50 protein-coding genes, 3 tRNA genes, 1 riboswitch and 1 other annotated feature (1 of these 55 running past the window's edge) are annotated in these 57,671 nt (G+C 34.0%); of the genes, 10 read left to right on the forward strand and 43 right to left on the reverse strand.

The window, feature by feature from the left end; translation table 11 throughout:
• Window positions 1-33: 33 nt before the first annotated feature.
• From AA81_RS02535 to recJ, 9 genes are all read right to left on the reverse strand, one after another.
• Window positions 34-321, reverse strand: coding sequence for a flagellar basal body L-ring protein FlgH (locus AA81_RS02535; protein WP_103898086.1), 288 nt, complete (start codon window positions 319-321; stop codon window positions 34-36).
• The gene (flgA, locus tag AA81_RS02540; protein WP_169999588.1) at window positions 318-1,256 is read right to left on the reverse strand and encodes a flagellar basal body P-ring formation chaperone FlgA; all 939 of its coding nucleotides are present in this window, start codon (window positions 1,254-1,256) and stop codon (window positions 318-320) included. Before flgA ends, AA81_RS02535 begins: the two co-directional genes overlap by 4 nt.
• A 60-nt stretch (window positions 1,257-1,316) precedes the next feature.
• The gene (gene flgG / locus AA81_RS02545; protein WP_103076258.1) at window positions 1,317-2,102 is read right to left on the reverse strand and encodes a flagellar basal-body rod protein FlgG; all 786 of its coding nucleotides are present in this window, start codon (window positions 2,100-2,102) and stop codon (window positions 1,317-1,319) included.
• A gap of 44 nt (window positions 2,103-2,146) precedes the next feature.
• Complete coding sequence (locus AA81_RS02550) at window positions 2,147-2,869, reverse strand: flagellar hook-basal body protein (RefSeq protein WP_103078538.1); 723 nt, start codon at window positions 2,867-2,869, stop codon at window positions 2,147-2,149.
• Between the two features lie 26 nt (window positions 2,870-2,895).
• Window positions 2,896-3,900, reverse strand: a complete 1,005-nt coding sequence (locus tag AA81_RS02555; RefSeq protein ID WP_103076260.1) for a rod shape-determining protein — start codon at window positions 3,898-3,900, stop codon at window positions 2,896-2,898.
• A gap of 45 nt (window positions 3,901-3,945) precedes the next feature.
• Window positions 3,946-4,017 (reverse strand) — tRNA-Arg (locus AA81_RS02560).
• On the reverse strand, window positions 4,008-4,700 hold the full coding sequence (locus AA81_RS02565) for a RuvX/YqgF family protein (RefSeq protein ID WP_103898088.1): 693 nt from the start codon (window positions 4,698-4,700) through the stop codon (window positions 4,008-4,010). The genes AA81_RS02560 and AA81_RS02565 overlap by 10 nt, the downstream gene beginning before the upstream one ends.
• Window positions 4,679-4,951, reverse strand: coding sequence for a putative Se/S carrier-like protein (locus AA81_RS02570; protein WP_103898089.1), 273 nt, complete (start codon window positions 4,949-4,951; stop codon window positions 4,679-4,681). The genes AA81_RS02565 and AA81_RS02570 overlap by 22 nt, the downstream gene beginning before the upstream one ends.
• A 1-nt stretch (window position 4,952) precedes the next feature.
• Window positions 4,953-8,057, reverse strand: coding sequence for a single-stranded-DNA-specific exonuclease RecJ (recJ, locus tag AA81_RS02575; protein ID WP_169999589.1), 3,105 nt, complete (start codon window positions 8,055-8,057; stop codon window positions 4,953-4,955).
• A 154-nt stretch (window positions 8,058-8,211) separates the two neighbouring features.
• Between recJ and AA81_RS14115 the strand changes: the two genes are divergently transcribed.
• Entirely contained in the window at window positions 8,212-9,585 is a 1,374-nt protein-coding gene (locus AA81_RS14115; protein WP_169999590.1) for a tetratricopeptide repeat protein, read from the forward strand.
• A 1-nt stretch (window position 9,586) separates the two neighbouring features.
• Window positions 9,587-10,249, forward strand: a complete 663-nt coding sequence (tsaB, locus tag AA81_RS02580) for a tRNA (adenosine(37)-N6)-threonylcarbamoyltransferase complex dimerization subunit type 1 TsaB (RefSeq protein ID WP_169999591.1) — start codon at window positions 9,587-9,589, stop codon at window positions 10,247-10,249.
• Between the two features lie 23 nt (window positions 10,250-10,272).
• Here the strand turns inward: tsaB and AA81_RS02585 are convergent, their stop codons facing one another.
• From AA81_RS02585 to trpS, 11 genes are all read right to left on the reverse strand, one after another.
• Window positions 10,273-10,800 (reverse strand): metal-dependent hydrolase, encoded by a 528-nt coding sequence (locus AA81_RS02585; protein WP_103898092.1) that lies wholly within the window; start codon window positions 10,798-10,800, stop codon window positions 10,273-10,275.
• Window positions 10,793-11,293, reverse strand: a complete 501-nt coding sequence (locus AA81_RS02590; RefSeq protein WP_103898093.1) for a hypothetical protein — start codon at window positions 11,291-11,293, stop codon at window positions 10,793-10,795. Before AA81_RS02590 ends, AA81_RS02585 begins: the two co-directional genes overlap by 8 nt.
• A gap of 71 nt (window positions 11,294-11,364) precedes the next feature.
• Window positions 11,365-12,006 carry a redox-sensing transcriptional repressor Rex gene (locus AA81_RS02595; protein ID WP_103898094.1) on the reverse strand — a complete coding sequence of 214 codons (642 nt, stop codon included), beginning with the start codon at window positions 12,004-12,006 and terminating at the stop codon, window positions 11,365-11,367.
• Between the two features lie 88 nt (window positions 12,007-12,094).
• On the reverse strand, window positions 12,095-14,581 hold the full coding sequence (gene leuS, locus AA81_RS02600) for a leucine--tRNA ligase (RefSeq protein ID WP_103898095.1): 2,487 nt from the start codon (window positions 14,579-14,581) through the stop codon (window positions 12,095-12,097).
• A gap of 56 nt (window positions 14,582-14,637) precedes the next feature.
• The gene (locus AA81_RS02605) at window positions 14,638-15,249 is read right to left on the reverse strand and encodes a hypothetical protein (protein WP_103898096.1); all 612 of its coding nucleotides are present in this window, start codon (window positions 15,247-15,249) and stop codon (window positions 14,638-14,640) included.
• Window positions 15,239-15,877 (reverse strand): sigma-70 family RNA polymerase sigma factor, encoded by a 639-nt coding sequence (locus AA81_RS02610; protein WP_103898097.1) that lies wholly within the window; start codon window positions 15,875-15,877, stop codon window positions 15,239-15,241. Before AA81_RS02610 ends, AA81_RS02605 begins: the two co-directional genes overlap by 11 nt.
• Before the next feature lie 189 nt (window positions 15,878-16,066).
• On the reverse strand, window positions 16,067-17,281 hold the full coding sequence (locus tag AA81_RS02615; protein ID WP_103898098.1) for a hypothetical protein: 1,215 nt from the start codon (window positions 17,279-17,281) through the stop codon (window positions 16,067-16,069).
• 388 nt (window positions 17,282-17,669) lie between these two features.
• Complete coding sequence (locus tag AA81_RS02620; protein ID WP_245863378.1) at window positions 17,670-18,410, reverse strand: pseudouridine synthase; 741 nt, start codon at window positions 18,408-18,410, stop codon at window positions 17,670-17,672.
• Window positions 18,370-18,906, reverse strand: coding sequence for an SMC-Scp complex subunit ScpB (locus AA81_RS02625; protein WP_103898099.1), 537 nt, complete (start codon window positions 18,904-18,906; stop codon window positions 18,370-18,372). The genes AA81_RS02620 and AA81_RS02625 overlap by 41 nt, the downstream gene beginning before the upstream one ends.
• A complete protein-coding gene (locus AA81_RS02630; protein WP_146050329.1) occupies window positions 18,899-19,585 on the reverse strand; it encodes a segregation/condensation protein A in 687 nt (228 codons plus the stop codon). Before AA81_RS02630 ends, AA81_RS02625 begins: the two co-directional genes overlap by 8 nt.
• Before the next feature lie 10 nt (window positions 19,586-19,595).
• Complete coding sequence (gene trpS / locus AA81_RS02635) at window positions 19,596-20,573, reverse strand: tryptophan--tRNA ligase (RefSeq protein WP_103898101.1); 978 nt, start codon at window positions 20,571-20,573, stop codon at window positions 19,596-19,598.
• Between the two features lie 270 nt (window positions 20,574-20,843).
• Between trpS and fliD the strand changes: the two genes are divergently transcribed.
• Window positions 20,844-22,349, forward strand: coding sequence for a flagellar filament capping protein FliD (fliD, locus tag AA81_RS02640; protein WP_103898102.1), 1,506 nt, complete (start codon window positions 20,844-20,846; stop codon window positions 22,347-22,349).
• 68 nt (window positions 22,350-22,417) lie between these two features.
• Here fliD and AA81_RS02645 read toward each other — a convergent pair whose 3' ends face one another.
• The 11 genes from AA81_RS02645 to AA81_RS02695 form a co-directional block, all read right to left on the reverse strand.
• The gene (locus tag AA81_RS02645; protein WP_103898103.1) at window positions 22,418-27,349 is read right to left on the reverse strand and encodes a DNA-directed RNA polymerase subunit beta'; all 4,932 of its coding nucleotides are present in this window, start codon (window positions 27,347-27,349) and stop codon (window positions 22,418-22,420) included.
• Between the two features lie 73 nt (window positions 27,350-27,422).
• On the reverse strand, window positions 27,423-30,986 hold the full coding sequence (gene rpoB, locus AA81_RS02650; protein WP_103898104.1) for a DNA-directed RNA polymerase subunit beta: 3,564 nt from the start codon (window positions 30,984-30,986) through the stop codon (window positions 27,423-27,425).
• Window positions 30,987-31,135: 149 nt separating this feature from the next.
• On the reverse strand, window positions 31,136-31,522 hold the full coding sequence (gene rplL / locus AA81_RS02655; protein ID WP_103898105.1) for a 50S ribosomal protein L7/L12: 387 nt from the start codon (window positions 31,520-31,522) through the stop codon (window positions 31,136-31,138).
• 18 nt (window positions 31,523-31,540) lie between these two features.
• Window positions 31,541-32,077 (reverse strand): 50S ribosomal protein L10, encoded by a 537-nt coding sequence (gene rplJ / locus AA81_RS02660; RefSeq protein WP_103076281.1) that lies wholly within the window; start codon window positions 32,075-32,077, stop codon window positions 31,541-31,543.
• A 12-nt stretch (window positions 32,078-32,089) separates the two neighbouring features.
• Window positions 32,090-32,228, reverse strand: a sequence feature (ribosomal protein L10 leader region).
• A gap of 27 nt (window positions 32,229-32,255) precedes the next feature.
• Window positions 32,256-32,966: a 50S ribosomal protein L1 gene (gene rplA, locus AA81_RS02665; protein ID WP_103898106.1), complete on the reverse strand. Its 711-nt coding sequence runs from the start codon at window positions 32,964-32,966 to the stop codon at window positions 32,256-32,258.
• 17 nt (window positions 32,967-32,983) lie between these two features.
• Window positions 32,984-33,409 carry a 50S ribosomal protein L11 gene (rplK, locus tag AA81_RS02670; RefSeq protein WP_103898080.1) on the reverse strand — a complete coding sequence of 142 codons (426 nt, stop codon included), beginning with the start codon at window positions 33,407-33,409 and terminating at the stop codon, window positions 32,984-32,986.
• Window positions 33,410-33,461: 52 nt separating this feature from the next.
• The gene (locus tag AA81_RS02675; protein ID WP_103898107.1) at window positions 33,462-34,526 is read right to left on the reverse strand and encodes a transcription termination/antitermination NusG family protein; all 1,065 of its coding nucleotides are present in this window, start codon (window positions 34,524-34,526) and stop codon (window positions 33,462-33,464) included.
• A gap of 56 nt (window positions 34,527-34,582) precedes the next feature.
• Window positions 34,583-34,801: a preprotein translocase subunit SecE gene (gene secE / locus AA81_RS02680; protein ID WP_012208210.1), complete on the reverse strand. Its 219-nt coding sequence runs from the start codon at window positions 34,799-34,801 to the stop codon at window positions 34,583-34,585.
• 37 nt (window positions 34,802-34,838) lie between these two features.
• Window positions 34,839-35,003, reverse strand: a complete 165-nt coding sequence (gene rpmG, locus AA81_RS02685; RefSeq protein ID WP_103076285.1) for a 50S ribosomal protein L33 — start codon at window positions 35,001-35,003, stop codon at window positions 34,839-34,841.
• Between the two features lie 41 nt (window positions 35,004-35,044).
• Window positions 35,045-35,131 (reverse strand) — tRNA-Tyr (locus tag AA81_RS02690).
• A 24-nt stretch (window positions 35,132-35,155) separates the two neighbouring features.
• A tRNA-Thr gene (locus AA81_RS02695) sits at window positions 35,156-35,231 on the reverse strand.
• A 291-nt stretch (window positions 35,232-35,522) separates the two neighbouring features.
• On the opposite strand from AA81_RS02695, the gene AA81_RS02700 reads away from it, so the two are divergent.
• From AA81_RS02700 to AA81_RS02730, 7 genes are all read left to right on the forward strand, one after another.
• Window positions 35,523-38,015: an ATP-dependent Clp protease ATP-binding subunit gene (locus AA81_RS02700; RefSeq protein ID WP_103898108.1), complete on the forward strand. Its 2,493-nt coding sequence runs from the start codon at window positions 35,523-35,525 to the stop codon at window positions 38,013-38,015.
• Entirely contained in the window at window positions 38,012-39,358 is a 1,347-nt protein-coding gene (radA, locus tag AA81_RS02705; RefSeq protein ID WP_103898109.1) for a DNA repair protein RadA, read from the forward strand. Before AA81_RS02700 ends, radA begins: the two co-directional genes overlap by 4 nt.
• A gap of 4 nt (window positions 39,359-39,362) precedes the next feature.
• The gene (gene disA / locus AA81_RS02710; protein ID WP_103898110.1) at window positions 39,363-40,472 is read left to right on the forward strand and encodes a DNA integrity scanning diadenylate cyclase DisA; all 1,110 of its coding nucleotides are present in this window, start codon (window positions 39,363-39,365) and stop codon (window positions 40,470-40,472) included.
• Window positions 40,473-40,539: 67 nt separating this feature from the next.
• Window positions 40,540-40,992: an SsrA-binding protein SmpB gene (gene smpB, locus AA81_RS02715; RefSeq protein ID WP_103898111.1), complete on the forward strand. Its 453-nt coding sequence runs from the start codon at window positions 40,540-40,542 to the stop codon at window positions 40,990-40,992.
• Window positions 40,949-41,926: an ABC transporter ATP-binding protein gene (locus AA81_RS02720; RefSeq protein ID WP_245863380.1), complete on the forward strand. Its 978-nt coding sequence runs from the start codon at window positions 40,949-40,951 to the stop codon at window positions 41,924-41,926. The genes smpB and AA81_RS02720 overlap by 44 nt, the downstream gene beginning before the upstream one ends.
• Before the next feature lies 1 nt (window position 41,927).
• Complete coding sequence (gene abc-f / locus AA81_RS02725) at window positions 41,928-43,757, forward strand: ribosomal protection-like ABC-F family protein (protein WP_245863382.1); 1,830 nt, start codon at window positions 41,928-41,930, stop codon at window positions 43,755-43,757.
• 2 nt (window positions 43,758-43,759) lie between these two features.
• On the forward strand, window positions 43,760-45,739 hold the full coding sequence (locus AA81_RS02730; protein WP_103898113.1) for a glycoside hydrolase family 13 protein: 1,980 nt from the start codon (window positions 43,760-43,762) through the stop codon (window positions 45,737-45,739).
• A gap of 29 nt (window positions 45,740-45,768) precedes the next feature.
• Here the strand turns inward: AA81_RS02730 and AA81_RS02735 are convergent, their stop codons facing one another.
• The 12 genes from AA81_RS02735 to AA81_RS02790 form a co-directional block, all read right to left on the reverse strand.
• A complete protein-coding gene (locus tag AA81_RS02735) occupies window positions 45,769-46,251 on the reverse strand; it encodes a MogA/MoaB family molybdenum cofactor biosynthesis protein (protein ID WP_103898114.1) in 483 nt (160 codons plus the stop codon).
• 11 nt (window positions 46,252-46,262) lie between these two features.
• Window positions 46,263-46,712 carry an MOSC domain-containing protein gene (locus AA81_RS02740; protein WP_342750112.1) on the reverse strand — a complete coding sequence of 150 codons (450 nt, stop codon included), beginning with the start codon at window positions 46,710-46,712 and terminating at the stop codon, window positions 46,263-46,265.
• Complete coding sequence (moaC, locus tag AA81_RS02745) at window positions 46,690-47,172, reverse strand: cyclic pyranopterin monophosphate synthase MoaC (RefSeq protein ID WP_103898115.1); 483 nt, start codon at window positions 47,170-47,172, stop codon at window positions 46,690-46,692. Before moaC ends, AA81_RS02740 begins: the two co-directional genes overlap by 23 nt.
• A gap of 2 nt (window positions 47,173-47,174) precedes the next feature.
• Window positions 47,175-48,146 carry a GTP 3',8-cyclase MoaA gene (gene moaA / locus AA81_RS02750; protein WP_103898116.1) on the reverse strand — a complete coding sequence of 324 codons (972 nt, stop codon included), beginning with the start codon at window positions 48,144-48,146 and terminating at the stop codon, window positions 47,175-47,177.
• Between the two features lie 19 nt (window positions 48,147-48,165).
• On the reverse strand, window positions 48,166-50,064 hold the full coding sequence (locus AA81_RS02755) for a molybdopterin biosynthesis protein (protein ID WP_103898117.1): 1,899 nt from the start codon (window positions 50,062-50,064) through the stop codon (window positions 48,166-48,168).
• Between the two features lie 211 nt (window positions 50,065-50,275).
• Window positions 50,276-51,511 carry a molybdopterin molybdotransferase MoeA gene (locus AA81_RS02760; RefSeq protein ID WP_103898118.1) on the reverse strand — a complete coding sequence of 412 codons (1,236 nt, stop codon included), beginning with the start codon at window positions 51,509-51,511 and terminating at the stop codon, window positions 50,276-50,278.
• Between the two features lie 15 nt (window positions 51,512-51,526).
• On the reverse strand, window positions 51,527-52,138 hold the full coding sequence (locus AA81_RS02765) for a P-loop NTPase family protein (RefSeq protein ID WP_103898119.1): 612 nt from the start codon (window positions 52,136-52,138) through the stop codon (window positions 51,527-51,529).
• Between the two features lie 17 nt (window positions 52,139-52,155).
• Complete coding sequence (gene wtpC / locus AA81_RS02770) at window positions 52,156-53,199, reverse strand: tungstate ABC transporter ATP-binding protein WtpC (protein WP_103898120.1); 1,044 nt, start codon at window positions 53,197-53,199, stop codon at window positions 52,156-52,158.
• Window positions 53,192-54,001 (reverse strand): ABC transporter permease, encoded by an 810-nt coding sequence (locus AA81_RS02775; RefSeq protein ID WP_103898121.1) that lies wholly within the window; start codon window positions 53,999-54,001, stop codon window positions 53,192-53,194. Before AA81_RS02775 ends, wtpC begins: the two co-directional genes overlap by 8 nt.
• Entirely contained in the window at window positions 53,994-54,959 is a 966-nt protein-coding gene (wtpA, locus tag AA81_RS02780) for a tungstate ABC transporter substrate-binding protein WtpA (protein WP_103898122.1), read from the reverse strand. Before wtpA ends, AA81_RS02775 begins: the two co-directional genes overlap by 8 nt.
• A gap of 100 nt (window positions 54,960-55,059) precedes the next feature.
• Window positions 55,060-55,181, reverse strand: a riboswitch (molybdenum cofactor riboswitch).
• Between the two features lie 45 nt (window positions 55,182-55,226).
• Complete coding sequence (locus tag AA81_RS02785; RefSeq protein ID WP_103898123.1) at window positions 55,227-56,459, reverse strand: NAD(P)/FAD-dependent oxidoreductase; 1,233 nt, start codon at window positions 56,457-56,459, stop codon at window positions 55,227-55,229.
• Window positions 56,456-57,671: the 3' portion of an aldehyde ferredoxin oxidoreductase family protein gene (locus AA81_RS02790; RefSeq protein ID WP_103898124.1), read on the reverse strand. 599 nt of this gene lie beyond the right edge of the window; only the last 1,216 of its 1,815 coding nucleotides appear in the window; its start codon lies beyond the right edge, outside the window; its stop codon occupies window positions 56,456-56,458. The genes AA81_RS02785 and AA81_RS02790 overlap by 4 nt, the downstream gene beginning before the upstream one ends.

Raw genomic sequence — 57,671 nt, forward strand, 5'->3', positions numbered from 1 at the left:
TTTTCTTCTTGCCTTAACTTAATTTACCTTTAGTTAATCGTTGCTTTGACCTATTTCTGAAGTGGGTATTGTAACTACTGAGTTAACCGTATCAACAGACGCTTTTTTATAATCAGGCATACTTTCAGATAAAGAGAGGGAAGGATTTTCAGAAACGACGATGGTTACCACATCTCCTACCCCAAAATCCTGGTTATAGTTGTAAATAGAATTACCTTCTTCATCATTCTTATTCCACAATGATTCAGAGAAACCAAGGCTCGCTAAAACTAGAAAAATCAAGAAAAAAATAAAAACTTTTGATAACTTTATATCAGTCATTTTTGAGAACCTCCTAAACTAACCTGAAGTATTGGACCTTCTTTTAGTTTACCGGTTATTATGTTCCCGTTTTCAACATTCCTAACGCTCAAAGTATCTCCAAAATTTGCATTTGTCATAGCCCTCGCCAAAGTAGAAACCGTGATACCCTCAAATTCTACTAAAACCGTTACAATGTCTCCAGCTTTAACGTCAGGTATACGTCTGAAATAAGTTGCATCAACTATTTCGCCTTTTTTTACATCTTTGGTTAATTCATAACTTCCGGATTTTAACAATTCTAAATCTATAGGTTTATTGTTGATGGTTAAAACGTTTTTAGTAGCTGGTTCTGTTAATTCTTCATTCAACATTGTTCCTCTGGTTAAATCTTTGGAATATACAAGTACTTCTTCATATTTCGATACATTAGCAATAACTGTAAGTGTCTTTTGATCGTTTTTATCATCTTTTACGTTCAAACTTATATACAACTTATCGTAGCTTTGAAAGATCCTTATTACTTCTGCCGATAAAACCTTTTCAGGAAGAACCTTTAGATCTATACTATTCACTGTCAAAGAATTGTCGTACTCTTTTATCTTTTGCTGTAAAAAAATTTCTAAATCAATATACTGAACATCTATATCTTTATTATCGTTTTTGTATACAACCGTAACGGTACTTTCTTCAAAAACAAGGTCAAAATCGCTGTAATAACTACTCATTAAACCGTACAAAATTTTAGAAAGCTCTTTTTCAGAATAAATTATCTTCTCATTAACTATATAAGAGATCGTCCTATCTGACTTCATTTCAGGGAATATATCTTTAAGAGAAAAAATCCAATCTTCACTGAATATAACTGCCGGAATAGTAAAAACCATGTTTGAAAAAGCAATTGTTGATACCAACAAAATCAGAGAAAAAAATAATAATTTGATTAATCGTGTCAAAGTCATCAACTCCCTGTCATTTAACAACTATCATCAAAAAAACTCAAGGGAGATTACGGTTTATCTCTTAACATTTGAAACGGTTCTCAACATTTCATCAGCGGTTGTGATAGTTTTAGAATTAATGTCGTAAGCTCTTTGTGCAACTATCATATCCACCATTTCTTTAACGACATCGACGTTGGATTTTTCTAAATAACCTTGTTGTAAAGCTCCAAATCCATCCTGGCCAGGTATCCCTTCCGTTGGATTACCGGAAGCTGGCGTTTCAGAATATAAGTTATTACCTATGGGTTTTAACCCTCCAGGGTTTAAAAATCTCACAGTAGTGAGATTCCCTACATTTTGAATCGTTCCATCTCCCAAAGAAACGCTTACTATTCCATCCGGAGAAACGTTTATTCCCACAGCATTTTGAGGAATCACTATATTTGGAATAACCATCAATCCATCACTGGTAGTAAGTCTACCGTTGGCATCCAATTTAAAAGAACCATCTCTAGTATAGGCTATACTTCCATCTTGCATCTGAACCTGAAAAAATCCGTCTCCCATGATTGCTATGTCGGTAGAATTGTCTGTTGGCTCTATGTTTCCTAATGTGAAGATCCGTGTTGTTGCAGCCAAGCGTGTGCCATGACCTACATAAAGACCTGTTGGTAAGGTTGAACCTTGGGCGGTTGGAGTACCGGCTTCTTTTACAGACGAATATAGTAAATCTTGAAATTCAGCTCTTTGCTTTTTATATCCTGTTGTATCAACGTTTGCAAGATTGTTTGAAATGATATCTAACTTTCTTTGTTCAGCATTCATACCGGTTGCAGCGTTATACAAAGACACTAACATAATTTACCCCTCCATTTAAAAATCTTTATAATTATCTAAATTAGTTAAAAGTTTGAAGTTATTTCAATAAGCTTTGCGTTGAGTGAATCTCCTGTTGATACTGCTTTTTGTAGAATATCAAACTTTCTATTTGCTTCGATCATCTTAATCATCTCATTTAGAGCATCAACGTTTGAACCCTCTAAAAATCCTTGTCTCACATAGAAGTTATCTGCTTGTCCTATCTCTTCACCCGTGAAATAATTTTCACCATATTTATTCAAATTCTCTACATTTAGGATGTTTAATCTTATGTTTGTTCCCGATATATTACCCTCTTCATCCACAAAAAAATTATCTGGATTTATAAGTATAGGGTTATTTTCTTCATCTAACACGTAATCACCGCTTTTTGTGACAAGATAATTTTCAGGACTTAGAGAAAATTCACCATTTCGTGTGTAAAAGTAGTTACCGTTTCTCTCTATTTTAAAAAAGCCGTCGCCTTCTATTGCAAAATCTAACTTTCCGTTTGTTTCAATTAAAGATCCTTGTTCGAGATTTGGAATTACCTCGTCCAAAACAACCGAACTATAAATGTTCCCTATCGGTTCGCCTTTTCCTTGTGCATTTTGATATGATCTAATCTCTTTTTCGTATACACTTTTAAATAGGTTAAAATCCTTTTTGTAACCTACAGTGTTAAGATTAGCCAAATTGTTGGAAATAGAGTTCAATTCAGCAAAAGAGTTGAGCATACCAGCCGTTGCATTGTATATTCCTCTCATTTTATTTCCTCCTGTGGTGGATGGTTCTAATTTACTTGTACTTTGTTTAATAATTCTATGTCTTCCAACAAAATTCCTGTACCTTTTGCACAAGTAAGATGTGGATCTTCCGGAATGTACGTTCTTACGCCAGTTTGCTCTGATATTAATTTATCCAATCCTCTTAGTCTCGCCACCCCTCCAACAACTATAAGTCCATTTTGCATTATATCCGCTGCTAATTCTGGAGGAGTTTTTTCTAAAATATTTTTTATTTTATTTATTATTTCATTCAATATTGGTTTGATTGCGTAGAAAATATCGTCCGAAGTTAGTTTTAAATTAGAAGGAAGCCCTGTTTTGATATTCTGCCCTTTAACTTCCATTTCAAGATTTTCTTCTTGAGAAAAAGCCTTGCCTATGTCGATTTTTAACCTTTCAGCGGTAGTTTCACCGATCAAGAATTTATATCTTCTTTTAGTATATTTAATTATTTCTTGATCCATGGCTTCACCTGCAACTTTTATCGTTTCACTTATGACACAGCCTCCCAAACTCAAAATCGCTAAGTCTGTGGTGCCTCCTCCTATGTCGATTACCATGTGACCATTAGGTTCTGTGATATCTATTCCACTGCCTATAGCAGCGGCTAAAGGTTCACTTATAAGAAATACTTTAGAAGCGCCAATCCTACTCCCCGCCTCTTTAACCGCCCTTCTTTCAACGTCTGTAGTTAAAGCAGGTATCCCTATGATTAATCGTGGTTTGTACATATTAAAACCTTTGGATTTGGCTTTTTTGACGAAATATCTCAATACTTCCTCTATGATGCTAGGATCCGTAATAACCCCATCCTGCACGGGCCTAATAATTTGTATTTGACTAGGAGTTTTTCCAACCATATCTTTTGCTTCTTTTCCTATTGCCAACATCTTTTTTTTACTCTTATCAACTGCTACCACTGAAGGTTCTTCAAGGATAATCCCTTGACCACGCTGATATACTACAAAGGTTGCAGTTCCTAAATCTATTCCTAAATCAGATTTTGCCATAATTTACCTCCTATTTTTTCTTAAGAGATTTTAAAATTTTAAAAATGTGCCTGGCGGGAGTCGAACCCGCATCTTTGGATCCGGAGTCCAACGCTTTATCCGTTAGGCTACAGGCACATCAATTCGTTGTAATCAATATTCACTTGAATTTTCTCTCTGTTTTCTTTAGTTGTTATAATTAAATCATAATAATCTTTTAGGTCTGATATCAAAGTGGTACTTTCGAATCCTTTTTTGTAGTAGTGCCAAAATATCCAAGGATCTTTTGCAAAGATAGAAACATTTTCAAACTCCTTATTAACCGGAACATCCCAGATCAAAATATCTTTGTAATTTGAAAAATCTTTTTTTAGATTATATACCTCTCTTTCTTCCAAGGCAATGGCGTTTCCTGGGCTTTGAATAAAATTGGATAGAATGAGTACACTACTATTTTGATCTTTGGTCCTTTTTACTTTTTTATAGCTCACTTGTCCTTTAACCTCACTGTACAAAGAGGAAGTGGTCAATCTTTCATCCACAAAGTAAATTTTGCATCCTATTCTTTCTTTTATCTTTATAGCTTCATCTATACTTAAAAAACTCTGTTTTGAATATCTCCCAGACATGGAAATTGGTAATCCAAACACGATTAAATCGTCATGGTTTAAATCCAACGAAACCAAATATTCTAACAGTTTTTCTGACGGTATCGTCTCCTTTGGTAAAGGAATATTTATATCTTGTTTTAAAAAAGCTATACCGCACTTTCTTGTTCCATAATCGATTCCATATATTTTTAAGTTCTTAATAGTTCCCATATAATATCTTTCTCCAATTTAACTAAATCATATTTAACTCCATTTTCATCTAATATATAAATGGCTTTTTCTTTATCTCTAGAGGAAAAGCAAATAACCGGTGCACAAGCTTGTAAAACAGACTTGGGCGAGGGGAAAATCTTACAAAAAACACCGTTCTTCGCTAACATCTCTTTTATTTCTAATATTTGATAATTTTTATTTAGTAAAACTAAATCAAGATCCAACGTTGTTCTCATATCTTTATTCATTTTATAAACTTCTTGCTCCTGCTTTGGAATTGCCTTTCAAGAATTCAATTAATTCTCTTGTATCTAAATTTTCATAGAAATTGATAGAATTTTTTAATATCCAATTATCTAATATATTTTCTTTGAAATTAGAGCTTTCACGTAAACCTTTTAGATTAAAATTATCCAATATCTCCACTTCTTCCTCATTTACCTTTATCAACTTTGCATCTTCCATCACGTTTAAAACAGTTTCTGATAACGATTTATCACCCTTCAAAAGAGAATCTTCTATCTCTTCTACTTTGTAATGACCGTCGGCTATAAAATCGTAGACAAGTTTTAACACCTTGAAAGATGGATACTTTCTTGAATATTCGTAAAGTAATTTAACTTTGAACCGATTATTGTAAGCCAATATGATAGTTGTTCTTTGAGTTTTTTTCATCCATGTAGAAACCAAGTCCAAAAGCTCAATGTCCGTCTTTGGAACATCCACAATTATCAAAATTGGAGAGAACTGCTTAACTTCAAAAGCTATACCGTTGTTAGAAAAAGAGGTTATATAAAAATTAGCTTTCTCATTTTTAAATTTTTCTCTGGAAATAAGTTTTTCTCTAAAACTCATTGAATGATTGAAGAGCTTTATATTGTTCTCGTCAACTTGTAATTTCTCATCTAGCAGTCTTACTAAAGACTTTTGCCTCTCATAATCATTCAAAACCAATACTTTTCCATTTCTTTCATTTGAGTAATCCTTCAAAAGCCCCAAAATATTGTTTTTTTCCCTCACCACTTCAAAATTATTATTAGAGAAAGATATAAGAATTTTAAATCCTGCTCGTTTTAAAATTTCTTTTAATTCTTCACTGTAAATAGAACTAAAAATACTAATTTCAGGCTTTTGAAGAGCGTATTTCCTAAATTGCTGATATTCTGAAACTTTTTTTACTACCGGATGGAATAATGAATAGAAAGGTTCATCGATAATAATTTCAGCTTGCATAGAATCAAGCAATTCACGATTTTTAATAAACTTGGGTACTGTGACAAAGATCACTCTACAATCAGATATATGCTCTGGTGTGAGTGTATATTGTTTACTAAAATATAATAAATTCTCTGGAAAATAAGTATTTATTATTTTATAGATGTGTTCCAATAAACTGTTTGTGGCAGAAACGATTATCAGCTTTTGATCTTTTTTCAAAGATAGTTGAATTTTTTTCAGTAAAGAGTCATTTTTTATCTTACTTGGAAGAAACATTGCTACCTTACTTCTACTTAAATTATCATTTAATATTTCAACATTCATGATCTTGTTCAGCTCATCCTGAAGAATATTAGATGCAAAGTTCCATTTTGCATTTTCCTCTTGTTTTATTCTCTCATTAACCTTCAAATCTTGCAAGTAAAATTTAACGTAACTATTTTTTAAATTATAAGAGTTCTCTATTCTAAAGGTGCCGACAAGATCTGTAAATAGATCTTTTTTGTTGTTCTCTGTTAGTTCGCTTAATTTGTATCCTAAATCGTATCCTAAAACATCTATGATTAAGGAATCTTTGTTGAGTGTTCCTGAAAAACTTTGAGAACCATTGCGAAAGAAACTTATGTTTTCGAGTTTAGCGTTTCTTATTAAAAAAACTGGCTCCTGATTACCATACCCAAAAGGTTCTAACCTGTTTATATCTTCAAACATCGTTTCCCATATTCCTTCTATTTCCATATCCACATCAATTTGAGAGGTTAATCTTTTATCACCGTATAACTCTTTGTAAGCGGCGTTAATCTCCTTTCTTAAAGTTTCTATATTTTTAGAAAGAAGGGAAAAACCTGCGGCAAACTTATGACCACCGAACTCTTCAAAAATACCTCTTTCACTGACTTTGAGAAGAAGCTCCATTAAATCTATGCCCTGAGGACTTCTTCCTGATCCTTTACCCATTTCCTGATTTTTTGATATCATCAAAACGGGTTTATTAAATTGATTTGACAATTTGGAAGCCACTATTCCAAGAACTCCCATATGCCAGTCTTCACCACTTAACACCAACACAGGATCCTTCTTATATTCCGGGTACAAATCTAACAAACTTAAAGAGTATAAATAGATTTCCTTTTCGGTACTTTGCCTTTTTGAATTTAGCCGGAGTAATTCTGAAACCGCTTTTTTTAATTTTTCTTCATCTTTCTCGGTCAACAATTTAAACGCCGCGTGTGCGTCTGACATCCTTCCCGCAGCGTTTATCTTCGGAGCAATCTTAAAAGTGATGGCGCGTGAATTTATCTCAGAATCAACTATCTTCAATTCATCGAGTAAATATTTTAAACCTTTCGTTGGATTGGTTTTTAATTTGTTCAATCCTATCTTAACCAAATATCTGTTTTCTGAGGTTATCGAGACTATATCAGCAATAGTACCCATTGCCACAAGGTCTATATATTCAAAAGGATCTAAAGAATTATCGTAACTTTTGTAGAGAGCTTGTAGCAATTTAAAAGTTACACCAACCCCTGCTAGATCTTTGAAAGGATATTCATCGTCTTCTCTTTTTGGGTTCAATATCGCATCTGCATTTGGAAGATTTTCTTGAGGTAAATGATGATCGGTAACTATAACTTTCATTCCAAGACTTTTTGCATAGTCAATTTCTTGTATGGATGTTGTACCACAATCAACAGTAATAATATTATTATAATTTTTGCCTTTTAACTCTGCTATAGCCTTAACGTTTAGACTATAACCTTCTTCTATTCTAGATGGAATGTAAGAAGTTACATCATAACCCAATTTTTTTAAACCAAGATACAAAACCGAAGTCGCAGTCACCCCATCAACATCGTAATCGCCGAAGATCGCCACTTTTCCCTTTTTTTCTTTGATTTGTTTGAGAATTTCTACGGCTTTTGACATATCTTTCATCAAATAAGGATCAAAACTCTCCAAATCCAAATGATTTAAAAACCTATCTCCTTCTTCTGGTGTTTCAATATTCCGAGACACTAAAAGTTTCGCCAAAAAATCGGAAATTCCCAAAGCTTTAGATAAGGTTTTTGCAACTTTTTCTTTTTCTTGATAACAAGGACGCTTTGGGTCCCAAAAAACCTTCCATTTACTTTCCATATTAAATTTCTCCCTTCTCTTATTTTTTTCTTTATAAATATTATACATTATTAGTACTAAAATATTAAAGAAAGATTTGTAAAGATTCAAAAAAGCTAAATTGTTGTATAATATTGAAGACTGGGTCAATCCAATTAGAAGAGGTGCAATTTGTGTGAAAAATATATTATTGATAATCTTTCTTTCTACTCTATCTATTTTTTCATGGGCTTTAACCCTTGAAGAAATAGAAAATCTTTCAAAAAGCCCTGCAACTCTGGAATTGTCATGGGAATATTTTTTAGAGTACATTATAGAAAATCCCAGTGATGTTAGAATTACTGATACAGGTTCATTAATATCAGCTAAGATCTCTTTGTTTAATAAATATAGAAATTATAATTTTGCTAACTTTATTATTTCTGAAGATCTAAAAAATTTTTGTATTAACTTGGGAGTATTAGGCATCAATTTTTCCATTCCAGAGGAAGATACCAATAAAATTCTGTTCATCTTTCCTGAAATTGTCCCTATTTTGAATAACATATTTAACACAGGGAATTTTGAAGAATCTTATTATAAATATTTGTATAAATTAGAAGGATTGAAAGAACATTTGCAAGTAAATTCCTATGAAACATTTATCAAAACAACTATAATTAATTCTCTTTCTTCCCCAATTTATTTCGATGAAGATGTTGAAAAGTTTATTGAAGTTTTTGTACCAGCTAATAATTATATCTTGTTTGAAAAGTTTATTTCTGAATCCAAATATCTAGTCGATGAAGATAAGTACCTAGGAGCATATAAATTACTGACATTTTTAAACAAACACAATTCAATAAATGAATCTGTAGTAGCATATTCTCAACTTAAAAATTATTTTGATCTAAAACAGAGGTTAACTTTATTGAACGATCAGGTTTTCTTTGTCGAGAAACAGGAACTCTCTTCTTTTATATCTGAAGTATACAAAGTTGGAGAGGATTTAAAGGCACTTACTATAGAAAAAAAATTACTTTACAACATATTTTTACCATTATTAAAAGCTTTAAATTCTAAATTAGAAAATATACAAGAAAAAGTACCGGTCGCTGATGAAAACTTTGAAAACTTATCATTCTCTTTCAATGAACAAATAAATGCCGAGATTTTGAAACTGCAAATGCATATTACGAGAATAGAAAACTTGCCAATTGTGGTAGAAAGTGACAAAGCAACTTTGGTAGAACAACCAACAGACTCACAAGAAGCATCAGCAAGAAGAATCTTTGTCTATTTTCTGCTTTCTATTTTAGGTGCTCTTTTTATAATTTTCTTATATTTTGAATTGTACCCCTCGTATTCAAAAATCAACTTTTTATGTACACTGAAATTAGGTAGGTTTGCTGCTCACTTAGCAGAAAAACTCATTTTAAAAAATCCAGAAGATTATAAGGCTTTTCTAATTTTGGCAAAATCATATGAAGTTGCAGGAAAGTATAACGCATCAATCAACGCTTATAAGACCGCCTTAAAATTAAAAGACAAAACAAAAGAAGGTGAATAACTTGAATTTTTTAATAATTTCAACTACTCTAAAAAATATATTCGTTGTATTAAAAGATGAAAAGAATAATATTTATACAAGGACTTTGACTGAGAATAAATCCGGTAATTACCTCGCTAACGCGATCAAAGAAGTAGTAGAAGAATCAAAAACAAATATAAAAAACATAGATGAATTTGGCATAGATATAGGGCCCGGATCGTTCACCGGGATAAGAGTAGCTATTTCTACTTTACAAGGGCTTTTAATAGATAACCCAGAAAAAGAAGTTTATACCTTTTTCTCTTCTGATGTTTTATACCGTTCCGCCGTGAATAACAACCCCGATCTTAAGAAAAATAAGTTGGCTGTCTTGAAAAGAGCCCGAGAAAATGCCGCATATGCATCTATATACGAAAATGGGAAAAGAATCTTTGGCCCACAAATGGTCTTTGAAGAGTTTTTAAGAGATTCTTTGAACAATTGTATTTTAATAAATGAAGAAGCAGAATATTTTAAAAACAAATACAAACTGGAAAATGAAGTATTTTATTCGAACATTGATGAAAAATCTCTAATTGAAGAAGTTATCAAAGGAAAGAGAGTAAAAGTAAAAAACTTGAAACCTCTTTATCTTCAAAAACCTTTAGCTGTTGAAAATTTAGAAAAGGAAAAAACAAAATAGGGCAAGGATAAATATCTACTTGCCTATTTTGTTTTAAAATTTTTATCTAAAATAATATGCAACGAGAAACCTACAAAGTAACTCAAACTGTAAAGTATGTTTATAGGGGTTCTATATTTTAAATTAAGTAAGTAAATGAGGAGAGAGAGTATAGCACCCGTTAAAAATGAATGCCACAATCCCCTATGTTTGGATAGTTTGTTAAAAATTATTCCTAAAAGTAATCCAACTAAAGTACCTATAACTATCAAAATAAAATTCGAAAGGTTATAAGAAAAAGGTAGATACTCTTTATACAAGAAATCATATTCAAAGAGATAGTATACACTTCCAAAAATTAAAAACAGCCTCATTAATCTGTTTATAAAAGAGTTTTGGTGGTCAATGTCGGGGAAATCACTCCCGACAACAAAGAGAAAATAGGAAATCACAATCTCAGTGGAAACATAATAAACCTCGTAAAACAAATGGCTATAAACAAAATTGAACAATAAAAAAAATACAGGAAACCCAAAAATACCGCTTAATATGTGAGTTTTAAAATTAGGCATTGTTTATATCTCTTATCTGCTCCTTTTCATCAAATGCTAACACTTCTATAGGAAGTCTTTTTGTCCAAACTTCTATAATCCCGCCATTTTTAATATCTTTATAAAAAAGGACTTTTGGATCAAAAAAACTAATCGTTTTAGAAAGTGTTTTAAAAATGGGCCTGTTGTATTTTTTCAGTTGATTTAATGTTTTGGTGGGTAACCTATCTACTATTAAAGAATTGGCTCCTCCTTCAAACAAAAAATCAAAATAATCAGATATTTCTGTGATATTGATGTTTTTTATTTCACCGTGCGCCAAATTAAAAGTTCCGCAAGTGACAAATTCTCCGACAAATTTATATAAAGGCACCTCTTCCAATTGATAGTACTTTTCAAGTATTTTTAAAGCCTCAGGGGTAACAAATATAATTTTTCCTGTATACAGAACATTGTCACCATTTTTTAACTTTTTCAACGTTTCTAAAGAAACAGGATAATTTATGTTAAGCAAAACACATTAGCCTCCTTACTGTTTTCCTACCTTTGATTGTAATCAGTTGAGAACACATAAGTTTTCAAGTATCAGATTTGTGCGTATTTACTAACTATTTCATATGTTAATGTTTTAAGAGAAATAACAAAATCCACATTCTCAATAACAACACGATCATCGGAATTCAAAGTCACTGGAGCAAAATTCAATATCCCTTTTACACCAGCTTCTATCAATATATTCGCAACCTCTTGAGCCACACTTGAAGGAACAGTTAATATAGCTATTTCAAAACCAAGATCATTGTTTTTATTTTTTAACTCTTTAATATGTTTTATTGGAACACCGGGTAACAAAATAGAATTAATTTTTCTTTTATCTACATCGTACGCTGCAACTATTTTAAACTTGTATTTTTCTAATTCAGGATAATGAGAAATAGCTCTGCCAAGATTTCCCACCCCTATAATTGCAACGTTCCAAATTCTTTCTGTTCCTAAAATCTTTTGAATCTTTAAACACAGATTTTCAACATCGTATCCTACGCCTCTTTTCCCAAACTCTCCAAAATAAGATAAATCTTTTCTAACCTGAGAAGCCTTTATATTAAGAGCCTCAGCAATCTCATGAGAAGAGGTTTTTGGCGTCCCTTCCTCTCGTAACTCTTTTAAAAGTCTGTGGTACATTGCTAGCCTTTTTATTGTGGGTTTAGGCACTTTGGGTGATTTCATATTTATGAAAAAGTTCTCACCAACGTGTTAGCAATTGTTTATTTACAATGTGGTGAAAAACTTTTTTTCACCTCCTATTTGTTATTTCTTATTTGACCACTATGTTTATAATTTTTCTTGGAACATAAATAATCTTTTGTATCTTTTTACCAGAGATATATTTTTGAACTTTATCATTTTCTAAGGCATAACTTTTTACTTCATCTTCGTTGAAATTAACATCAACCGTTATCTGAGCTCTCAATTTCCCATTTATTTGTACCGCTAAAGTAATTTCTTCTGCTTTTAAAGCATCTTTATCGATCTTTGGCCAACTTGCTTTAAATATAAAATCATCTTTTCCTAAATTCTTCCATAATTCTTCGCTTATGTGGGGTGCAATAGGAGATAACATCAATACAAAATCTTCAGAAAATTCTTTTAGTAAGTTGAGGTTCCAATCTTTTTCGTCCATGTTATTTAGATATGAGTTTAATTCATTCAAAAGTTCCATAAGAGAACTTACTGCAGTGTTAAATTGAAAATTGCCTTCTATATCGCTCGTTATTTTCTCAATAGTTTGATGCAACTTTCTTCTTAAATCTTTTTCAGATTTATTTTTCAAAAGATAATTTGGCTTATTTTCAAGATGACTTATCTTATCCTGTATTTTCATGTACGTATTCCAAACCCTATTTAAGAATCTGTATGCTCCTTCTATGCCTGAATCATTCCATTCAGCATCCCTTTCGGGAGGAGCCATAAAAAGAATGTAAGTTCTTAGGGCATCGCTACCATATTTTTCGATCATTTCTTCAGGAGACACAACGTTACCTTTTGATTTAGACATCTTAGCCCCGTTCCTGTATATCATACCTTGAGTGAAAAGATTTTTGAAGGGCTCATCAAAGCTAATATAACCAAGATCTTTCAATACTTTGGTTATGAACCTTGAATAAAGTAAGTGTAATATTGCATGTTCGACTCCGCCTATATACTGATCTACAGGTAACCAATTATCTACATCTTCTTTATTGAAAGGTTTGTCTTCCAGCTTTGGATTCACATATCTCAAATAATACCATGAGCTATCCACAAAGGTATCCATTGTATCAACTTCTCTTTTAGCTTTTCCACCACATTTTGGACATGTTGTTTCTTTAAAATCCGGATGATCGATCAAAGGACTTTTGCCAGTTGGTTCAAATTCAACATCCCTAGGAAGTTTTACTGGCAAATCCTTTTCAGGCACAGGAACAACCCCACATTTTTCACAATATACAATGGGAATCGGAGCTCCCCAATACCTTTGCCTTGATATAAGCCAATCTCTCAATTTGTACTGGGTGACAACTTTTCCGATATTATTATCTTCTAACCACTGAGAGATTTTCTTAATTGCTGTTTGGTTGCTTAAACCTGTAAATTCTCCAGAATTTACCAAAATTCCTTCACCAACGTAGGCTTTTTCTAGCTTTTCTTCAGTTAACGTGTTATCTTCAGGTGTAATAACAATTCTTATGGGAAGATCGTATTTTTTCGCAAATTCAAAGTCTCTTTGATCATGTGCAGGAACAGCCATAATTGCACCAGTACCGTATTCATACAAGATATAATTCGCTACGTAAACAGGGATCTTTTCTCCATTCACAGGATTTATCGCGTAACTTCCAGTGAAAACTCCTTCCTTTTCAGCTCCTTCAGCGGTTCTTTTAAACCTATCTTGCAAGCTCATTTTTTGCAAAAATCGATTGACTTTTTCACTATTTTCTGGAGTTGTCAATTCTTCCACAAGTGGTGATTCAGGAGCTAATGCCATAAAGGTAACTCCCCACAAGGTATCCGGTCTGGTAGTAAAAACTCTCAAGCTTCCTTTGCCATTATCAAGCTTAAATTCTACTTCGGCTCCCACACTTTTACCTATCCAATTTTTCTGCATTGTTTTGACATTCTCAGGCCATCCACTCAATTTTTCCAAATCATTTAGCAGCTTTTCAGCGTAGTCAGTTATCTTGAAATACCATTGCTCTAACTGTTTAATTTCCACAACGGTCCCACATCTTTCACATTTTCCGTTAACAACTTGTTCATTCGCAAGAACCGTTTTGCAGTTTGGACACCAATTAACAGGTGCTTTTTTCTTGTAGGCTAACCCATTTTTATACAATTGTAAAAAAATCCATTGTGTCCATTTGTAGTAATCTTCCTTACACGTTATAACTTCTCTGTCCCAATTATAACTAATACCTAACTTTTTAATTTGATTTCTGATGATATCGATGTTTTGCATGGTCCAATCTTCAGGATGAATGTTCCCTTTCTCTATCGCAGCATTTTCTGCAGGAAGCCCAAACGCATCAAAACCAAAGGGATGCAAGACGCTATACCCTCTCATTCTCTTGTATCGAGCTATAACGTCACCAATAACATAGTTTTTTACATGACCAACATGGAGGGTCCCTGACGGATAAGGAAACATTACCAAATCATAATATTTTTTTGGGTATTCATCATTCGACACTTTAAAAGCATCTTTTTCTTGCCAGTTTCTTTGCCATTTTTTCTCTATCTCTTGTGGGTTGTAAGTTTTTTCCATCTATAGTCATTCCTCCATTATTATAAGTATTCTTTTGTTAATTATACCACAATTGACTATTTTCCTGTAACCGTTGGAATATAGAGATTTAAATCTTTCATTATGCTCGAAATTTCTTCATCAGGATGTTTAATAAGTCTGTACTGACCAGGTTCTTTTATTAGAAAAAAGGTATTTTCAGGGACTCCACTCTTAAATGAAGCGTTAAAAGGAAGTGTGTAGGTATATTGAGTTTCTATGGAAGGCTCTTTAAAAAAATAAAATTTGTATGGATTCAAGCCTGGCTTTAAATTTCCTTGGAAGATGTATCTACCTTCTGGATTTCTAAACGCCACCCATACATCGGAGGAACCTATAATATATATCTGAATGTAGCCAGCGTCTGATGGTTCGTCTAAATTAGTGATAATTTTATCCAGGTCGTTTAGGTTTTTTTCTAAAAAATTGTTTGAAACTATGAATTTTTCAACCACACCATCTGGCTCAAAATATTTATTGAGGTTTGAGATCTCTTTTTCTTGAGCCTCCAATTTTTCGTTCACCGTTGAATTTAATCGATTGAATTGACTTTGAAGATCTTTCCTAAGTTCTATTACCCTAATCTCTGTGACAATGGATAAAACTATTGCTATTAAACTTACAACAAAGATAGTTATCTTAAATCTCATACTTCCCTCCAAACATCTCCACTATATTATTGTATTCGTCTATATTTCTTGAGAGAACTTTTTTTATCTTTTGGATGGTATTATCTACTTTTTTTGTATTTACATTCATTTTATCACCTATTTCTTGATATGAGTATCCATCTATCCATAATTCAACAATTTCCCTTTCGTTGCATTCGAGCTGTTCAAGACTTTTTGATAAAAAATATTCCTTGAGAAAATCCTTCTTTTCAGTATCAACGCTTTCTATATAATAATCGGCGTTTTCTGTAAATTCGTCTTCTGTGTTTTCCATACTTACAGCTTCTGTTAAAACTTTATGCTTATTTCTGTTTAAGTAGGTAACAAAAGATTTAATCTCCGAAGAAATATTCATAAAGGCAAAACTTGAAAATTTAGCGTTTGCATCTTTTCTGAAATTATATACCGCTTGAATTAAACCCACCAAACCTATTTGTAAAAAGTCTTCGAATTCCAGCCATGTACCATAATACTTCCCAACGATAGATTTTACCATAGGTTCAAATTTCTCAAGAATTATGCCTAGGGCTTGGTTGTCCCCTATTTGTGCAAGTTCTATAAGTTTATCCAGATTCATTCCCCTTAGCCTATAGATATGCCTACTCATATTGCTCCTCACAGTTACTAGATATTTACTGACTTTAAACGATCTGAAAGATTTATAGTTTGAGTTCCTTTGCTTAGTACACTATAAAATTCAACTCTATTGATTCTTTTCTATTATACTACATTCAGCAAAATACTTTCAAAAAAGGGCGCTAAGCGCCCTTTTTTGTAATTTTTTAAACATTTGTTTTTAAAACCCTATTGCAAAACTTGATTTGAACGTAAACCCGTTCAAATCGAAAATTTTTTCAAGATCCTTTGCCGTAAGGGATAATTCTGTTCTACTTTCAATAATTCTGCTATCTATCCCAAAACCTAAAAATGTGTTCCAATAATCATGATAATTTTCAATACCAACTGTCAAGGGTATAAAATTAAAAAGAGAAGTTCTGGCTTGTACACCCCAGTCGATCTTTTGATTATCTACATAGAACTCCCCGTATGGAATAATATCAAGAAAGACTACAGGTATCCTAAAAAATCCGGTAACACTCATTGGATAAGCATATGTTTCATTTACAGATTCAACTTCCATGGGTGTTGAACTACTGGAATCTTCACCAAAAATACTAATCGTTTCTTGATAAGGAATCTTGTAAGAAACCTTTGCAGGTTTAACCGTTATGTTTTTTACCGCGATTCCCACAACAGGATTTTTAATCTCACCAAAGGTTACACCTGCATCTATGGAATGTCCTGCATCGGTTAAAAATTTATCTGTTACGGAGTTAATGGATATATTTTCAAGCTCATCACTGTCAAAAGGAGAATACAAGTCAACGTTCATGTTCAACTGGGCCGTTGTTGTTCCTTCTTCTATATCCTCAGAAGATTCGTATTCAATATTTGATTCCTCGGTGTAGACTATGGGCAAGAACAAGTTGTAAACCAATCCTACCGACATACCATCGAAATTATATGAAGCGTACGCCCCTGCTTTAAAAGATGAATCTAAGTTAAACACCATCGTCCCTTCTTCTAGGGATGTACTTGTTTCGTCACTGTTGACAATAAACTCTATCAAATTGTTTGGTACGCTTAAATCACTTTTTAAATCACCATTGAGTACAATCCCAAGTCCCAGATTAAAGATGTTTACTACAAAGTGTCCTTCAACGTTATCTTTTGTTATAAAAAATAAATCATCTCCTCCTAAAGAATTATACATTTCGTCGACATCAAGCGTGAAATTCTTAGCAGTCAACATGGGTAAAAGATCTGCTACTTTGTAAACATTTTGATAAATCATAATATCGGGAGAAAGCTCAATTTCAAAATAATTTCTTTTGCCTATTGATTCCAACAAAACAGGATTCAAATTACTATCAAAAGATCTCAATCCTTCTGAAAAAATGATCAAAGAAAACGAAGAAACTAACAGCATTACGATAAATACTTTTTTCATAGTCATCTCCTCCTTATTGTGTGTTTATACTACCTTTAGAAACTATGAAACTTGCTTTAACCCATCTTCGCCCCGATCCCAATCCACAAAGTGTTTATATTTTTTAAAAACCTAAAAATCTCTAATTTATTTAAAACATCAGATTATACCATATTTTCTCAAATTAGATTCTTTTTAAAACTTTTAAAATTGAATTGATAATACATCCCTTTCATTCCAAATAACAAGAAAATGCAAAATAATTTAATTTTTTCGAATACGAGCCTTAATAATAATTAGCTATAATAAAAATACCCATCCCCCCGAAACATCATGATTGATATTTCGGCCCATCCAATGAGGACGCGTTAGCGTCCTCATTGTTCTATTCCCCCCATTTATTTGTTGCCTATGAAAAGTTCGATAAAAGTCTATTTCTTACCTCTTCTCTACCACCCAAGTATTTTATATCCCCAGGCTCAGGGACTTCTTCAATACTCCATGGACCGAATTTGATTCTTTTCAATTCTATAACTTTATAACCTAAAGCCTTTATCATGAGTTTTATCTGTCTCTTTTTACCTTCGTTTAAACTGATTTGTAAAAGTGATAGATCTTTTTCTTTTTTCAAAACTTTCACCTTGGATTTCATCGTTTTATATCCGGTTTCAAGCGTGATACCTTCTTCTAAAGTCTGCAATTCCTTTTTTGAAGGCGTACCTTTTACCAATACTTCATAAACTTTAGTGACCTTATTTTCAGGCCTTAACAAATAATTGGTTAAATCACCATCGTTTGTCAGAAGCAAAAGGCCGCTTGAATCGTAGTCAAGCCTGCCTACATAAAAAACTCTTTCATCAATCTTTCCTTTTAGCAAATCATTTATTGTCTTTCTACCGTACTGGTCTTTGAAAGTACACAAGACTCCTTTGGGTTTGTTTAAAAGGTAATAAACCTTGTTTTCAGCTTTCTTTTGTAGCTCGGAAAGATAATATTTTTTATTGTTAAATTCTATGAAATCATTTTCTTTTAATTCATGCCACGGTTCTTTAACCAATTTACCGTTGACTTTCACGCCTTTAGTTAATATGTGCTCCGAGGAATGTCTTCTACTCAGAGATATTATTTGAAGAGCCTTTTGTAACTTCATTCTTTTTCATTTCCTCCAATTTTTTCAACGTTTTATCTGGTAAGAATTCGTAAAATTTTTCGGTAAGATGGTAGTACGTATGGTTTTTCTTTTTGCTTTTTTTCACCAGATCGTATTCCATTAATTTCTTTAGTTGATAGTAACTATTTTTGCCTCTGATCTTTTCTATCTCGACAACCCTACTATCTCCATTCATAAATAGTATCGCTAATACTTCGAATTGAGTTTGTGTTAATTCAAATTTTCGAGGATTTGGAAAGATCATAGATTTTATTTCTGGCTTTATTTCAAATCTGTATTTGTTCCCGTTTCTTATCAATTCGACCCCGTGTTGGTCACCGATATAATGTAATTCTATTTCTTCTATGTAATGCCTCAATTCTTCTTCTTTTATCTTTAAACGTTTGGAGATTTCTTTGAAAGATATACCGTTGGGCTTTGAGAATATTAATGCCTCTATCATTCGAATTTCTACATCTATTTTGTCTTTAGCCATTCAAATCACTTCCAACATTTTGTGAGCTAAGTTTAATAAAGAGACCTTTTTCATATTTGAAAAAACCACGGTTTACCAAAATTAGGGAAGCTAAAAACATTACTAAAAAATTCATCTTTTTATGTTGGGCATATTCGTAAAGATCTAGAATATTAAATTCATCTTTTTTTTCGAGCATTTCTATTGCATCTTCTATACGATAACTATCTCTGATAATCTCTAGCTTTTTTTGTTTGGTGATGTAATCATCGAAGAACTTTACCAGCTGATTTTCAACAATCTCTTTTTCTATTGATGGCTTATTCTTAATTCCAACAGGCTTTTTCTTATCTTCACCAAAATCCTTTTTTATAACCTCTTGAGCTTTTTTGATAACGTCATAATTTTCAATAGTTTCGTATATGACCTCTCTATGTTTTCTAAATTCTTTATCTTTATTGGAATTAGGAAGTAGCTCTTTTGATTTCAAAAATGTCAAATAAGCCGCCAATTCTAAAAATTCTCCTATGGAGTTTAAGTCGTCAAAATTATCGTTGACGTAATCTACGAATATATCTGAGATGTAACTGACAGATACTTTCCTAACAGGAATCTTTTTCTCTTTTATTAATTCAACAAGTTTAAAAAAAGGACCAGAAAATATGTCTAATTTTATATCAACATAGTTAAAGTTAATTATGAGATCCTCCTTACCACCTTAAATGTAAAGCCTCTCTAACCTCTTGCATAGTTTGGCTGGCAACCTTTCTTGCCTTTTCGTTCCCATCTTCCGCTATTTCTATTGCATCTTCCACAGAAGTAGAAGCTAATTTATCCCAAACTGGTTCAAGTCTTTCTTTCATGTTTTTGATCAACAACTTTTTACAGTCAACACACCCGATCCCAGCTGTGGTGCAACCATTCCATACCCAATCTTTTTCATCTTGGGATTTAGTGAATGCCTTATGGTAATCCCAGACGGGGCATTTTTCAGGATTTCCAGGATCTGTTCTTCTTATCCTTGCTGGATCGGTCATCATGGGTAGAATTTTCTCTTTCAACTCTTTCTCGTTAGTTTCTATGTTTATAACGTTCCCATAGCTCTTAGACATCTTCCTTCCATCTGTGCCGGGTAGTTTCGGCACTTTGGAAATGATCGGTTGTGGTTCAGGAAATATTTCTTTGTACTTCAAATTAAACTTTCTTGCGATTTCTCGCGTAAATTCTAAATGGTAGATTTGATCTTCCCCAACCGGTACTCTATCCCCTTTATATATCAAAATATCTGCAGCTTGTAAAACAGGATACCCTAAAAATCCTAAGTTAGTTAAATCCTTAGTGGATATGTTACTTATTTGTTCTTTATAGGTTGGTATTCTTTCTAGTCGTGAAACAGAGGCTATCATACTAAAAATTAAATAAAGTTCCGCGTGTTCTTTTATGGCTGATTGAACAAATAAAACGCTTTTCTTAGGATCCAACCCTACCGCTACATAATGCCTGATTATATCAAATGTAGAAGGTTGTATTATCTCAGGTGTGTCATAATGAGAGGTCAAAGCATGCCAATCGGCAACGAAGAAAAAATTTTTGTCTGATTTATTTTGAATCTCTACCCAATTTTCTAAAGTTACAAAGTTTCCTATGTGTAATTTACCAGTAGCTCTCATTCCACTTAGAACGGTCATTTCTTACCTCCGTTTATCAAAAAATTTTGCTGTTCTTAATTATTATAGCATAGATTTGCTGTTAAGCGCTTTAAAATTATATAAAGGAGTTATTCTTTTTATAATTTCTAGGGTATGCTGTATGTTTTCTTCTATTTCCTTTAGGATACCTCAACCTTATAGAAGAACAAATTAAATGAATCAATAGTATGACCAAATTAGTCGTTAAAGTTTTCTTAAGATAAGTCGATAATGAATTAGGTAGGAAAGAATACAAAGGAAGTGAAAACGATGGATAGTAATCCTTATGTTGGTGCTTTTCAATTAACTGGCGCCGTTTCGGGAATGGACACACAAGCAATGGTCCAAAAATTAATGGAAGTAGAGCAACAACCTTTAAATAGAGCTCAAGAAAAATTTGATACTCTTACCTACAAACAAAAACTTTGGATGGAAGTAGACAATAAGTTGGAGGATTTTTATGATTATCTGATCACTTTCAAATTGAAGAGTAATTTGATCCCAAAAAGTGCCACCTCTTCTGACGAAAGTGTATTAACTGCTACAGCTCCTGCAGATGCTGATAATTCAACTTTTTACTTGAAAGTTAATTCTTTGGCTTCTCCTACCGTTCTTTTGGGTCAGAACATTGATTCAACGATTACAAAAAGTTCAACGATAGGAGAGGTTACAGGTGCAACAGGTGATTCAACTTTCACAATCACAAAAGGAAGTGATTCAGATACTATAACCGTTTCAGACAGTGAAACAATTCAAAACCTTATAGACAAAATAAACGCTTCAACGTTGGGAGTAGAAGCAAAATTTGATGATGCGAACGGTAAATTTTTCATTGTCAACAAAGAAAATGGGGATGTTGATATCAGTGCCTCCGGTGTGAATCCTAATGGTACAGAACTAATTAAAAATCTTAAGTTAAATGGGACACCCGACTCGGGCGATGATAATACCGTTATGATCTCGGGAAGTTTTGGAGAAGTTGAATTGTCTTTTGATGGAAATACAACTATCACCACTTATGACGGCCTAACAGAAAACACTTTGAACGTTTTCGGTACAACAATCGATTTAAAATCAACCTCTAGTAGCTACGTAAAAGTTTCTATTGAACAAGATATAGATAAGAGTGTTGAAAATATAAAAGAATTTGTCGATAAGTACAACGAAACGATTACTTATGTGTACGATTTATTGCATGAAGATCAAGTTACCGATAAGCCTACAGAAGAGATGACAGAAGAAGACTATATGAAAGGGATGCTAAAAGGAGATAATAACCTAGAGAAAATATTTTATAATTTAAGAAATATGGTTTACTCACCTGTAGATGTAGAACAATCTGGTTCCCAATATAATACTCTTTTTGATATTGGAATAACCTCAGGAGATTTAGGTGCTGGTTATGAAAATACAATGAAAGGCTTATTGAGCGTGGATGAAGATAAACTTAGAGAGGCTTTGAAAACTAATTCCGAAGATGTTTGGAAGTTGTTCGCAACAAACGATACAACTAATAAAGAATATGGATATGCTCAATCCGTGCAGAATTATCTGTATGAAGTAACTAAGTTCAATGGCTATATAGATCAAATTGCCGGAACAAACGGCACCATAGGTAACGAGATGCGACGGCTAGCGGATGAAATGACCAACCTATTAGATAGACTTCAAAGAAAAGAAGCACAATATTATGCACAGTTCTCAGCTATGGAGCAAGCTATCCAACAATTGAACGCACAAGGAATGTACATACAAAATGCTTTTTCTAACAAATAGATAAAACAATAACCGGTACTGTTCTTAAAAACAGTACCGGTTATTTTATTTAATCTATTTTTATCTCTTTACCCAACAGATTTTTCTTGTGTAGCTTCAGCTTCTTTTTCAGGTTGAACAACTTCGTAATTTTGATCGGCGTACAACTTCAAACCCGTTCCTGCTGGGATAGGTTGGCCTACTATGACGTTTTCTTTTAATCCTTTCAACCTATCTACTTTACCTTCTATAGCTGCCTCTGTTAGTATTTGTACAGTTTGCTGGAATGAAGCGGCTGAAAGCCATCCTTCCCTTTCTAAAGAAGCCTTTGTGATTCTTAACAACCTACGTTCGAATTTTATCGTATCTTTAGGATTTATAAGATATTTTTTGGATGTACCTACTAGATGAGTTTTCCCATCTTCAGTTGTGATCTCTTTATATTCTTCGTAGACTTCAATCTCTTTAATGTTTGTTTCGATAATTTGATTTAAAATTTCTTGGGTGATCTCTGTTCCTTGTTCAAAGATCTTATCTTCTTCCTCTTCTTCATCCTCGGCAGGAATTATAACCCTCTTTGCCAACTTTTTACCAACAACTAATTCTCTGTTTTCTGTTATATAGGAGTTTTCTTCCAATATTTCCTCGTTAATTTTCTGCACTTTACCATAACTTACTAAATCTCCCGGCATGAAATCTGTATCGCCACCGTCTATAATCTCTACTTTGTTGATCATCTGTCTAATTATTATTTCAAAGTGTTTATCATGAATGTCCACACCTTGTTCAGCATATATTTTCTTTATTTCACTCAGCAAATAATTTGCCAAAGCGCTTACTCCTAATTCCTTAAGTATTTTTCTAGGTTTTATATTTCCCGTTGTTAACCTTTGACCCGGTAATACTTTATCTCCTTCTTCTACAACCGCTTTTGTCCTATAGTCAGCTTCATAACTTTCCAATTCACCATCTGAATTTTCTATTATTATTTTTAATCTTCTTCCTCTTTTATTTTCAGTATCTCGCTCGATAGCTCTTACTATACCTTTTATCTTCGAGAACTCCCCTTCAGGCCCTTTTGTCTTTTTTCTTGCTTCAAACAATTCTTCGGCTCTGGGTAGACCTTGGGTTATATCCGAAGTGGTAGCTATACCTCCCGTATGGAAGGTCCTCATGGTTAATTGCGTTCCTGGTTCACCTATAGATTGTGCAGCAATTATTCCTACAGCTTCTCCTATGTTGACTAATTTATAGTTCGAAAGGTCCATTCCATAACATTTTGCACAAAGACCATTTTCAGACTCACAAGTAAGAGGTGATCTAATGAAAATAGATGGTCTAACAGTAACAGTTTTTATTCCGTGTTTTTCGAGGACTTTGGAAACCTTTAAGTCTATTCTTTCTTGATATTTAAGCAAAGTCACAGTCTTTCCATCAATTTCAACTTTAAGATCTTCTCCGGAGTAAACATAATCTACTGCATTATATTCTTTAACATTCAAAGTTTGTATCCCGTGTAAGAATGCTTCTTCTATGGCTTCTTCTGCGATTTCTTCACCTTTTTTGATTAATACCTTACCTTCTACTTGTACATCTTCTAATGATTCTAAGTATGAATCTTTTGGCATATCTTCAATTTTTATCGTTTTTTCCTTCGATACAGGAATCTCTTTTACATAATTTGCCAAGAATTGTGCATCTTTTTCTTTTAAGATTATTCCTTTTTCATATTTTTTATCTGCTTCGGGATTATAAATTACTTCCTTTGTTTCCGGATCCAAAACATCTTTAGCTAAAACTCTACCAAATAAGAAGTCTGAAAGATTTTCAATTTTTGAATCGTCAGCCCAAAGTTCTCTTGCCTCAATACCTTTGTCTGTTCCACAATCATCTTCTGTGATCGTTATGCTTTGTGCAACGTCTACGAGTCTTCTAGTTAAATAACCTGCTGTTGATGTTCTTAAAGCTGTATCAGCTGATCCTTTTCTTGATCCGTGTGTTGAAGTAAAAAATTCTAATTCTGATAATCCGTTTTTAAAGTTTGAAGTGATAGGAACTTCAATTATTTTACCCGATGGATCAGCCATCAATCCTCTCATACCAGCCAATTGTTTCAATTGATCTATGTTACCCCTGGCACCAGATTCGATCATCATCCAAATTGGATTGAATGTGTATTTTCTATATGTATTCGCTGTTTCTTCTGTAACCTTGGCAGTAGCGTTTTCCCAAATCTTAATGATTTCTTTGTATCTTTCATTATCCGTCAAATAACCTTCTTCATAGAGTGATTCAATTTTGAGAACTTCTTCCTTAGATTCTTCTATTAATTCTTCTCTTTTTGGAGAAACTAATACATCACGTATAGAAATGGTTAATCCGGATAATGTTGAATAATGAAAACCAAAATCTTTAATACTATCTAAAAGATCCGCAGTCCTATCTATTCCATGTTTTTCAAAAGTGTTAAATATCAGCTCTTTTAGATTCTTTTTGTCCATCTTTTGTGCGTAATTTCTTAGGTCTTCAGGCACTTCTTTGTTAAAAATTATTTTTCCGATAGTCGTTTTAAGGATACTACCATCTTTATATCTAAATGCAACTGGTTCATGAAGGGGTAAATTAGACTTTTTCCATATCAATTCCCCATCTTGAAGATATATATCTGAATCCACTATTTTTAAGTATTCGTAAGCGTATGTAGCTTCTAAATCTTCAGAGAATATGTGTCTTACATATCCATTCTCTCCCAATTCAGAAACTTTGGTAGGTACCTTTAGATTTTCGAACTTCTCATCTTCATGCATGGTTAAATAATATGCACCAGCAATTATATCTTTTCCTGGCATAGACAATGGTTTGCCGTTCGCAGGCGAGATAATATTATATCTTGATAACATTAGAAATTTTGATTCTGCTTGGGCTATATTGGAAAGGGGAATATGTATCGCCATTTGATCACCGTCAAAATCAGCGTTAAACGGCGGACAAACCAACGGATGCAACCTTATTGCGTTTCCTTCTATTAGTTTTGGAATGAAAGCTTGAATAGATACCCTGTGCAGAGTAGGTGCCCTATTTAAGAGAACAGGATGCCCTTTTATAACCTCTTCCAAAACTTCCCAAGCCTCAGGCATTTCCTTTTCTATTATAGTTTTTTTGAATTTTCTGGCACTTTTACTTGCCACGTTTGAATCTCTTAACAACTCTGCAAGAACGAAAGGTTTAAATAGCTCTAAGGCCATTTTTTTTGGTAATCCACATTCATGAATCTTAAGATCAGGTCCAACAGCGATTACAGCTCTACCAGAGTAATCAACCCTTTTACCTAAAAGATTCCTTCTAAATCTTCCTTTTTTACCTTTTAATAAATCTGTGAGTGATCTTAATGGTCTTCTATTTCTATCGGTCATTGGTTTACCAACACGACCATTGTAGAAAAGTGAATCCACAGCTTGTTGGAGTATCCTTTTTTCGTTTCTTACGATAATTTCCGGTGCTTCCATTTCTAATAACTTTCTTAAACGGTTGTTTCTATTTATTACCTTTCTATATAAGTCATTTAAATCTGTTGCGGCAAACCTTCCACCTTCAATTTGTATCAAAGGTCTCAGATCGGGTGGTATAACGGGTATGATATTTGAAATTAGCCATTCAGGTTGATTACCAGATTTGATAAAATCCTTAACTAGTTTCAGTCTTCTTAATATTTTTACACTTTTCTGACTTTTTCTATCCAATTTTTCTAATTCGGATTCCAATCGTGCTTTTAATACTTCAAGATCGATCCTTTTCAACAGTTTTTGAATGGCTTCAGCACCATAACCATTTTCGAATTTTTCATATCTATTTATTTGAAATATCTTTTCTGTCCCGTCTTCTTCCTTTGCAACTAAATCTTTTACCCCAAATTCTTGAAGCTCGTTTAATACATCTTGGGTAATCTTTGTACCTTTTTCAAATTTCTTTTCAGAAAATTCGATTTCCGATATCAATTCTTTGTCAATTACTCTTTCTCTTTCTTCTTTAATCTTTGAGTTTAGTATCTTCATTACTTCTTCATAGGCTCTTGCTTCGTCTTCGAGTAAGATATCTCCGGTTTTTTTGCCTATTCTCTTTGCAAATCTTTTATCTATGTCTGTGATAACCACAATTGGTGTATCCCGCTCAATATCTCTTTCGACTTCTATGGAACCAGGATAATATTCTAAGAATAAAGAATATTCCTGCTGAGTAAGATAATCTTCTTCGAACAAAAATCTATCTGCTAAAGGCGTTCCTTTCTCAACTTCTTGTCCATTCTCCACCATTATTGATGAACCTTCAAAGACAGGATATTTTCTTTCAACTCCTGTATCATCTCTGATTATTATCCAATTCAATTCTCTTTCGGTTTGTGTTAATTCAGATTTTATTTCTACCTTCCCACTTATATCGGCTATGGGCATACCCTTAACTGATACTATTTTTACAGCAGGTTCTACCCTTAAATCTAAATATTCAGCGTATATTTCATACTCTCGTTGATACAATATTTCTCCAGGTAAATATCCCAAATTTTCATTTTCAGGGCCAGGAAGCGTTAAATAAGCTCTTTCAATAACTCTTTTTGACCCATAGTAAATGATATTTTCTAAATCTTTCACACCAATGTTTAGTAAGATAGAAAGAATAGATGGAGAAGACTTTAAATACCAAATGTGAGAAATAGGTGTTGCCAATTCTATATGACCTATCTTTCTTCTCCGAGCTTCTTTGGATTCAACCTTTACACCACATCTTTCACATACTGTTCCTTCATACTTTTTCCCCTTATACTTACCACAGGCACATTCATAATCTTTTACAGGACCAAATATTTTTTCGCAGAATAAACCGTCTTTTTCAGGTTTGCCTGTTCTGTGATTTAAAGTTTCGGGTTTTTTAACTTCACCATTTGATGCTTCCAATATACTTTGGGGAGAAGCTATACCTATTTTTATTTTAGCAATCTTTCTTTGAAAGGAAGAAACATTTGCCAATTGAAATCCCTCCTTGAGGGTAAATTTTTATTTTACTCTCCGTCAACGTTGAAACTTAGATTCAATTTATTAATTAGAGTCTATCGACGTCTAATTCGTTTCCATCTTCATCGTAAAGCTTTATATCTAACATTAGTCCTTGTAATTCTTTTGTTAAAACTTTAAAACTTTCAGGAATCCCTGGTTCGGGAAGATTTTCCCCTTTTAATATCGCTTTGTAAACTTCATTTCTACCTTTAATATCATCGGATTTATAGGTTAACATTTCGTTGAGGGTATGAGCAGCTCCATGAGCCTCAAGAGCCCATACCTCCATTTCTCCAAATCTTTGTCCACCAAAATGAGCTTTGCCACCTAATGGTTGTTGATGAATTAAAGAGTATGGACCGGTTGATCTTGCATGAATTTTATCTTTTGCTATATGGGATAATTTCAACATATACATTGAACCTACCGAGACTGGAAAATCAAAAGGCTCACCTGTTCGACCATCTCTAAGAACAATTTTCCCGTTAGGATGATCAGTATCATCACCTAAATATAAATCGTGTTCTTTTCTTACTTTAGATAACTCATCCATGATTTCAGATTCAGTTGCTCCATCAAAAATTGGTGTAGCATAATAGTCGTTTGTTAACATCGAAAGCCATCCTAAGTGAAGTTCCAAAACTTGTCCAATATTCATCCTTGAAGGAACTCCTAAAGGTGAAAGTAACATTTGTAAAGGTGTTCCATCTGGTAGAAATGGCATGTCTTCTTTATTCAAAATGGTCGAAATTACTCCTTTGTTCCCGTGCCTACCTGCTAATTTATCTCCAACTTGTAGTGTCTTTTTTGTTGCTACGAAAACTTTGACGTATTTATTTACACCAATTTCCAAAGAAGGAATATCTTTACGATCGAAAATTTGAACGTCTATGACCCTTCCTTCTATTCCGTGAGGAACCGTTAAAGATGTATCTTTAATGTCTCTACCCTTATCCCCAAACACTGATTTAATGAGCTTTTCTTCGGGAGTGGTATCTGATTCCCCTCTCGGAGTTACTTTTCCTACTAGGATATCTCCAGAAGATACGTAAGAACCAATTTTAACTATTCCCTCTTCATCCAAATTTCTTAAAAGTTCTTTTTTAACATTTGGAATATCTGAAGTTATTTCTTCTGGACCTAACTGAGTATCCATAGCTTTTGTTTCAAAAACTTCTATATGTATCGATGTAAAAGTATCGTTTTCTAACAATTCTTGACTAACCACCATGGCGTCTTCAAAATTGTATCCTTCCCATGGAAGAAATCCAATGAAAACATTACGTCCAAGAGCCAACTCTCCCATGTCCATGGATGGACCATCCGCTATGGGTTCCCCTTTTTCTACAATATCTCCAACGTTAACAATAGGAACCTGGTTTATACACATGTCTTGATTAGATCTAACATATTTTAATAAAGTGTATTCATCTTTTAAGGGCTCACCATTGGCATCTTTTAGGATATTATTCTCCTCATCCAATCTAATAATTACAATCTTTCTTCCATCTACATAATCAACCATACCTTTATGATTTGCCATAATCAAATAACCCGAGTCTCTTGCCGCTAGCCATTCTACTCCTGTACCTACATAAGGAGCTTGGGGCCTAAGAAGAGGAACAGCCTGCCTTTGCATATTTGACCCCATTAAAGCTCTGTTTGCATCATCATGCTCTAAAAATGGAATAAGGGCAGCTGATACAGAGGCGATCTGTTTTGGGGTGACTGATATATATTCAATCTCATCTTTGTGAAATAAACTCACCTTTCCTAAATATCTAGCTTCGACATACTCTTCCATCAAAGACCCATCTTCTCCAATTTCGGCAGAAGCAGGGGCAATTTTATAAAGTTCTTCTTCATCGGCAGTCAAATATACTATATTGTTTAAATCAACTTTTGCATGTTTTACTTTATAATAAGGAGTTTTCAAAAAGCCAAATTCATCAACTTTAGCTAGAATTGCCATAGAAGTAATTAATCCAATATTCGCGCCTTCAGGAGTCTCTATGGGGCACATCCTTCCATAATGAGAATGGTGAACGTCCCTGACCTCAAATTTCGCATGTTCTCTTTTCAAACCTCCAGGACCTATTGCCGATAACCTTCTCTTATGGGTTAGCTCAGCTAAAGGATTAACTTGATCTAAGAATTGTGATAATTGACTAGATGCAAAAAATTGATGAAAAGCAGTCATTATTGCCCTTGAATTTATCAGGGTTTGAGGACTTATTTTGTTAATCGATTGAACGCCTGCAACTTTTTCTGGAGCATGCTGAATCATTTTAGAAAAAGCTCTTTCAAATTCAATTTGCATAAGTTCTCCAACTGATCTCACTCTCTTGTTGCCCAGATGGTCTCTTGTATCAAGCCCTTCAGTATTTTCTTTAACATTCAGTAAATACCTTGCGGATAAGATGATGTCTAACTTATCAACCGCAAAGGTTTTAACTGGATATTTTATTTTATCTTCCATATCTTCAGAAATGTCCTTTTTTTCAACCTCTCGTAGATAATCAATATAAGCCTTTCTCAATTTCACCTGAATTTTCTGTCTTCCAATCTGAGAAAAATCGAATTTTTCAGGATTGAAGTACATATCTTCTATTTCATCTTTAGCCTTTTGAGCTCTAGGAATTTCTGTAGGTTTTAATTTTGAAAAAATTTCTTTGTAAGCTTCCATAGAAGTTAAACTTTCTTCTTTTTCGTATCTTTTTTTCATCTTTTCTAACGTTATTTCTGCAACTAAATGTGCCACTGTTACAGTTTTAATTTCATATTTTTTCAACAATTCCAATACTTCATGAAGCTTCATGCCGTATACTGTTCTTCTTGGGGGATCCATATTATCTAATTCTTTAAACGATAAATCCGACAATACAGTACAATTACTATAATTTGACAGTTCAACTTCATCTTCTAAATCAATTTCTTTTGGAAATAATCGTAATATATCCAAATCATTTTCGTATCCCAATGCCCTTAAAAAAAGAAAAAAATTGAATTTTCTTTTTCTGTCTATTCTAACTTGAAGAACCTCTTTACCTGGATTAGGATTGTAAAGTATCTCCAACCAAGCACCTTTTATCGGTAAAAAGTGTGCTATAAACATTTCTTTAGAAGTATCTGTCTCTTCTTCTTTTATGAAATACACTCCAGGAGATCTAACGAGTTGGTTAACTATTACCCTTTCTGCCCCATTGACAATAAATATACCTCTATCAGTCATATAAGGTATGTTACACAAAAATATATCATCTTTTTCGATCATTTCACCTGTTGCTGAATCCGTTATTCTAACTTTTAAATAAGCTTTACCTGCGTACGTTAAGCCTTTGTCTCTACATTCACTCTCGCTAAAAGAAGGGTCTTCAAACTTTATATCTACAAAATCAATCAAAAACTCTTTGTTTTTCTTGCCACTTGTTTTAACAGGTATCTTTATGGGCATATATCTTTTTATGCTTTCCATAACCTTGTTATTTAAGAAATCCCTAAAAGAATCTTTTTGAATTTTCACTAAATCCTCATATATTTCAAATTTTTCTGGAACTTTCCCAAAAAACTTTCTTTCTCTTTTCCCCACTTCTCGCGTGACCGTATTCATAGGAACCACCTCGGCATTTAGTCAAAATAATATTGGTTAAAAACAAGCAAAAAATCGCATTAGACAAAATGTCCAATGCGAATTCAATTATAACTTTTTTGCATGAAGAAAAGGTTAAAAAAAGGCTTCAACTTAATTTCAAATTCGACTTATTTTAATTCTACTTCGGCTCCTGCTTCTTCAAGCTTTTTCTTAATTTCTTCGGCTTCTTCCTTTGGAACACCTTCTTTTATAACTGCATCTGGAGTTCCAGCTTTTTCTACGAGATCTTTAGCTTCTTTTAATCCTAAATTTGTGATTTCTCTTACTACTTTTATTACACCAATCTTTTTGTCTCCAAAACTTTTTAAGACAACATCAAAATCTGTTTTTTCCTCTTCTTGTTGTGCTGTTGAAGCACCTGCTGCACCAGGTACTGCCGCCATTACGGGAGCTGCTGCAGAAACTCCAAATTCATCCTCGAGCGCTTTTACTAATTCAGCCAGTTCTCCCACGGTCATATTTTTAATTTCGTTGATAAGTTCCTCTTTTGTCATTTTCCTACACCTCCAAACTTATTTTTTCTCCTTAATAGCGTTAAACACATACACTAGTTTTCTTAAATTATCAGTTAAAGCGTTTACCAAACCAGAAATAGGATTATTAAGAGACCTAACAATAGTAGCGTAAAGTTCCTGTTTTGACGGTAGTTTGGCATACTCTTCTGCTTGGACTGCATCAAAAATCTTTCCTTCCAAAATTCCACCTTTAATAAAAGGTTTATTACTATGAGAATCGGAAAATTTCTTTACTACTTTTAACACTTCAATGGGATCTGCTTCTTCAGCGTGTATAACTCCTGTACTACCTTCAAAAAATTTTTCAAAGTCTTCTAATTCCTTACCAGCTAATTTGACAGCTGTTTTTAACAAAGAAGTTCGATAGACGGTGTAAACTACGTCCTTTCCAAAGTTTTTATACAGTTCTATTCTGAAGTCGCTAGTTTCTGCCACTGACATCCCAGTAAAATCAATAAATAAAATAATAGGGGAAGACTCCAAGGAACCAATAAAGTTGTCTATTAAAGACTTTTTGCGTTCTTTAGTTAACAAAAAATAACACCTCCTTAAATAAAAAAAGCCGCAACAGGCAGCGGCTACAAGGAACAATAATTATTCCTTTATCCGCGTACCTCGGTAGGCGAGTTTTCGCCTCTTTAACCTATTAAAGACCTACTTTCTTTGGCACGCAATCTATTGTTACTTTTTAATTAAATTAAAATCCTTTAAGTTAGGCAACTGTTGCTAAAGATAATGTGCTTAAATCGATATTGATACCTGGTCCCATCGTTGCGGCTATCACAGCTTTTCTAATAAATTTTCCCTTAGAGTTTTCTGGTTTCATCCTCATTAACTGCTCAAAAGCGGAAATTAAGTTTTCTTTTAAATCATCTTTGTCGAAAGAAACCTTACCGATAGGAACGTGTATGTTTCCAGTTCTGTCATTTCTAACTTCCACTTTACCAGCTTTAAATTCTTTAACAGCTTGAGCTACGTCATCGGTTACCGTTCCCGCTTTTGGAGAAGGCATAAGACCTCTTGGACCTAATACTTTACCAAGCCTTCCTATCTTTCTCATTATGTCGGGAGTAGCTATTGCTACATCAAAATCAGTCCAACCTTCGTTGTTTATTCTCTCTATTAAATCATCCGAACCAACAAAATCAGCCCCTGCTTGCTTAGCCTGCTCAGCTTTTTCTCCCTCTGCAAAAACTAAAACTCTCACATTTTTACCCGTTCCTTTTGGTAATGAAATTGTACCTCTAACGTTTTGATCTCCCTTTTTAGGATCTATTCCCAAAAGCACATGTAGTTCTACAGTACCATCGAATTTTGTGTAAGAAGTCTTTTTTACTAAATCCAAGGCTTCATCGATATCGTAATTTTTTTGTTTATCAACAAGTTTTATCACTTCTCTATATTTTTTTCCATGTTTTGGCATAAACCTCTCCTCCCTTCTTAATCTTCAATTTCTATTCCCATGCTTCTTGCAGTTCCGGCAATAATATTCGTAGCCGCATCTAAATCCTTAGCATTCAGATCTTTCATCTTCATTTCAGCAATCTCACGAAGCTGTTTCCTCTTAACTTTAGCAACAACTTCCTTGCCTGGTTCCTTGGCGGCGGATTTAAGACCGGCAGCTTTTTTTATTAAAAAAGAAGCGGGAGGAGTTTTTACTATAAACGTGAAGGACCTATCTTCAAAAACAGATATTTCTACTGGTAACAATGTTCCTGCTTGATCCGCAGTTGCAGCGTTGAACTTCTTACAAAATTCCATCAAATTTACACCATATTGCCCCAGTGCCGGTCCAACAGGTGGAGCAGGTGTCGCTTTACCAGCTTCCAATTGTAATTTCACAACTCTCAAAAGCTTTTTTGCCATAAACTTTTAACCTCCTTGTGGTAAATTGGGAAAAATCCCTCCCACATTCTCTTTATTCAATGATCTTTTCAATTTCTCCTAAAGATAATGTTACTGTAGTTTCACGTCCAAACATGGTGACTACAACTTGTACTTCTTGTTTTTCCAGATCATAATCTTTAATTTTACCTGTAAAATATTCAAAAGGACCATTTATGATCTTTACATGTTCTCCTACTTCGAAATCGGTTCTGATCTCTTTAACTTGCCTTTTTTGATAAGCTTCCTCACCCATTAATCTAAGAACAACTCTAATCTCATTTTTATTCAATTTTACAGGTTTTCCACCTATATTTAAGATAGTAGATACATAAGGCAAATTGCTAACTAATTCTTCAGTTTCTTTAGTATACATCATTTCAACAAAAACATAACCCGGAAATAAATTCTTCTTTTTTGTTTTTATAATTTTTATCTCTTTGTGAAAAGGAGTCTCTCTAATATCTATTCTTCCAGAAAACTTCGCCTTATACTCTTTAGGCTCACATAGTTTATCACCTATTCGAACGTTACTTCCAACCTTAAATCTCTCATGGATAAAGGTTTCACGAGGTAATAAATAGATATCCTTTTCTTTCGATTCATTTTCAATGACTACTCTTTTAACTTTTTCAACAGAGACAATCTCACCATCAACATCACTCTTATATTCAAGATTCTTACTAAATGGTGTATCTGCTCGTACTTTTTTCCCAGCCTTTAATCCAGCTAATAAACCAGCACTCTCTGGTATCAAAAAAGTCTTTGAATATTTTTTCCCTTCTGTCTCAACAAGGATTTTTCGAAAATTTTTTATATCTACTATCTTTCCAGCTGTTTTTGCGAATATTTCTGGTTCTTTTGCTAAAATGTCTCCCTTCTTTACATCATTACCTTTTTTAACGAATATTTGAGCTTCTTTTTCGATATAGATTTTCTGCACTCTTTTATTACTATAATTTAATTCATCAACTTCGGGTATTATTATTTTACCAAAATACTTTTCATACCCTAAATTTTTTATTCTCTCTTCGAGAGTTTCTTTAACTTTATTTTCCATCCCTGAATAAACTTGTAGTACATACCATTCTTTTCGCATCTTATATTATTCTCACCACGTCTCTGTCAACAATTTATGTGTCTCAAATCAAATAATTATTGAGTAGGTACCCCGCTTCCTCTCAAGAAAACCGGATAAACCAACCATGAAAACAGCTGTAAAAGCCCAAAATCAACCGCAAAAAGATAAACAGCAAAGATTGCTATAACAATTAACACAACCAAAGTAGAATTTAGCAACTCTTTTCTTGTAGGCCAATTAATTTTCTTCGCTTCTTGCCAAACGGAAGTCAAAAAAATCCAAAATTTAGACATTTATAAACACTCCCATATAGTTATGAAAAATACACAATTAAATTTTTGATTCCACATGAAGAGTATGTTTTCTACAATGGGGACAGTACTTTTTTAATTCGATTTTTTCTTTGTAATTCCTATTTTTCTTTTTATAGTAGTTTCTATTATTACATTCTGTGCATTTCAAAGAAAACTTTATAATTTGAGATTTAGCAGCCAATGTTATCACCTCTTTCGGGATAAATTAATAAATAATATAAATGGTGGTGAGGGAAGGATTCGAACCTTCGAAGGCAATCTGCCAGCGGATTTACAGTCCGCCCCCTTTGGCCACTCGGGCACCTCACCATAATAAGGTTATCCAAGAAATAGTGGAGCCGATGAAGGGACTTGAACCCCCAACCTGCTGATTACAAGTCAGCCGCTCTGCCAGTTGAGCTACATCGGCAACTCATTATTTACCAACTGAAGTTGATTATATCAAACCACAAAAACGTTGTCAATGGATTTTAAGTTAAAAATATATTAAATTGTACTTTAACTTGATAACCTATCGTTGTCAAAAAATCCAATAACAAAGAATTTATCTTTACATATTTTGTTTTTAACAATATTCATGGTAAAATAATAGTGAAACGAGAATACAAAGGACAGTAAATAATAACATTTCTATATACAGCGACGCGAACTTATCGGTAGTTTTTGTTGCTTAGGTGTACGGTAAAGGAGGAGAGTAGACATGTTTGATAATTTTACAGAACGAGCTGCAAAAGTTTTTATTGAAGCTCAAAATGAAGCAAAACAGATGGGACACCCCTATGTTGGAACAGAACATATTCTATTGGGACTGTTGAAAGTTGGAGGAGGCCATTTAGATACTGTATTTGAGGAATTTAATTTATACTATAATTCTATAAAGATGGAAATAACCAATGTTGTTGGTACGAATTCAACCCAGGGAATAATAGGATCTCCACAACCTACCCCAAGAGCTAAAAGAATATTAGAGTTGGCATATGATGAATCTGAACTCATGGGGTTTGGTAAGATAGACGCCGAACATCTTCTTTTAGGCATCTGTAGAGAAGCAGAAGGAATAGCTTCTCATATATTGAAGCGTTCCGGAATAAATCTAACTTTGTTGAGAAAAGAACTAACGGAAATGATGATTAAGGGTAGATCAACTGGACGAATGGAGATTGCTAAAACCGAAGAGTCAGAAGAAAGAAAACGTCAAAAGCAAAATGCACTTAAGCAACTTGAAGAATATGGAACTGATTTAACCGCACAAGCTGAGAATCGTAAATTGGATCCTATAATAGGAAGAGAAATAGAAATAAACCGTATAATGGAAATATTGGCGAGAAGAAAAAAGAATAATCCTGTTTTGATAGGTGAGGCAGGTGTAGGTAAAAGTGCGATAGTTGAGGGCTTGGCACAAAGAATCGTTGAAGGCCGAGTGCCAGAGATATTAAAAAATAAAACTATTTTTTCTTTGGATATTACCTCAATAGTAGCTGGAACAAAATATCGAGGCGAGTTCGAAAAAAGAATGAAAAAATTGATGCAAATATTGCAAAAAACTGAAGATATTATTCTTTTTATCGACGAATTACATATGATTGTAGAAGCTGGAGCAGCTGAGGGGTCTTCTATGGATGCTGCAAACGTATTAAAACCAGCCTTAGCAAGCGGAGAAATTACTGTGATTGGTTCCACCACGGCAAGTGAATACAGAAAATTTATTGAAAAGGATCCCGCTCTTGAAAGACGTTTCCAAAAGATATATGTAACTGAACCTACTATTGAAGAGACTATAAATATCTTGTCAGGCATAAAATCCAAATACGAGGAACATCATAAAGTTAAATATCAACATTCTGCAATTCAGTCAGCTGTACAGCTTTCGGCAAGGTATATTACAGATAGACACCTGCCAGACAAAGCAATAGATGTTATAGATGAAGCTGGCGCTAAAGCACGTTTAAGCGCTCTAACGCTTCCTGATAAATTAAAAATTCAATCTGAAAAGATTGTAGATTTTGAAAGCAAAAGAAACGATCTCAATTCTAAAGAAAACGTTGAAGAAAAACTAACAAAGATGAAAGAAAAGTACGAAGAGGAATATTCAAAATGGAGAGCTGAAGCTGAAAATAGAATAATTCAAATAAATGAAGAAGATATAGCTGAAATAATATCCAATTGGACAGGTGTCCCATTGAGACAACTCCGTCTCGAAGAGATGGAAAAGTTATTAAATTTGGAAGCAGTATTACACGAACGAGTGGTTGGACAGGATGAAGCTATAAAATCAGTTGCAAAGGCTATAAGGAGGGCACGAAGTGGATTAAAAGATCCACAAAGACCTACAGGCGTATTTATGTTTTTAGGGCCAACCGGTGTTGGAAAAACTGAGCTAGCTAAGACTTTAGCAGCCTATCTTTTTGGAAACGAAACACATTTAGTAAGAATTGATATGAGTGAATACATGGAAAAATTCAGCGTCTCAAGACTTGTGGGTGCTCCTCCAGGATATGTTGGCTACGATGAAGGCGGTCAATTGACGGAAATTGTAAGAAGAAGACCTTATTCCGTAATTTTGCTGGACGAAATAGAAAAAGCACATACAGATGTATACAATATTTTGTTACAAATAATGGATGAAGGAAGATTAACAGATTCTCAAGGAAGAACGGTTGACTTTAGAAACACAATAATTATTATGACCTCTAACCTTGGTTCTGAACAGATCAACAAAACTAAGAGAAGTTTGGGTTTTGTAGAAGAAGGCACAATGGAAAGTGAATACAAAGACATAAAACAAGAAGTAATGTCCGCAGTGAAGAAAGCATTCAAACCAGAGTTCATAAACAGATTAGACGATGTTATTGTATTTCATCCACTTACTAAAAATCAACTTAAAGATATTATATCCATTCAACTAAGTGACCTAAAAAGTAGATTAGAAGAAAGAAATCTTACATTATCGGTCAAAGAAAGTGCTATCAATTTCTTATTGGAAAAGGGTTATGATTCTGTTTTTGGAGCAAGACCTTTGAAAAGGGCTATACAAAGATACATTGAAGATCCTTTGTCCGAAGAATTATTAAAAGGAAAATATGAAGAAGGAGATAAAATATTAGTAACTCACAAAAAATCTAAAGAAAGTCTTTCTTTTAGAAAAAGTCCGAAAAACAAGAAACAAATGGAGAAGAAAGTGGTCAATAGTTGAGAAAATCTCAAAAACACTACGTATGCAGTAATTGCGGTTATGAATCCGATAAATGGTTTGCAAAATGTCCTATGTGTAATGAATTAGAATCCGCGGTAGAATATAATACCGCGGATGTTTCTATTGATACTGGACACCTTAAAGTTCCAGATATAGTTTTTCTTGATCAAGAGCTTCCCCCAGCAAAAAAGATCCCTACTAATTTTCGAGAAATTGACAATGTGTTAAACGGTGGATTGGTGGAAGGTGCTGTCTATTTGTTGAGTGGAGACCCGGGTATTGGAAAAAGCACCTTATTGGCACAAATCGCAAAGTCTATTCAGACACCTGAAGGATTCATCTTCTACGTTTCAGGTGAAGAATCGACAGAACAAGTCGTTCAAAGATTCAATCGGTTGGAAATAAAAAATAAAAATATAGGATTAATATTCGAAAATAATGTGGATGTTATACTTAATGCTATGGAAAAGTCTAATATGATACCTTCCGTTATTTTCATAGATTCTGTTCAAACCTTAAAGATAGACAGTATTGATTCTTCACCTGGTAGTATTCTCCAAGTTAGAGAAAGCACGAGAAAAATGGTGGAATACGCTAAAAAAATGAATATTCCTATAATTCTGGTAGGTCATGTAAACAAAGAAGGAGCTATTGCTGGTCCAAAAGTGTTAGAACACATGGTAGATTGCGTTCTTCAAATGGAATTGGAAGGTGGATCTGGACTAAGGCTTTTAAAAGTGACTAAAAATCGGTACGGCCCCACAGATGAAGTTATTTTATTTGAAATAACCCAAAAAGGTTTAAAACCAATAGATAATATAAATTCTTTTTTCTTGTCTGATTATTCTAATGAGTCAGGAAACACTTTAACTATAGTAAAAGTTGGTCAAAAATTACTTCCAATAGAGATACAAGCTTTAGTCAGTAACCCGGTATACGGATCACCTAGAAGGGTTACTTCGGGTATACCTTTAGATAGACTTTTAATGATAATTGCAGTACTTTCCAAGAAGTTGAAGCTCCCATTGGAAAGTAAAGATATATTTGTTAGTAGTGCAGGAGGACTAAGGATCAATGACAGTTCAATGGATGTTGCCATAGCTTTATCTTTAATCTCCTCGATATTCGATACCCCGCTTTCTTCTTCGACGATAGCCTTTGGAGAAATAGGTTTAGATGGGAGAATAAGAGGTATTCCTCTTTTAGAGAAAAGATTGGAGCTTTCACAAAAAATTGGTTTTAATAATATAGTTATTCCAAAAAATTTTTCCCCTAGAAAAAACTCTATTGTAGTTGCAGAAAGTGTAAAAGATTTGATAAAATTATTCAAAAAAGGGGGATGAAATTTTGAACGAAAAATTAGAAAGAATTTTTGATTTGTTAGCTCCAGGAAAGCCTATTAGAAAAGGTATAGACAGGATAATGGAAGCAAACTTGGGAGCATTGTTGTTTTTTTGTTCACAACCTGAAAAGCATCTTAAAGAAGGACTAATACAGTTGGGCTTTAGACTTGATTCTGATTTTTTACCCGAAAAAATTTATGAACTCTCAAAAATGGATGGGGCTATTGTTTTAAACAGTGATGGAACTCAAATTCTTGCAGCGAATGCACAACTTAATCCCGATAAGAGCATCCCTAGTTCAGAAACCGGCATGAGACACAAAACTGCAGAAAAAGTATCTATTCAAACGGGAGATTTAACAGTCGCAGTTTCTAAAAGAAGAAATATTGTTTCAGTGTATTATAACAAAATGAAATACGAACTGCTACCTGAAAATGTTTTATTTGCTAGATTAAATCAAGAAATTACCATTGCACAAAGATACAGGCAAAGCTTTATGAACCTTCTAGACTATCTAAACATCGAAGAGACAAGGGGAAATGTAAGTCTCTCTGACGTTGTTGAGATACTTTCCAAAGGTTTACTAACGATAAAAATTGTACAAAGAGCTGAAAAATATTTATTAGAATTGGGAGAAATCGCTGGAAGCGCAAAATTAGAATACGAAGAAATATTAAGAACAATCCCTAAGTATGTGGGCGCTGTTATAATGGATTACAGCTCAGAAAATTTAAAGTATCAAAAGCCCGAAGATGCCACAAGCATATTCAAAGAATTAGACTTTAACGAGTTGGTTGATCCATTCAAAATAGCGAAAACTCTCGGGTATATTGATGTTTCCTCTGAAGATGATTTGGAGGAAACAACTTTAACATCTAGAGGTTATAGAATCCTTTATTCTACTAGATTACCAACTACTGCGGTAAAAAAAGTTGTGGAAAGCTTTACAAACCTTCAAGAATTAATGAATGCCACCTTTGAAGAATTAACAAATGTAAGTGGAATAGGTAAAAGGAGAGCGGAAATAATCTTGGGGGCATTAAATAAAAAGAAAAGGGAAAAAGAAGAATTGGAAGAGGAAACTATGCAAATAATGAGTAAAGAAAAGAAATAATTATGCTGATGATCGTTTTTCAAATTAATTTTGTAAAGAATATTATAAGTTTTAGAGGTGAAGAAATATAACAATTCTGGCAAGAAACAAAAAAGCTACTCACGATTATGAAATATTAGAAACCTTCGAGGCAGGGATTTCTTTGTTAGGTACCGAGGTGAAATCCTGCAAGGCAAGAAAAATTAATTTCAAAGATAGTTTCTGTAAAATAGAAAACGGAGAAATGATTTTATACAATATTCACATTAGTCCCTATTCAGGGGCATCTATATTCAATCATGATCCAGAAAGACCTAGGAAACTTTTGCTTCATAAAAAAGAAATAAGGCGCTTGCAATCTAAAGTTAAACAGGAAGGTTTGACGATAATTCCGCTCGAATTCTATGTTAACAATAAAGGACTGATAAAGGTTAAAATCGCTTTGGCTAAAGGATTAAAAAAATACGATAAGCGCGAAAAGATTGCAGAAAAAGAGTATGAAAGGAGAATTAGAAAACAACAAAAATATGAAAATATCTGAAAAAATTTCACCAGCAATATCAATTAAGGGTTTAACAAAAAGATTTGGGAAAACGGTTGCGGTTGATAATGTTGATCTAGAAATTAATGAAGGAGAGATTTTTGGACTTATAGGTCCCAATGGTGCAGGCAAATCTACCATTATGAAGACTATTTCCACACTTTTAAATCCTTCACAAGGAAAGGTGGAAATACTTGGAAAAGATCTTTCCAAAAACAAACCAAATCTTAGAAAGGTGATCTCTTTAGTCTCTGATTATTCTGTATTGGAAAATGATTTAACCCCTTATGAAAACCTAAAATTATTTTCTTTAGCTTCAAATATCGAAGGCAGTGATAAAAAAATTAACGAGTTTTTGCATAGTTTTGGATTGGAAAAATATAAAAACAAATTAACTAAAAACCTTTCTTCTGGCAACAAACAGAAGTTGAATATAGCTAGAGCATTATTAAAATCCCCAAAAATACTTTTGTTGGATGAACCAACGAATGCCATAGATGTAGAATCCTCAAGGTTTATAAGGCGTTATATATTAAACGAAAACATCAAAAATGGAACAACAATAGTGATAACGTCCCATTATCTATGGGAAGTTGAGCAATTAGCTACAAGTGTAGGGATAATCATAGATGGAAAAATTGTTATTAAAGACAATATAGAAAATATTTACAAAAGATTTGATTCTATAATTAATATTTACGAGCTCACTTTCGATGAAAAAGACCACGAAAAAATATTAGCCTATTTAAAAGATCTCTCGGATGTTTTGGCAATAAAACCCGTATCCAAAGAAAAAGTAATAATCGATTCGAAAGATAATTCATTTACAATAAATAATTTCAGCGTTTCGATTAGAAAATTACGACCAACTCTGGAAGACATATATTCTTATATAATATCAACCCCAAATCAACCATTGAAAACAAATACTTAAGGTGATAAGTTTGCTATTAAGACTCGAAAATGTCTCACATAATTTTGGTGAATTTTACCTCTTTTATGATGTCGACTTGGTTATAAATCAAAACGATAGGATCGCTTTAATAGGTAAAAATGGAGCCGGAAAAACTACTTTATTGAATATTATTTCAGGAAATATTGAGCCTATTGAAGGACGAGTGCTCAAGAAAAATGATTTAAATATATCTCTTTTAAAGCAATATAGATTAGATTTAAATAAAACAGATCCTACTTTGTATGACTTTTTAAAGGAAAGCGTCTCAAAAATTACACCTGAACACATAGTCGATAAGAACGTTAGGAGTTTGCTAGTGGGACTTGGTTTCGAAGAAGGCCAATGGGACAGAAATGTTTCTGGTTTAAGTGGTGGTGAATTGACTAGATTATCCCTCGGAAAAACCCTTTCTGAAAAAAGCGATTTATTACTTCTTGACGAACCTACTAACCATCTGGATCTCTACTCTATTGATTGGTTAATCAACTATCTCAAAAATTACAAAGGTGCAATGGTTATCGTATCCCACGACAGGACATTTTTAAAACAGTTGTGTAACAAATATTGGGAAATAAACAATTCAAAGATTTGGGAATTCAAAGGAACCTACAAAGAATACATCCAATCACGTGAAATTTATATAAATTCAGTAAATTCAAGAAAACAGAACGTAGAAAAAGAAATCGAAAGACTCGAAAAAATGATAAAGCGTTACCGAAGTTGGGGAACAGAAAAAATGGTCAGGCAGGCAGTAATCCGTGAAAGAAAATTGGAAGAGTTGAAAAATGAACTCCAAGAGATTCAAAACATCGAAGAAGAAAAAGGTATAGACGTAAAGATCCCCCAACCCACAAAAACTGGTTACAAGGTAGTAGAGGTTAAAGACCTATCTTTTTCATACAACGAAGAACAAAAATTACTAGAAAACATCTCTTTTGAACTCTACGAAGAAGAAAAATTAGCTATATTAGGAAAAAATGGGTGCGGAAAGAGCACTTTATTAAAATTATTGATAGGTGAATTAGAAAATCATGAAGGGAACATTGAATGGGGATACAATATCAAAATCGGATATTTAGATCAAGTTATATCTAATCTCTCTCAAGAATCTGACGTGTTGAATGAAACGTGGGAATTGGTAAAGGATTGGAAAGATTTCGAAGTAAGAAAGTATCTTGGGAGATTTGGATTCTATTCTAGTGAAGTGTTCAAAAAAGTAAGCGAACTCTCTGGGGGAGAACTCACCAGATTGGCATTAGCTAAAATTTTACTTGAGAAACCAAACGTTTTGATATTGGATGAACCTACCAATCATTTGGATATCCTAACAATTGAAAGTTTGGAACAAGCACTCAAAGAGTACACAGGAGCCATCATCTTTGTCTCACATGACCAATCTTTTATTGAAAACATCGCCAACAAATTTCTTTTAATAGACAACGGGAAATCCAAAATATCTGAAAATATTCAATCTCTTTTAGAAGAAATAAAAAATAACTCTTTTAAAATAAAAAAAGAAAAAAAAGTAAACAAAGAATACGAACAAAATAAAAAAAGAAAAAACAGAATAAAAACTTTAAACAATGAAATTTCAAGAATCAGGGCGGAATCGGAACTGTTATTTGAAAAGTTAGATTCAGTTGAAGCTAAACTTTTTGAGCATGGAGACGATTATAATAAGGTGTTAGAATTAATTGAAGAAAAAAACAAATTAGAAAAGGAACTTACAAAACTACAAAAACTGGAAAGTAAATATGTAGAAGAATTAAATCAACATACTAAAATCTCAAACAATAATTACGGAGGATAATTATGAAAGGCATATATTCAGATCAAACTAACTCCTATTTTTATCCCGAGGAGCCAAGCATAGATGACAAGGTAACGATTAAACTAAGAATTCCAAAATACTTAGGTAAAAGTATTGGAAGTGTTATCTTTACTCCTCAAAAAAATTTAAAAAATTATCAACATAAACCAATGCAACTCTTAAAAGAAACTACTTACTTTTATTTTTTTGAAAGTACTTTCAAAATGCCAGATAGAATTGTTAGGTACCATTTCGAAATAGATTTAATAGAAAAGGGCAAAAAAATGTTCTATGACGCTATGGGTATTGTAGAAAATCGTGCTATTCACGACTTTGTACTCGTCGCAGATTTTAAAACTCCAAAATGGTCCCATGGTTCTATATATTATCAAATATTTGTTGATCGATTCAAAAACGGAGATGAAACAAATGATCCAGTATTCCATGAGTATCAATACGATGGTCAAGAAGTTTTAAAAAAAGATTGGAACTCACTGCCAGATCCTAAAAATGGTCATAGGGAGTTTTATGGCGGAGATTTACAAGGAATTTTAGAAAAGATTGATTACTTAAAAGATTTAGGAGTGGAAACGATTTACCTAAACCCTATCTTTGTTTCTCCAAGTCCGCACAAATATGATACTCAAGATTACGAACATGTAGACCCTCATTTTGGGGTTATAGAGGAAGATTCGGAAGATCTGAACGAAAAGTACAAAGTCAGAACTACATCTATAAAGAACCTTGAAAAAAGCGATGAAATTCTAAAGCTTTTGATTCAAAAAGCCCATGAAAAAGATATAAAAATTATTTTAGATGGTGTTTTCAACCACTGTGGTTCTTTCCATAAATGGATAGACGAAATGAATTTGTATGGTGAAGGTAGTCTACATAACGAAGATTCTCCCTACAAAAGTTATTTTTACTGGGACAGTGCTCAAAAGAGCTATGAGGGATGGTGGGGCTTTCACACCCTACCGAAATTGAATTATGGAAATATTAGTTTATGGAAATACATCGCGGATATCGGGAAAAAATGGGTTAGCGAACCTTTCAATGCAGATGGATGGAGACTCGATGTTGCAGATGATTTAGGCAAATCTTTTGAGATGAATACGGCTTTTTGGAGATTCTTCTACAAAGTTGTAAAAAAGTCAAATCCTGAATCTATAATATTTGCAGAAATTTATAAATCACCTCTTGCTTGGTTAGAAAGAAAATGTTGGGATTCTATAATGAATTATATAACCTGTATGGATCCCGTTAGTTATTTTCTTACAGGCATGGAAAAACACAACGAGAATCACAAACCTGAGCTCTTTAAAAATGCTGAGTATTTCGTTAACTCAGTGAGATGGGCTTTATCTCAATTACCTATGAATAGTAAATTTATTGCATTAAACCAACTAAGCAACCATGATCATTCTAGATGGATGACAAGAACCACACAAAAAGTTGGGAGATTGGGACCGCAAACTCATGAAGAAGCTTCCCTTGGAAAGGATTTAGATGTTTTCAAAATAGGATTAGTCACAATGTTTACTCTTCCAGGATCACCAGGATTATTCTACGGTGATGAAATAGGTTTGGAAGGTTGGACAGACCCAGATAATAGGAGACCTTACCCTTGGGGAAAAGAAAGTGAAGAAAATAAAATGTTGTTTAATTTCACAAAAGAATTAATTAAAATGTACAAAGAGCATTCTGCATTGAGAAAGGGATCTTTTGATTTTCTTGATTGGAATGGTGGATACGTATCTTACGCTTCATGGAATGAAAGTGAAAATATAGTCACCATTATAAATAGAGAAGAAAAAGAGATGGATGTTGAACTACCATTATGGCTACTCGATAAAAAAGAAGGCAATATAACTCTTTTATTCTCAACAAAAGATTTCAATTTAGAAGATAATTCTTATAATGATGGCAAAAAATCTCTGAAAATCCCAGAGAAAACTGCCCTTGTATTTAAAATTAATTGATTCGCTTTAGTTACATATATGGCTTTTTTCTAATGTTCTGTTATCTCACCCTTTAAAATATTAATTCCGTGTGGGATAAGATCCTTAACAGCTTCAAAACATTCTTTAACCGCCTTAGTGCTACCTGGAAAATTGATGATTAGAGTAAATTTTCTAATGCCACAAACTCCTCTAGAAAGATATGCCATTGGGGTATTCTCTCCTGTGGCATATCTGATTTTTTCCGGAATTCCTGGAACCTCTTTTTCGATAATGTTTTTCGTAGCCTCGGGTGTAACATCTCTTGGAGCAAAACCTGTTCCTCCTGTTGTGAGTATTAAGTCTGCAATATTATTGTCGGCTACTTCTTTTAATTTTTGTTCTATTTCTTCTTTTTCATCTGGAATTATTAGGTAAAGAGTTTTAATCCAACCTTCCTTTTCAACCATCTTTATTAGTAATTCACCACTTTTGTCTTGTCTTAAACCCTTTGATCCTTTATCACTTATTGTTATTATTGCTACTTTAATCATGACTTCCCCCCCTACTCTGATACAATCGTTAATTTATCACCCGGAATCACGATGCCTCCTTCTAAAACTTTGGCGAAGATCCCCTCTGTCAGCATTATATTATCAGGATTGAATTCTCCTGCTTTCCCTATTTCGGTAATTTCGAGTAATACACTTTCACCTACTCTAAATTTGGTTCCCACAGGATATTTATATAACTCTATCCCTTCTATGGTTATATTCTGTGCGAAGTTGCAATATCCATCTTTTAAATTTAAATTCTTTTCTTTCACTATCTTTTCAAGGCTTTCTATGCCCAACAGACTGACTTGCCTATGACTTTTTCCTGCATGATAGTCACCCTCAATGCCATAATTAGTTATAATGTTGATTTTATCTTGTTCTTTTTTGAGCATTCCTCTTTTTTCACATTTACAAACTTTGACTACTTTACCTTCTCTACTCATCGTTTTCTCTAACATAAGTTCCACTTTTACCTCCAGTCTTTTTGAGTAATTTTATATTTTTAATCACCATATCTTTATCTACAGCCTTACACATATCGTACACAGTTAAAGCCGCTATCGAAACACCAGTAAATGCTTCCATTTCAACCCCCGTTTTGCCTGTTGTCCTCACCGTTGCGTAGATACCTAAAGTTGTGGCATTTTCAAATTCAAATTTTATATCTATGCCGGTTATCAACAAAGGGTGACACATGGGGATTAACTCAGCTGTTTTCTTAACACCCATAATTCCAGCCACTCTTGCAGTTTCTAAAACAGCTCCTTTTTCTATCTGACCATTCTTTATCCTTTCAAGGGTTGATTCTTTTAGCTTTATTTGTCCATAGGCTATAGCTTCTCTTTTGGTTTCGCCTTTATCTGTAACGTCAACCATCTTTGCTCTACCTTTTTCATCTATATGGCTGAATTCTTTCATACCTATCCTCCAATTTGGGACATATTTTTCTTTGGGAAGAAATTATTTTTGTAAAAGTTGTGACTAATGGGTTTAAGAAGAAGAGCTTTTTCAAACTTTTCTCTCACACCTTCTGTAGAGATCTTCCCATCTTCATCGCGCATATTTACTTCAACATCGCTGGCAAGACAAGGCCTCAAAAATCCATCAGCGGTTAATCTCATCCGATTACATGTTGAACAAAAATTATGACTAATAGCGGTGATAAAACCTACAGTTCCCTTTGCCCCAGGGACTTTGAAATCCTTTGAAGGGCCATTATTTTTTATATTTACAGGGACCATACCCATCTTATTGATAATTTTTTCCTTGAATTCGTTTAGAGGTACATAATAATTACCAGAAAGAAGGCTTGTTTCACCCATAGGCATATATTCAATAAATCTCACGTGTAGATCTTTATCCTTTGTGAGTTCAACAAAATTTTCCAATTCGCTATCGTTTAAACCCTTCATCACAACGGTATTAATCTTTACTGGATTTAAGCCAACTTCAAGTGCTGCTTTAATCCCTTCAATTGCTTGTGAAAACTCGCCCCTTCGAGTAATTGTTTTATAGGTATCGGGATTTAAAGAATCAAGACTTATGTTAACCCTAGACAAACCTGCCCTTTTTAAAGCAAAAGCATATTTTGGTAGAAGAACACCATTGGTTGTCATAGTAATATCTTCAAGTGCAGAAATTTTCCTTAACTCCTTGATTAAATCTACTACGCCTTGCCGAACAAGAGGTTCACCACCTGTGATACGAACTTTTTTTATACCAAGTTCAGTACCTACTTCAACAATTTTGATTATTTCTTCGTATCTTAGAATACTGCTATGGGGCTTGAAAGTTACACCTTGGGGTGGCATACAATAAATACAACGTAGATTACATCTATCTGTTATCGATATTCTAAGATAATCGATACTTCTTCCGTATTTATCAATCATTATAATTAAACTCTCCTTTTTAAGACATTACTTCTCCTGTATTATCTGTCCTATAACCACCTAATGTAATTACTTGGTTTTTAAACTTTTCAGAATTAATAACCTCTATAATTTTTTTCATCCTTCTATCTTGTAGAAAGTCAGTTGGAATTATAAAATCATATCTTTCTTCTAAAAGAGGTATAAAATCCAAATCCATAGCATCGGCAGCTGCCTTTATCCCTAATCCTACATCTGCAGATTTATTCGCAACGGCTGCTGCAACAGCAGTGTGGGTGAATTCTTCTCTCTCATAACCCCTAATTGATTTTGAAGGTATCCCCTTTTTATTCAACCAATAGTCTAGTAATACACGCGTACCTGAACCTTTCTGTCTATTGATGAAGTTAGTATCTGGACGGCTTAAATCCTCTATCTTTTCCAATCCCAAAGGGTTACCTTTTGGTACAATTAAACCCTGTTGCCTCCAAATTAAATTCACCATAGTTACTTTTTTATCACCTAAAATCTCTTTAACGTAAGTTTTATTATACGTTCCACTTTGTGGATCCAAAAGGTGGGCCCCTGCCAAATGACACTCACCTCTTTTAAGCGACATCAACCCTCCCATACTCCCCACAGATTGAATGTTAAAGTCAAATCCAAGTTTTTCAGATTTTATTTCATTAACCAATATGTCTAGTGAGTAATCATGGCTTCCAATGAACAACACGTTTTTTGAAATGGAGGAGATGGGTTTCAAAATATATATTTTCACCTTTTCGTTGATACCTATTCCTTCAGATTTTTCTGGGACAGGCATAATACCATCTGCATTCACCAGTGACTCCATGGCAGCCGATCCCCTTTTTCTGGGAACCGCTACGTATTCTCCGTCAATAAAAGCTAAATTAACCCTTAAAAATTCTTCCAACCCAACTTGTGAAGGAACTTTTCTACGAACAAATGCATTTATATATGGCATTTCTGGAACGCCCAAACTTTGCATCTGATACACAAGTGTCCGTACAAAAATATAATAATTCAGCAACGCAGATAGGGGATAACCAGGTATACCAATCACCGGCTTGCCTTTTATAATACCTAGAATAACTGGTTTACCTGGCATTATGTTAATCCCATGCACAACAACTCTTCCCACCTCATTTAAAATTTTCTCAGTGTAATCTTCCCTACCGGCAGAAGAACCAGCTATAATGACCAAAATATCGTTTTTCTCTACCTCATCCAACACTTTTTTCTTGAGATCTTCATATTTGTCAGGGAGGATCTCTGTAATTGAAACTTTTGCTCCCCATTGTTCGCCATAAATCTTCATTATAGTCGAATTGAAATCCACAAGTTGGCCTTTTTCTGGTTCCTGGTCGGGAGGAATAATTTCGTCACCCGTTGGAATGATTCCTATCAAAGGCTTTTTTTTAACGTTGATTTCTTTCACACCTGCTTCTAATAAAGATCCTACATCATAAGGCCTTATCATGTGATTTACTGGGAACATTAATTGCCCTTTCATTACACTTTCTCCAATAGCTCTAATATTTTGCCATGGTGTAGCGCTTTTTTCTATAATGTAAAAATCGCCTACATCATTTATTTCTTCTATTTTTATAACCGCGTTAAATCCTTCTGGTATCGGATCGCCAGTATCAACTATAACCGCATCTAACCCTTTTTTCAACATTAATGGATTCGTTTTACTGGCTCCATATGTATTTGAAGCTTTAACTGCTATACCATCCATTGCGGAAGCATAATAATGTGGCCCAAACCTTTTTGCATATATAGCTTCTCCTGTAACTCTACCGCTAGAATTTTCAACTTTAATATTCTCTGTTTCAACAGAATAATCTTTGAAAATCTTAAAATATTCCTCCATAGCTTTTTCTAAAGAGACTTTTTCTAAATATATTTTACTCATTTATCCACCTTCTTGAATTCAATTTACTACCTTGAAAAGCTCTTATATAGCGTCCCTTCGCCCCGCTCCCCACCCGGACGTTAAGGGGTAAACCCCTTAAAAACCCCATAATCAAGTTCAAAATCAAAATCATTTAAAAACATGGTTTGCACAGTGACGCAAACAGGGCTCCGCCCTGTAACCCATATCCTGCCCATAAGGATAAATAGAACTAATATAAATAGACAACTACCGTTTCCTCTTTATTGAGCCCTTCTTTGTTAGCTTCTATTTTTATATAACCGTCGGCATAAACAAATGTAGATATCATTGCTGATTCACCGACTAATGGCTCCGCAATGTAATTTCTTTCAGCACTTTCAATCAATCGAACTGGGACATATTCTTCTCTCCCTTTATCTGAATCTAGGTTTCTACTTAACTTTGCTTTAATATTACATTTTATGCTTTTTTCTCTTATACCTATTATCTTCTCTACCAATGGTTTAACAATCACCTGGGTAATGATAAAGGATGATGAAGGGTGGCCGGGTAAGCCTAAAATAGGCTTGCCTTCAACTACTGCAAAAATTGTAGGTTTACCGGGCTTGATCGTAATTCCTTGAGACAATACACCAGGTTCCCCTAAAGAATTCAAAACTTCTACCGTCATGTCTTTGACTCCTACAGAACTACCTCCAGAGATCAGAATCAAATCGCAATCTAAATTGTTTTTTATATTTTCTCTCAAAAAATCAAATTTATCTGGAATTATCCCAACGTATCTAATTTCTGCACCTACTTCTTCTAATGTTGTTCCTATTGTGTAGCTATTTATATCCCTGATTTCACTGACTCCAGGAACACTTTCAGGGGAGACTAATTCGTCTCCTGTGGCAATTACAGCTACTTTTGGTTTTTTATAAACTTCAACATCAGTTAGTCCTAAGCCTGCTAGAGCACCTACATCCTGTGGCCTGATCTTATGGTATTTATTTAAAAGTACCTTCCCTTTAGGAATATCTTCACCCTTATAAACTACATTTTCACCGACTCCGACAGAACGATTGATTTCAATCATTTTTTCGCCGACGTAATCAACATATTCTACCATAACGACAGCATTTGATCCTTCTGGCAACATTCCACCCGTTGGAATTCTTACAGCCTCACCAACTTCAACCTTTACCTTTGTTTCTTGTCCCATAAACACTTCACCTTTAACGTTCAAATAGATAGGCATACTTTCGGAGGCACCAAAAGTATCCTCCGCTTTCACAGCGAAACCATCAACAGTTGATCGGCTAAAAGGTGGAAGATCGATGGGAGAAAATAAATCCTCCGCTAAAATTCTCCCATTTGACTCTTTAAAGTTTATCGTTTCTGATGGTAACGAGCCCCTATTTAGGTTTTTATCAACAATTTCCCAAAACATTTCTGGGGTATTTAAATCCAAGAATTCAGACATACTTAGCCTCCGTCTTTATTTGAATAAACCAAGCTGACAGTACCGAACTTTGATGTTTTGATCATCCAACAATTTCCCGAATTTAGGTAATTTGATATTCAATGCTTTACAGATAGCGTGTGCATTAAAACAACTCACTTGTTCAAAATTAATCTTGAATTTCATACTGTTTCCGTCTTTGATTAACTCTTCAAGGTTTTCTCTATCGATTATAATATCGGCTTTACTTTTGGCTTTAGTTGCCGATTCTTTTTCTTGTGTATCATCAGAATCAATGTAAAAAACTAAAGTTGGTCTAACAAAATCTAGGATACTGTTTCCTTCAATGATCAAATATTCTATATCCTCATCTAAGAGCTTGCGTGCCCTTCTATAACCTTCCAACAATCCTTCATAATTTGTTTTTAGTAAAATTACATTTTGCGCTCCAGATTCTTTAAAAAGCGAAGTATCTTTACCTTTCTCGTTGATAATTGAAGGATCATCCGTAACTTCTATTTCCTTATTATTTTTATGGAGAGATGTTTTTATCACTCCAACGTGACAGTTTAAATTCTTTATCATTTGTGAAATTAAAGTAGATTTACCTACATTACTCGATTTTCCACCAACAACGATCGTAACCAAAAAAAGTCCCTCCCATCTTAGTAAACATGCACCGCAGAGGCTTTGAATGTAACAAAAACCTTTTTATTTTCTACTAAATTTAACTCTTTCAACGACTGCCTTGTTATGTACACCACCAAAGGAATACCGATATCCACAGTAATATGAACTATGGATAATTGTTCATAAATCCGTTTTATTACTCCAGGGAAAACATTCCTAGCGCTTGAATCAAGAGGATTTGTAGATAACAATATATCTTCAGGTCTGATAGAGATATTAACGTTCCCTTTCTTTTCAGTAGCCACCCTTATTTTCAATCGATTTACTGAAACATAGGTATCAGAATCATCATTAATTATTTCTCCTCGAAAAATATTTCTAACCCCTGTAAATTGAGCAACAAAATCAGAATTCGGTTTGTTGAACACATCTTTTGAATCACCATCTTGAATGATCTTCCCATCTTTCATTATAGCGATTTTATCCGCTAAAGAAAATGCTTCGTTAAAATCATGTGTTACATGAATTGTAGTAGTCTTGAGCTGTTTATGTAAATTCTTCAAATCTTCTATAAATTTTTCTTTTGTTTGAGGATCTAATGCACTTAAAGGTTCATCTAACAACAAAATTTGTGGAGAAGTAATTAAAGCCCGTGCAAGAGCTACTCTTTGTTTCTCTCCTCCACTTAAATTCTTCGTTTTTCTTGTGAGTAAATGTTCTATGCGAAAAAGATCTACTATGTTGTTTAATAGATATCTAATCTCATCTTTTTTAACCTTCCTGGATTTTAATCCAAAAACAATATTCTCTTCCACATTGAGGTGTGGAAAGAGCATGTAATCCTGATAAACCATTCCAATATTTCTCTCTTCAGGAGGTAAATTTGTAATTCTTTTCTCATCAATAAACACATCCCCAAAGTCGGGTTTTATTAAACCTGCTATAATCTCAAGAATCACTGTTTTACCTACACCTGTTGGCCCTAAAATCACAAAATACTCATTATTTTCTATATTCAAATTGATATCTTCTAAAGAAAACTTTTTAAATCTCTTCGATATATTCGCGATTTTAATCAAGTTCGTTTTCCTTCTCTCGACCTTCCACTGAATTCTTTCTGTTTATGAGTGTTAAAAAGATAAACACAATGAGACTTGTTATAACCATGATGGCTGCAACAGGGCTCGAATACTTCAACCCAAAAGAAGTAAACCTCTCGTAAATAAGTACCGACGCCGTCATTGGATGATAAGCTAATATAACAACTGCTCCAAATTCAGATAATCCTCTTGCCCACATCATAAGTGAACCAGAGATTAAATGGTTAAAATTCAAAGGTAGCGATACTCTGAAGAAAGTTCTGGCAGGGGACGAACCCAAACTTCTAGCAACCTTTTCCAATTTAACATCGATAGATTTGAACCCTTCTTTAACTTCATTCACCAAAAAAGGCATACTAACAAACATCATTGCAACAACTATTCCTGCAAATTCGCCAACGAACTCTATTCCAAATATCGAGAAGAACCTTCCTAGAAAAAATTTACGACCAAAAACCATTAAAAGCGCTATTCCAGCGGCTGTATGTGGTATTATAACGGGGATATCTATTAAACTTTCAACAAAAGATTTACCAAAAAAATTTTTACGAGCAAGCAAATAAGCCAAAGGCACCCCTAGCAATATAGAAATTAAAGTTGCAGCCAACGATGCACTGAAAGTAAGCAATATGGAACTGTAAACTTCTTCTTCCTTTACAGTGTCAATAAGAACTTTCGGCTCAACTCCAAAGATAAGCTTAGCTACTGGGGTAGCTATGAAAAACAACAATAGTATTCCCAAAAAACTAAGTATTAATTCGAACCATGCTTTTTTAATCATTCGCTCCACCTTTTAAGAAGTCTTGAATCTCGTGAGGAGCTTTTTCAATGTTTACACCTTCTGGAGGATTAATTGGCGGTTGCCCATTTTCTTCCATGATGGCTTGTCCTTGTTGGCCAATGACGAATTTAATGAAAGCAATTGCTCCCTGTGGATTTGGAGCGTTCTTAGGAATGGTTAAAGCATATACCATAGGTTGCCCCACTTGCGTTATCATCTCACCTGGCTCTTTACCCGTTACATCAAAAGAAGCTGTTGCATAAAAATCGGCATATTTTGTACTTTTTAAATTAATTTGTTCTGGTAATCCCACGTAGGGCATTTGATGTTGCAATGCCACAGATTTGTAAATGAAAATATAATCCAGTTCTCCTGCCTCTAATAATGCAATTAAATCTGTTTCTTTTGGTCTAACGTTTTTTGGTGGACAGTTATCAGCAAGTTTTTGATATAGATTATCCACTCCATAATATTTTTCTGCTAATTTCCAAACAATCTGACTTCTGTATCCACAAGGATCGGCATTTGGATCCGAATGACCGTACTCAACATCTGGTCGCAAAAGAATCTCATACCAATTGTCAGAATTAATCTCATCTTTGTAACGAGAATCTTCTGTGTACATTATTACCATCTCGTTGTTGGCAAAATTTATGTACCATTCTGTATACTTTGGGACCATCAGATTTTCGATGACGGTATAATCCGCAGAACCTATAACGTCCGCTTCTCTTTCAAGATCGGTAACCTTTCTAACAGCTTCTCTACTTCCCGCTGCTTCCCTAATAACATCTGTTCCTGGATACTGGCTTTCAAACGCTTTTTCAATTTGTGCAAAGGGAACGCTTAAAGATCCTGCATGGAAAACTATAATCTCCCCGGTTATCTCTTCACCCATCATCAATGTTCCAAATAAAAAAACGAATAGTATAAATATGTACCTATAAAAGCTTTTCATTATTTTCTCTCCTTATCGAAATTTTTTAAAGGATCAAGGAAAGGAGAACAGTTTAAAAAAATTAATGACAAAAAAATGAAAAAACCGGCGTGTGAAGACACCGGTTCATAATGTGTCTCCTTTCCTAATGCGGGAGGCATAGAAGTTTCCTTCTATACCCTATCGTCTAAGTCACCATAGAATAAATTCCTTAGGTAACATAGATCGAAGACATAATAAAATGTATATGAAAAAAAAATTGTTTTCAAAAGAACTCGAATATTAAAGTTATATATTCACAACTTCTCTCGTAGGAGCTTTAAACATCGAATAACTTAACGCACCTTTTATTGCTTCATTCAATAGATGACTTATATCCCATTGATTTTTCATCGCTGCTAAATAAACTCCAGGATTTAGAACGTCTCCAACAAAGACAAAACCAACAAGTTTGCCATCTCTCACCAGGATTTTGTGGTAACTTCTGCTTTCTTTTTCCTTATAAACATCGTATGCATCTTCTTTACTAATACCCCCAGTGAAAACAACTTCTCCAAATAAATTGACTATGTTTCTAGATACTTCTTTGGGATATTTCCAAGAATAACCTACCATATTGGTGGCAGCTATCCTTGACTGTTCCATCGCAACAGGCCACAAGGCATGCATTTCATATTCATCTGAAATTAGATCTTTGGTTTCTGTTACGTCTCCTGCTGCATAAACATCTTTAACAGAGGTTTCCAGATATTCGTTTACTAAGATGCCAGTGTCACATTTAATAGGCGTTTTTTCGAGAAAATCTATACTAGGCCTAACTCCTTTTCCAACAACTACACAACTACCTTGAATTATTTTGCCTGATGTAAGAAAGACGTTTGCGTGATCTCCTTTTTCTTGAACCTTCGTTATGCTTTCACCCGTGATTAACTCCATTCCGTTTTCTATTGCCCTTTCGGCAATAAATTCAGAGCCTTCTTCATCAACAATCTGAGACAACATCCTAGACGATCTTATAACAAAAGTAGCAGGTATATTAAGTTCTGCTAAGGCATCAGCAATTTCAGAATTAACCAATCCAGCACCAGAAAGTATAACTCTTTTAACGTCACTTTTTTTTAACTTATCTTTCAATTTATCCATATCTGAAAGATTTCGCACCGTTAGCACTAGCGGAGATCCTTCTAATTCCATATCCGGAACATACGGTTCCGCTCCAGTTGCTATCAACAATTTATCGTAGGAAAATGTTTTGTTTTGAGCAGTTTCTACCTTTTTTCTTTCAACGTCAATGTTGACAACCCTTTGCCCCAGTAGAAGTTTAGCCTTAGATGGATGGGGAAGAAACAGATAATCTCTTTTTTTCACTTTATTTGACAATAAATAAGGTAGAGACATTTTACTATAGGGAAATACTTCTTCAGCGGATAATATAGTAATTTCCCCTTGAGAATCCAGAGATTCTAATGTTTGAGCAGCATTTAAGCCGGCTGCACTAGCTCCAATGATAACGTATTTCATTTTAAAATCTGGACCTCCAATGCTTTAAGTTTTTCTTCTGTGGGAACACTGTCTTTATCCCATCCTCTTAACTGATAGTATTCATCCAACATCTTTCCAAGATCCTCTACATGGCCTTTTGAAGGACCCGTTTTGATTGGTTCATTTAATATTCTTGGAGGTAAGGTATCATCCTGTCTTGTAAAACCAGCTTTAAGATTGAAAAGCTTTTCAATATTCCAAATTCTTTCTCCAATTTTCATGAACTCTTGGGCATCTATTGAAAAACCTGTTGCAGTTGACACCATCTCGGCTAACTCATTAGCACTGAGACCAAAAGTCGTGAACAAACATATTCCAGAAGAATCAAGTGCACCGGTTAAATCTTGTAAGGTTTTAATTATAGCCGCTTTGCCTTCATAAGCGTACTGATCAGCATCTCCCAATACCTCTACGGCTGTTCCATATCCTCTGACGTGGCAAGCACCACGATTACTAGTAGCATATTCTAAACCCATACCTTTGATACCCCTTGGATCGTATGCAGGGAACTCTTGTTTCTTCGCCGACATAGAAAGTTCCGGATGACCATAATGTTCCGCTAAACGATAGGAGCCTTGAGCTAACAATTTACCAAAATCTCCTTCTTGTTTGCACGCTAATTCCACAGCTTTTAACATAGCTTCTGCTGAACCAAATCTAAGCTCAAAGGGGGCATCTTCCTTGGGCATATATCCTTTTTCGTACAATTCCATGGCACAGGCGACCGTTGAACCCATAGAGATAGTATCGATTCCATATTTATCACAAAGATGATTTGCACTTATCACCGCATCAAGGTCTGAAACACCACACATTGCTCCGAATGACCAAACTGATTCGTATTCTGGACCTCCCCCAATACTACCTTTATATGGTCCACTTTTTACTACCGTTACTCTACCACAAGCTATTGGACACTCCGCGCATCCTTCATTTCTAATTAAATTTTTCTCCCTTAGAGTTTCTCCACTGATTTTATTTGCCTCTGGAAAATAAGCATCTTGGGCATTATGAGTTGGAAATGCACCAACACCATTGATAACATTTACCAACATTGCGGTACCTAACATTGCAGCTCCTTGCCCAGCAAAGGCGTCTTTACTCAAAATATCTCTGGCCTTATAAATTGCTTTCATAAAAGCTTCAGGATCAGCTACTGTAGTATCTTCATTACCTCTGACGGCTATACCT

This window comes from Petrotoga halophila DSM 16923 (genome assembly GCF_002924615.1).

What these genes read in the sequence shown, in the direction of transcription:
- AA81_RS02535 (WP_103898086.1), bottom strand. Translation starts at nt 321, where the DNA reads ATGACTGATATAAAGTTATCAAAAGTTTTTATTTTTTTCTTGATTTTT.
- flgG (WP_103076258.1), bottom strand. Translation starts at nt 2,102, where the DNA reads ATGTTAGTGTCTTTGTATAACGCTGCAACCGGTATGAATGCTGAACAA.
- AA81_RS02550 (WP_103078538.1), bottom strand. Translation starts at nt 2,869, where the DNA reads ATGAGAGGAATATACAATGCAACGGCTGGTATGCTCAACTCTTTTGCT.
- AA81_RS02555 (WP_103076260.1), bottom strand. Translation starts at nt 3,900, where the DNA reads ATGGCAAAATCTGATTTAGGAATAGATTTAGGAACTGCAACCTTTGTA.
- AA81_RS02565 (WP_103898088.1), bottom strand. Translation starts at nt 4,700, where the DNA reads ATGGGAACTATTAAGAACTTAAAAATATATGGAATCGATTATGGAACA.
- AA81_RS02570 (WP_103898089.1), bottom strand. Translation starts at nt 4,951, where the DNA reads ATGAATAAAGATATGAGAACAACGTTGGATCTTGATTTAGTTTTACTA.
- recJ (WP_169999589.1), bottom strand. Translation starts at nt 8,057, where the DNA reads ATGGAAAGTAAATGGAAGGTTTTTTGGGACCCAAAGCGTCCTTGTTAT.
- AA81_RS02585 (WP_103898092.1), bottom strand. Translation starts at nt 10,800, where the DNA reads ATGCCTAATTTTAAAACTCACATATTAAGCGGTATTTTTGGGTTTCCT.
- AA81_RS02595 (WP_103898094.1), bottom strand. Translation starts at nt 12,006, where the DNA reads ATGAAATCACCCAAAGTGCCTAAACCCACAATAAAAAGGCTAGCAATG.
- leuS (WP_103898095.1), bottom strand. Translation starts at nt 14,581, where the DNA reads ATGGAAAAAACTTACAACCCACAAGAGATAGAGAAAAAATGGCAAAGA.
- AA81_RS02605 (WP_103898096.1), bottom strand. Translation starts at nt 15,249, where the DNA reads ATGAGATTTAAGATAACTATCTTTGTTGTAAGTTTAATAGCAATAGTT.
- AA81_RS02610 (WP_103898097.1), bottom strand. Translation starts at nt 15,877, where the DNA reads ATGAGTAGGCATATCTATAGGCTAAGGGGAATGAATCTGGATAAACTT.
- AA81_RS02615 (WP_103898098.1), bottom strand. Translation starts at nt 17,281, where the DNA reads ATGAAAAAAGTATTTATCGTAATGCTGTTAGTTTCTTCGTTTTCTTTG.
- AA81_RS02620 (WP_245863378.1), bottom strand. Translation starts at nt 18,410, where the DNA reads ATGAAGTTACAAAAGGCTCTTCAAATAATATCTCTGAGTAGAAGACAT.
- AA81_RS02625 (WP_103898099.1), bottom strand. Translation starts at nt 18,906, where the DNA reads ATGGCTAAAGACAAAATAGATGTAGAAATTCGAATGATAGAGGCATTA.
- trpS (WP_103898101.1), bottom strand. Translation starts at nt 20,573, where the DNA reads ATGACCGTTCTAAGTGGAATGAGAGCTACTGGTAAATTACACATAGGA.
- fliD (WP_103898102.1), top strand. Translation starts at nt 20,844, where the DNA reads ATGGATAGTAATCCTTATGTTGGTGCTTTTCAATTAACTGGCGCCGTT.
- rpoB (WP_103898104.1), bottom strand. Translation starts at nt 30,986, where the DNA reads ATGAATACGGTCACGCGAGAAGTGGGGAAAAGAGAAAGAAAGTTTTTT.
- rplL (WP_103898105.1), bottom strand. Translation starts at nt 31,522, where the DNA reads ATGACAAAAGAGGAACTTATCAACGAAATTAAAAATATGACCGTGGGA.
- rplA (WP_103898106.1), bottom strand. Translation starts at nt 32,966, where the DNA reads ATGCCAAAACATGGAAAAAAATATAGAGAAGTGATAAAACTTGTTGAT.
- rplK (WP_103898080.1), bottom strand. Translation starts at nt 33,409, where the DNA reads ATGGCAAAAAAGCTTTTGAGAGTTGTGAAATTACAATTGGAAGCTGGT.
- AA81_RS02675 (WP_103898107.1), bottom strand. Translation starts at nt 34,526, where the DNA reads ATGCGAAAAGAATGGTATGTACTACAAGTTTATTCAGGGATGGAAAAT.
- secE (WP_012208210.1), bottom strand. Translation starts at nt 34,801, where the DNA reads ATGTCTAAATTTTGGATTTTTTTGACTTCCGTTTGGCAAGAAGCGAAG.
- AA81_RS02700 (WP_103898108.1), top strand. Translation starts at nt 35,523, where the DNA reads ATGTTTGATAATTTTACAGAACGAGCTGCAAAAGTTTTTATTGAAGCT.
- AA81_RS02720 (WP_245863380.1), top strand. Translation starts at nt 40,949, where the DNA reads ATGAAAGGAGAATTAGAAAACAACAAAAATATGAAAATATCTGAAAAA.
- AA81_RS02730 (WP_103898113.1), top strand. Translation starts at nt 43,760, where the DNA reads ATGAAAGGCATATATTCAGATCAAACTAACTCCTATTTTTATCCCGAG.
- AA81_RS02735 (WP_103898114.1), bottom strand. Translation starts at nt 46,251, where the DNA reads ATGATTAAAGTAGCAATAATAACAATAAGTGATAAAGGATCAAAGGGT.
- AA81_RS02740 (WP_342750112.1), bottom strand. Translation starts at nt 46,712, where the DNA reads ATGTTAGAGAAAACGATGAGTAGAGAAGGTAAAGTAGTCAAAGTTTGT.
- moaC (WP_103898115.1), bottom strand. Translation starts at nt 47,172, where the DNA reads ATGAAAGAATTCAGCCATATAGATGAAAAAGGTAGAGCAAAGATGGTT.
- moaA (WP_103898116.1), bottom strand. Translation starts at nt 48,146, where the DNA reads ATGATTGATAAATACGGAAGAAGTATCGATTATCTTAGAATATCGATA.
- AA81_RS02755 (WP_103898117.1), bottom strand. Translation starts at nt 50,064, where the DNA reads ATGAGTAAAATATATTTAGAAAAAGTCTCTTTAGAAAAAGCTATGGAG.
- AA81_RS02760 (WP_103898118.1), bottom strand. Translation starts at nt 51,511, where the DNA reads ATGTCTGAATTCTTGGATTTAAATACCCCAGAAATGTTTTGGGAAATT.
- AA81_RS02775 (WP_103898121.1), bottom strand. Translation starts at nt 54,001, where the DNA reads ATGATTAAAAAAGCATGGTTCGAATTAATACTTAGTTTTTTGGGAATA.
- wtpA (WP_103898122.1), bottom strand. Translation starts at nt 54,959, where the DNA reads ATGAAAAGCTTTTATAGGTACATATTTATACTATTCGTTTTTTTATTT.
- AA81_RS02785 (WP_103898123.1), bottom strand. Translation starts at nt 56,459, where the DNA reads ATGAAATACGTTATCATTGGAGCTAGTGCAGCCGGCTTAAATGCTGCT.